The following is a 57671-nucleotide window of genomic DNA, read 5'->3' as shown; positions in this document are numbered from 1 at the left end:
GCCGACGCCGATCGACCGGGCCGCAGCACCCGAGCCGGGCGGCAAGGGGCGGCACCACCGGGAGAATCGACGGACCCTGATCGTCGGCGTCGGCCAGGCATCGATCGACCGCTTCTTTAACTCCTTGAACTTAGTCATGGTTTTGTTACTCGGCCGTTATTGACGTGACTGTCGTCACTCCGGTTGACTGCGACGGAACCGCTTCCGCAACCGGTTCCGCGCCACTCCTCCCACCCCTGCGATCCAGGAGCGTTCCGTGCCGATCACCATCGCCGACGTCGCCATCAGGGCGGGGGTGAGCAAGACGACCGTCTCCCGGGTCCTCAACGGCAAGGGCGAGCTCGGGCAGGCCACGGCGGCCCGGGTCCGCGCCGTGATCAAGGAGTTGGGCTACGTGCCCAGCGCCCGCGCCGTCGGCCTGGCCCGGGGTCGGGCCCGGGTGGTCGGGATGCTGGTCCCCTCGCTGACCTGGCCGTGGATGGGTGAGGTGCTCCAGGGTGCGGTCGACGTGGTGGAGAGCGAGGGCTACGGCCTGCTGCTGTTCACCCACAACCGGGGCGACGAGTCGATGCGGCGGTTCGCCTCCCAGGTCTCGGCGAAGTCCTTCGACGGCCTGCTGGTGGTCGAGCCGGAGGGCACCCTGGCGCACATCGCCGCCCTGCACGACCGGGGGCTGCCGGTGATCCTCATCGACGACCGCGGGCACCGGCCGCCGTTCCCCTCCGTCCGGACCACCAACCGGGCAGGTGCCCGCGCCGCCGCCGAGCACCTGCTCTCCCTCGGGCGACACCGCCCGCTGGTGGTCACCGGACTGAGCCGGTTCGGCTGCACCCGGGAACGCCTGACCGGCTTCGCCGAGGGCTACGCGGAAGCCGGCCTGCCGCTGGACCCGCGCCTGGTCGTCGAGGGCGACTTCACCCTCGACTGCGGACGGGCGGCGGTCCAGCGGCTACTGGCGGCCGGGACGCCCTTCGACGCCGTCTTCGCCCACAACGACCTCTCCGCCGCCGGGGCGCTGCACGCCCTGCGGGGTGCCGGCCGCCGGGTCCCCGAGGACGTGGCGGTCGTCGGCTTCGACGACCTGCCCCTGGCGGCGCACACCCACCCGCCCCTGACCTCCGTGCACCAGCCGCTGCGCCAGATGGGCGAGGCCGCCGCCCACGCCCTCATCGCCCACTTCGACGGCACCGCCCTGCCCGACACACCCACCGTGATACCCACCGCGTTCACCGTCCGCGCCTCGACCATCGGGGCTGCCTGAGCGACAGCACCCACCCACGCCCCCTGAAGGAACGCCACCACACGCCACCGGCCGGGGCATCGAACCGACCGGGTGCGACACCGCACACCCATCCCCCACCACCGACCCCGCTCCCCTCGCCGGGAGCACCGAGGGAGACCACCGTGAGAAGACGCCAGTTCGTCGCCGTCGCGCTGGCCGGCGCGATCGCCGCCACCGCCACCGCGTGTGGCGAGACCGAGAACACCCGGGCCCGGGACAAGGGCAGCGCCGCGACCGTGCTCAACATCGGCATGCCCAACGGCCCGCAGACGGAGAACCACAACCCGTTCCTGACCACCTCGTCGGCGGCGTCGCTGGGCTACCGGTGGCAGATCTACGAGCCCCTGATGATGTGGAACCCGGTCAAGCCCGCCGACCCGTTCCGGCCGTGGCTGGCCAGCAAGGCCGAGTGGACGCCGGACTACCGCTCGGTCACCGTCACCGTGCGGGAGAACGCCACCTGGTCCGACGGCAAGCCGGTCACCGCCGCCGACGTCGCGTTCACCTACAACCTGCTGAAGGAGAACGAGGGGCTCAACATCGCGGCCACCCCGTACTCCTCGGTCACCACCTCCGGCAACCAGGTGACCCTGGGCTTCTCCTCACCGCAGTTCGTCAACCAGCAGAAGATCATCGCCCAGGTCCCGATCGTGCCGCAGCACATCTGGTCGACGATCAAGCAGCCGGGCACCGACATCAACAAGAACCCCGTCGGCAGCGGCGCGTACACGTTGAAGTCGTTCACCCCGCAGACCACCACCCTCGCCCTGCGCCCCGGCGGCTACTGGCAGGACCCGCCGAAGATCAAGGAGCTGCGCTACACCTCCTACACCGACAACAACGCCCAGACCACCGCGCTGGCCAACGGCGAGTCGGAGTGGAGCTTCGTCTTCATCCCCAACGTCAAGACGGTCTTCGTCGGCAAGGACCCGGCCAACCACAAGGTGTGGGCGCCGCCGGTGCTCGGCATCCACGGCCTCTACGTCAACACCACCCGCAAGCCGTTCGACAACCCCGCGTTGCGCCGGGCGATGAACATGGTGATCAACCGGGAGGACATCTTCCAGCAGGCCTCGGCCGGCTACTTCCACCCCCTGGTCACCAGCGTGACCGGGCTGCCCAGCCCGGCCGGGGACTCCTACGTCGACCCGGCGTACAAGGGACAGCAGCACCGGGTCGACGTCGACGGGGCGAAGCAGGTGCTCACCGGGGCGGGCTTCCGGTACTCCGGCGACAAGCTGCTCGACCCGAGCGGCAAGCCGGTCACCCTCACCCTCACCGACCCGGCCGGCTGGTCGGACTACCAGACCAGCCTGGAGATCGTGAAGGACAACCTGGCCAAGATCGGCATCACCGCCACCGTCGACAAGGCCAACCAGGACGCCTGGTTCCGCAACGTCGAGGAGGGCAAGTTCGACGCGACGTTCCGGTGGACCAACGGCGGCACGACGCCGTACGACATCTACCAGACGGTGATGGACGGCCGGCTGCTCAAGCCGATCGGCAAGGCCTCCCCCGCCGGTAACTTCGGCCGCTTCGACAGCCCGGAGGCCACCGCCGCGCTGGTCGCGTACGCCAACGCCACCGACGCCGCGGCCCGCACCGCGGCCCTGGCCACGCTCCAGAAGACCTTCGTGGAGCAGACGCCGATGATCCCGGTCGGCGCGGACAACGTCGGCTCCGCGTACAGCACGAAGAACTGGACCGGCTGGCCGGACGACACGAACGCCTACGGCGCGGGGCAGCCGACCCAGCCGAACGCGGCGGACGTCGTGCAGCGGCTGCGGCCCGCCGGCTCCTGAGTCGCCGCCGGTGGTCCGGGCGGCCCCGTGCCCGCCCGGGCCACCGGCGACCCCGCCGGCGGCCCTCCGCCCGAGCGGAGCCGCCTCCACCCCTGACAGACAGGAACCCGGCATGACGACGTCCACCCCGTCGGCCCCGACCGCCGGCGAGGAGGTGCTGGAGGCGATCGGCCTGACCAAGCACTTCCCCGTCCGCAGGCGGCTGCGCGGCCTGTTCTCCCGCACCGCGCCGGCCGTACACGCGGTCGACGACGTGCACCTGACGCTGCACCGCGGCCGGGTCACCGCCCTGGTCGGCGAGTCGGGCTCCGGCAAGTCGACCGTCGCCCGACTGCTCGCGCAGCTCTACCCGCGCACGGCGGGGACCGTGCGGCTGCACGGCGAGCCGATCACCGTTCGCGGTGGGCGGCCGTTTCGCGCGTACGCCCGGCGGGTTCAGCTGATCTTCCAGGATCCGTTCGCGTCGCTGAATCCGGTGCACACCGTGCGCTACCACCTGACCCGGGCGCTGCGGGTGCACGGCAATGCCGGCCGCACCGACGCCGATCTCGACGCGGCGCTGCGGCGGCTGCTCGACCAGGTCCGGCTCACCCCGGCCGAGCGCTACCTGGACGCGTTCCCGCACGAGCTGTCCGGCGGGCAGCGGCAGCGCGTCGCCATCGCCCGGGCGCTCGGCGCGGACCCGGAGGTGCTGCTCGCCGACGAGCCGGTGTCCATGCTCGACGTGTCGATCCGCCTCGGCGTGCTCAACCTGCTGCGCGAGCTCAAGGAGCGGTTCGACCTGGCGATCCTCTACATCACCCACGACATCGCCTCGGCCCGCTACTTCGCCGACGAGACGTTGGTGATGTACGCCGGCCGCCTGGTCGAAGGCGGCGACAGCGAGACGGTCACCCAGCGCCCGGCGCACCCGTACACCCGGCTGTTGATCGGCTCGGCACCCGACCCGGACCGGATCGCCGGCGCCGGCGCGACGGGGGTGACCGAACGCGGCGACGGCGAGCCGCCGAGCCTGATCCGGCCCCCCACCGGCTGCCGATTCCACCCGCGCTGCCCGGTCGCCCTGCCGCGCTGCGCCGAGGAACTGCCTCCGCGACTGCCGGTCGGTGACCACGACGGGCACTGGACGGCCTGCTGGCTCTACGACCCGGACACCCGCGAGCCCCGGTCTACGGCCGTCGCGGTGGGCGGGGAGGCCGGCCGATGACCTACCTGCTGCGACGCCTCGCCTTCTACCTCTTCACCGCCTGGGCGGCGTTGAGCATCAACTTCTTCGTCCCCCGGCTGATCCCCGGCGACCCGGTGAAGTCGCTGATCTCCCGCTTCCAGGGGCAGCTCAGCACCGACGCCCTCGACTCGCTGTACGTGTTGTTCGGCCTCGACTCCGACGCCGGCCTGTGGGAGCAGTACCTCGACTACTGGTGGCAGCTCGCACACGGCGACCTGGGGTTGTCGTTCACCGCGTTTCCGGCACCGGTGTCGGAGGTGATCGGCGACGCGCTGCCCTGGACCCTCGCCCTGGTCGGCGTCACCACGGCGATCAGCTTCGTCCTCGGCACCGGCCTCGGCGTGCTGGCCGGCTGGCGGCGCGGCTCCTGGGTGGACGGCCTGCTGCCGGCGACGACCTTTCTCTCCTCGGTGCCCTACTTCTGGCTGGGCCTGGTGGCGATCGCGGTACTGGCCGGGCCGGGCAGCTTCTTCCCGTCCTCCGGCGGGTACTCCCCCGGCCTGATCCCGGCCCTGGACACGATCTTCCTGGGCAGCGCGGTGCAGCACAGCCTGCTGCCCGCCGCCACCATCCTGGTCTCCTCGATGAGCGGCTGGATCCTCAGCATGCGCAACATGATGGTCACCGTCGCCGCCGAGGACTACATCACCGTCGCGCACGCCAAGGGCCTGCCCGAACGACGGGTCGCGGTGAGCTACGCGGCCCGCAACGCGCTGCTGCCCAACGTGGCCGGGTTCGCCCTGTCGCTGGGGTTCATCGTCGGCGGCACCCTGCTCGTGGAGATCGTCTTCTCCTACCCGGGCCTCGGGTTCCTGCTGTTCCGGGCGGTCGGCGCCAAGGACTACCCGCTGATGCAGGGCATCTTCCTGGTCATCACGCTGTCGGTGCTGGTGGCCAACCTGCTGGCCGACATGGCGTACCTGCTGCTCGACCCGCGCACCCGAAAGGAGGGCTGAACCGTGAGCATCCCGACCTCCAGCATGGAGCAGGTCATCCCGGAGCAGGGCGCGATGGCCCAGCCCAGTGTCCGGCCCGACCGCCGCCGCCGGTTGCGGTTCGTCAGCGGCGGCAAGGCCGCCACCGGGCTGGCCGTGGTCGCCGGGTACGTGCTGCTCGCCGTGATCGGCCCCTGGATCGCCCCGTACGACCCGGACGCTCGCAGCAACGCGCTGCTCCAGCCGCCGTCGGCGCAGCACTGGTTCGGCACCACCCATCTCGGGCAGGACGTGTTCAGCCAGATCCTGGTCGGCACCCGCGGGGTGATGCTCGTCGGCCTGGTCGCCGGGGTGGTGGCCACGGTGCTGGCGGTCCTGGTCGGGGTGACCGCCGGCTACCTCGGCGGGTACGCCGACGACGGCCTCTCCGCGCTGTCCAACGTGTTCCTGGTGATCCCGGCGCTGCCGTTGATCATTATTGTCACGTCCACGGTCACCGACGCGGGCGACCTGGTCGTCGCCCTGGTCATCGGGCTGACCTCGTGGGCCTGGGGCGCCCGGGTGCTGCGCGCCCAGACCCTGTCGCTGCGCCGCCGCGACTATGTGGAGGCCGCCCGGGCCACCGGCGAGACCACCTGGCGGATCATCGGCTTCGAGATCCTGCCGAACCTCACCGCGATCATCGCCTCCGGCTTCGTCGGCACGGTGATCTTCGCGGTGATGTCGGAGATCACCCTGGCCTTCATCGGCATCTCGTCGATCTCGTCGTGGAACTGGGGCACCATCCTGTTCTGGGCGCAGAGCCAGCAGGCCCTGGCGCAGGGCGCCTGGTGGTGGTTCGTGCCGGCCGGGCTGGCCATCGCGCTGCTCGGCACCGCCCTGGCACTGATCAACTTCGGCATCGACGAGTTCGTCAGCCCACGCCTGCGCAGCGCCGGGCGGACCCGGGTTCGCACCGCCGACGGGCGCACCGTGCGGATGCGGGTGGGCTTCACCCCGGTACTGGCGCCCCGGCCGGCGCCGCCGGCTCCGTCCCCCGGGGCGGCGGCCCCGTCCCCGCAGCGAGAGGAGGCCGGGCGATGAGCGAACCGGTGCTGGAGATCCGTGGGCTCAGCGTCGACTACGGCCTCGGCGAGGCCGCCGTGCGCGCCGTGCGCGAGGTCGACCTCACCCTGCACCGGGGTGAGGTGCTCGGCCTGGCCGGGGAGAGCGGCAGCGGCAAGTCCACCCTGGCGTACGGGCTGACCCGGCTGCTCCCGCCGCCGGGCGTGATCAGCGGCGGGCAGGTGCTCTACCACCCGGTCGACGGCCCGCCGGTCGACGTGCTGACCCTCTCCCCCGCCCAACTGCGGGCGTTCCGCTGGGCGGAGACGTCGATCGTGTTCCAGGGCGCGATGAACTCCCTCAACCCGGTGCACAAGGTCTCCACCCAACTGGTCGACGCGATCCGGGCGCACGAGCCGGGGCTGAGCCGGGCGGCCCGGCTGGCCCGCGCCCGGGACCTGCTGCGGCTGGTCGGCATCTCCGCCGACCGGCTGGACAGCTACCCGCACCAGCTCTCCGGCGGCATGCGCCAGCGGGTGATGATCGGCATGGCGCTGGCGCTGGAGCCGCAGGTCGTCATCATGGACGAGCCGACCACCGCCCTGGACGTGGTGATGCAGCGGCAGATCCTCGGCCAGCTCGCCGAGCTGCGGGAACGGCTCGGCTTCGCGGTGCTGTTCATCACCCACGATCTGTCGCTGCTGGTCGAGTTCTCCGACCGCATCGCCATCATGTACGGCGGCCGGATCGTCGAGCAGGCCCCCGCCGCGCGGTTGTACGGCGCGGCGCTGCACCCGTACACCGACGGGCTGCTGCACTCGTTTCCCGCCCTGCGCGGGCCGCGCCGGGAGCTGACCGGCATCCCCGGTTCACCGCCGGACCTGCGGGCCATGCCCGACGGGTGCGCGTTCCACCCGCGTTGCCCGAAGGCGTTCGCCCCCTGCGACAGCCGGCTGCCGCAGCTCGGCCCGCCGGCCGACGCCACCGACCGGTCGGTGGCCTGCTGGCTGCACGAGGTAGCCGAGGCGACGCCCCGTTGACCGACACCCGGGACCGGGGGGGGGGGGGGGGGGGCGCGCCCGCCGCGCGGCGCGGGGCGCCCCCCCCCCCCCCCCGCCGGCCCCCCCCCCCCCCCCCCCCCCCCCCCCCCCCCCCCCCCCCCCCCCCCACGAGTCCCCCCCCCCCCCCCCCCCCGTCACCCCCAGCGCTGTGGGGTGGTTGGGGGGCCCCCCCCACCCCACCCCACCCCCCCCCCCACGACGCGGTGCGGCGTCGACGTGTCGACCCGCGCGGCGGGCTGGGATCAGGCGTCGAGGGAGATGATGCCGTAGTCGTAGGCGTGCCTGCGGTAGACGACGCTGGGGCGGCCGGACTCCTTGTCCTGGAACAGGTAGAAGTCGTGCCCGACCAGTTCCATCTGGAACAGCGCGTCGTCGACGGTCATCGGCTCGGCGGGGTGGACCTTCGCCCGGGCGATGTGCCAGGGCTGGTCGTCGTGCTCCTCCTCGACCCGTTCCGCGACTGCGGTGGCCGTGCGCGAGCCGTCGAGGGCCACGACGGGCGACCCGAGATCCGCCACCGGCAGGTCGGCGGTGGCCGCCGCCACGGAGATCGGCGCGTGCCGGCCCCGGTGGACCCGGCGACGGTCCGCCGCCCGGCGCAGCCGGTTGTCCAGCTTCGCGATTGCGGCGTCGAGCGCGCTGTAGAAATCATCGGTGCAGGCCTCGGCCCGAATCACCGGGCCACGGGAAACCACCGTTATCTCGACCCGCTGGCAATGGTCGGACTGGCGTGGATTCCGCTCATGGAACAACTCAACATCGACACGAATAAGTTTATGATCGTAACGTTCGATCTTCGCGAGCTTCTCGGCCACGTGCACCCGGTAATGATCCGGGACTTCCACGTTACGGCCCTTGACCACGATGTCCATCTGACCTCCCTTGTTCGGACGGTCTTCGATCCGGATCCCGGTCGGCTCGCCCTCGTGGGGAGATCCCGTTCGGCGTCGACCGGGTCAGTGCGCCTACGCCTCCTCTCACCGCCGGGGGCTAGGAATTCCTTCCTGCCCCGACAAAGAAAACGCTAGCCCCTGTACGCCCGCAATGCACCCCCCGACCCGGAAAGGCTCAGGATTTTCACAGGCCACACACGCAAGGGCAAAAAAGAAACACCGTGGGTCACGAACGGCGGCGTTTCTCCGTCGCCGCGAGCACTGCGGCGACGGTGGGCGACAGGCCGATCGCGCTGAGCGCACGGGCGGCGGCAGCCAGGGTGACCCCGGTGGTGACGATGTCGTCGAGCAGCACGACCACCGGCGCCGGTGCCCCGGCGCGGGGCCGGGGCACGGCCGCCCCGGGTCGGGCCCGGAAGGTGTCCTCCGCGGCCCGCGCGCGGGCCGCGCTGTCCAGCGTGGCCGAGTCCGGCCGGGGCAGCGCCCGCAGCGGCCGGAGAACCCGCACCGGCCAGCCGGCCCGGCGCAGTCGGTACGCCGCGTGTCGGGCGAGCCGGCCCAGGTGGTCGCCGTACCGGGCGCGGGCCGCCGCCGCCGTGTCCGGCACCGGGGCCAGCAGCACCGGCCGCGCCCCGCCCACCGCCTCGGCCACCACCTCCGCGAGCAGCCCGCCCAGCGGCCGGGCCAGCCCGTGCCGGCCCCGCTCCTTGTACGCCAGCAGCGCCTCCCGTAACACCCCGCCGTAGGGGCCGAGGGCGACGCACGGCGGCAGCCCGGCCGGGGCCGGGGTAGGACGTACCGGGCCGGGACGCAGCGCCTCCAGCGTCGCCACGCAGCCGGGGCAGAACCCGTGCCGGGTCGCCCCCGCCCGGCCCCCGCAGCCGGCGCACTCCACCGGCAGCACCAGGTCGGTGAGGTCCGCCCAGAGCCCGCCGACGCCGCGCACCGCGCCGCCCCCTCAGTAGAGGAAGAACGGGGCGGTCGGGTTGCCGGCCCGTACCCCGGCCTGCGGCGGGGTCACGTTCAGCACCTGATCCCGCTTGATCGTGTCGAACGGGTTGTTCCGGTACGCGACCCCATTCGCCTCGTACATCAGGTTCGCGTTGGAGAACGGCACCACCAGGTTCAGCGGGTACGCCGACAAATGGGTCACCCGGGCGCCGACGTCCTTGCGCAGCGCCGTCTCCAGGGCGCCGTCCACGCTGATCTCGTAGATCGCCGGCCGCCCCGCCGACCCGGCCAGGTCCAGGATGTTCTCCCCCGCCCAGTCGACGGCGGAGAGGTCGGTCAGCGAGGTGGCCAGCCGGCGGGCCGGGCCCACGGAGACCACACCGCCGTTCAGGTTGACCGTCGCGACGTAGAGGGTGCCGCCGACGATCACCGCGATGCGGTGCCCGTCCAGGGACACCGCCACCGATGTCACCTCGCCCTGGACGGTCAGCGGCACTGCCCGGAGCTGGGCGTTCCCCTCGAACCGGTAGAGCCGGCCGTCGGCCACCACCAGCCCCTGCGGGCGGGCCGGGCCGGGCGAACGCAGCCAGACCGGCCGGCCCATCGCGGCGTACGACCGGGGGCCCTGTTGAAAGATGCTCACCGGCTCCGCGCCCACGCCGACCGTGAGCCGCTGGCGGCCGTCCGGCCCGGCGGTCACCAGGGCAGCCAGCAGGTCGTCGCCGGAACGGCTGAACCCGGCCGAGACGACGTCTTTGTTGACCGCCTGGATGACCGGCACCCCGCCGCTTGGTTCCCCGGGGAAGTTGAGCGGGTGGATCGCCCCGTCGTAGACGCAGAACCGCTGCGGATCGGCGACGAGCGGGTACACCGGATTCGCCCGGCGGTGATCGGAGAGGTCGGACACCTGCTTGCGGGACTGGTTATGGATCTTCAGCTCCAGCCGGCCGTCCAGCTCCGGCAGCGACCAGGCGAGCTGGTCGACGAGCTGCTCCACCCGCTTGTCGTCCGCGTCAACGGGCATGTCGAGGTTGACCTCCCACTGCCCGTCCGACTCGGTCGCGTTGTTGATCAGCCGGGTGCCGTCGGGCAGCCGGCTCGTCCCCGACCCGAGCCACTCCGACGGCCCGGCGGTCAGCCACTTCACCACCTCGGTGACCCGCCGCTCGTTCGGCACGGTCAGCGGCAGGTAGCGCTGGTCGGGCACCAGCCGGGTGCGGTCGGTGTTCCAGAAGTAGACGGGGTGGGTCCGGTAGTACCGCCGCAGCGCGTCGTCGCTGAGCAGCAGCACGTTCGGCGGCGGGTCGGTCACGTACCAGCCGGCGTCCGGCTTGTCCTCCTGGGCGGCGCTCAGCTTGAACCGGTACTCGGACTCGGTGGCCACCGGCGGCACCAGCGTGCCGTCGGCGCGCAGCAGGCCGACCTGCTGCACCTTGATGGTGACCTTGACGCCGTCGGTGGTCTCGGTGATCACCGGGGCCTCGCGCAGCCGCACCACGGTGAGGGCCACCTCGCTGGGCTGCTTCTCCTGAATCTGGTTGCGCCCGTCGGGGGCGACGAACTGCTTGACCCGGTAGTACGCCCGGTCCGCCTCGCCGGCGGCGGCGGCGAGGAAGTTCGTCACGAAAGCGGTCCGGTCGGTGCCGCTGGCCTTCTGGCTCAGCGGCTCATCCCGTTGGAAGCTCGACGAGCCCGCCCTCCCGGCGGCCACCTGCCCGTCGACCTTGACCTCGGACTCCTTCGGGATGCCGCAGCCGGTCAGGCCGGCGAGCAGGAGCACCCCGGCAAGGGTCGCGGTGAACCGGCGGCGCGGCGTCACGACCCCACCTCCGCGCGGTCGCCGGCCGCGGCCGGCCCGACGGCCAGGGCGCCGGAGGTGCCGGGGCCGATGGCGAGCAGCCCGCCGCCGCGCGGGCCGCCGAACGGCAGGGTGGCGTCGGCGGGGACCAGCCGCAGCGGGGACGTGGTCAGCCGGTCGCCGGCCCGGGCCGGCAGGGTGAGCCGGAACTGGGCACCCTGGCCCGGCGCGCCCCACGCCTCCAGCCAGCCGCCGTGCAGCCGGGCGTCCTCCAGGCTGATGGAGAGTCCCAGACCGGTGCCCCCGGTCTGCCGGGCCCGGGATGGGTCGGCCCGCCAGAACCGGTTGAAGACCAGCTTCTCCTCGCCCGGCTTGAGCCCCACCCCGTGGTCCCGGACGGTGAGCGCGACCGCCGTCTGGTCATGCCCGAGGGTGATCAGGACGGGCTTGGCCTCGCCGTGCTCGACGGCGTTGCCGACCAGGTTGCGCAGCACCCGCTCGACCCGGCGTGGGTCCACCTCGGCGATCACCGGGGCGTCGGGCACGTCCAGCTCGATGGTCACCCCGACCCGCTCGGCCAGCCCGGCCAGCCGGTCGGCGACCCGGTGCACCACCGGCACCAGGTCGGTCGGCTCGGCGTCCAGCATGGCGAACCCGGCGTCGAAGCGGCTGATCTCCAGCAGGTCGGTGAGCAGTTCCTCGAAGCGGTCCAGCTCGGCCTGGAGCAGCTCGGCGCTACGGGCCACCGCCGGGTCGAACTCGGCGCGCTCGGCGAAGATCAGGTCGGCGGCCATCCGGACCGTGGTCAGCGGGGTGCGCAGCTCGTGGGAGACATCGGAGGTGAATCGGCGCTGCAGCCGGGACATCTCCTCCAGCCGGAGGATCTGCCGTTGCAGGTTGGTCGCCATCTGGTTGAAAGAGGCGGCCAGCAGCGCCAGGTCGTCCTCCCCGTTGACCACCATCCGCTGGTCGAGCAGGCCGGCGGAGAGCCGCTGGGCCGTCCGGGCGGCGACCCGCACCGGCGTCACTACCAGCCGGGTGACCAGGGCGGCGAGCAGGCCGAGCAGGAGCACCAGTGCCACCCCGGTGGCCACCACGGTGGCCCGGGCGTCCTCCGCGGTGACGTCCTGCCGGGTCAGCGGCACGAGGTAGTAGAGCTCCACCTGACCGAAGCGGGTCGGCACCGGCGAGCCGTACACCAGGAATTTCGTGGAGTCGTCGGCCAGCCGGCCGGTGCGGATCTGGCTGGCGATGTTGCCGCCGGCGACCGTGGCCCGCAGTTCCCGGCTGATCAACGATCGGACCTCGACGTCCGGGGAGAAGCGCGGCTCGATGATCCCGGTGTAGCCGTCGGCGACGATCCCGACCACCACCCCGCCGGTCTGCTGCGGGTCGCCGCCGGCCAGGTAGTTGACCGTGCCGTCGATGGTGTCCTGGAGCTGCGCCTCCTGCGGCTGGCTGTAGAGGCTGAACTGCTTCGCCGCGTAGTCGCTGCCGCTGCTGACCCGGAGTCGGACGTCGGTCTCGGCGTTCTCCATCAGGATGTTGGTGATCTTGTCGGCGATCAGGTAGGCGAACCCGCCGACGAGCAGGCTGGAGGTGACCAGGGTGATGGTCACCACCCGGACCTGGAGCGAGCGACGCCAGGTCTGGCGCAGGCCGGCCGTCAGCCGGGCCGTCCGACCGGTCAGGACGCGCCACAGCTCCCGCGCGGCGGGCTGCCGGCGGGTGACGGTGGGCGCGGGACCGGGCGTCGGGGAGGTGGTCACAGTGCGACCCAGGCTATCCGGTGCCGGCCTTGTAACCCACGCCCCGCACGGTGAGGATGATTTCCGGTCGTTCCGGGTCCGGCTCGATCTTGGCCCGTAGCCGCTGCACGTGCACGTTGACCAGCCGGGTGTCGGCGGCGTGCCGGTAACCCCAGACCTGCTCCAGCAGCACCTCTCGGGTGAACACCTGACGCGGCTTGCGGGCGAGCGCGACCAGCAGGTCGAACTCCAGCGGCGTCAGCTTCACCTCCTCGTCGTTGCGGCTGACGGTGTGCGCCGGCACGTCGATGCTGATCTGGTTGCCGGGCGGCCCGATGGTCAGCATCTCCGGCGCCACATCCTCGCCCCGGCGCAGCCGGGCCCGCATCCGGGCCACCAGTTCCTTGGGCTTGAAGGGCTTGACCACGTAGTCGTCCGCGCCGGACTCCAGCCCGAGCACGATGTCGACCGTGTCGCTCTTGGCGGTGAGCATCACGATCGGCACGCCGGACTCGCCGCGGATCGCCCGCGCCACGTCTATGCCGCTCATTCCGGGCAGCATCAGGTCGAGCAGGACTATGTCGGGCCGGCTCTCGCGGAACGCGGCCAGCGCCCGTTCGCCGTCGGCGACGAACGAGGGCAGGAAACCCTCGCTGCGCAGGACGATGCCGAGCATCTCGGCGAGCGCGGGGTCGTCGTCGACCACCAGTACCCGGGCTCTCATGGGATTTATAGTTGCATCCCCGTTCTTGTCGGTGGGACCGGCGTCACCGGAGAAGCCGCCGGCAGGTCGCCGGTGCGCCGGGACCGGCGTCACCCGGCACGGTACTGCCGGGTGGCCGTCCGCCGCACCTTCAGCGCGCGGGCGCCGGGTCACCATGATCAGGTACGGGTCCGGCGACCCGGGTCTTTACTGTGCCGGTGAGCGCGCGGCCATCCCGGATCCGGGGCCCGGCGACTTCCGGTCCGGGCTCAGCCGAACAGCGCGCGGCCCCAGTGATCGCCGCCGTCGCGCACCCCGGGCGGGCAGGCGAAGATGCCGCTGGAGACGTGCCGCAGGTACTCGTTCATCGCGTCGTTGCGGGCCAGCCGGGTCTGGATCGGCACGAACTGCTTGCGCGGGTCTCGCTGGTAGGCGATGAAGAACAGCCCGGCATCGAGCCGGCCCAGCCCGTCCGAGCCGTCCACGAAGTTGTAGCCCCGGCGCAGCAGGCGCGCTCCGTCGTGCTGGCTCGGATGGGCGAGCCGGACATGCGCGGTCTCGGCGATCAGCGGCTGGCCGTCGTCGCCCGTCGCGGTGAGGTCGGGCTCGTCGAACTCGTCGCCCCTGCCCAGCGGGGCGCCGCTGCCCTTGGTCCGCCCGACGATCTGCTCCTGCTCGGCCAGGGAGCTGCGGTCCCAGGTCTCGACCAGCATCCGGATCTTGCGGGTGACCAGGTACGATCCGCCGGTCATCCAGTCCGGCCCGTCGCCCGGCTGGGCCCAGAGCTGCTCGCGCAGCAGCCCGGCGTCCTCGGCCTTCAGGTTGGCGGTGCCGTCCTTGAAGCCGAACAGGTTGCGCGGGGTGGCCTGGCCACGGGACGTCGACGAGGTGCGCCCGAAGCCGAGCTGCGACCACCGGACGCTCACCACGCCCATGCCGATCCGGGCCAGGTTCCGGATGGCGTGCACCGCCACCTGGGGGTCGTTGGCGCAGGCCTGGACGCAGAGGTCCCCGCCGGACAACTCCGGCCGTAGCGCGTCCCCGGCGAAGTGCGGCAGGTCGGCCAGCGCGGCGGGTCGGCGGTCGGCGAGACCGAACCGATCCTTCCCCTGGGTGTCGCGGAACAGCGTCGGGCCGAAGCCGATGGTGAGGGTGAGCTGCGACGGGGGCAGCCCGAGGGCCTCGCCGGTGTCGTCCGGCGGGGCCTCGGGGACGCCGCCGACCGCACCGATCACCCCGGCGTCCCGCCCGGCGGTCATCCGGGCGGCGGCGGCCGTCCACTCCCCGAGCAGCTCGACGAGCCGAGCCCGGTCCTTGGTGACGACATCGAACGCGACGAAGTGCAGCCGGTCCTGGGCCGGGGTGGTGATGCCCGCCTGGTGCTCGCCGTGGAACGGCACCGCGCCGGCCGCCGCGCCCTGGTCGGCGGCGGCGCGGTCGCCCCCGCCCCGGGCCAGCGCGCCGGCCCCGGCGGCGACGCCGGCCACCCCGGCGACCCCCGCGCCGGCAAGGGTGATCGCCCTCCGCCGGGACACCTGGTTCCCGCTCATGCCGTTACCCTTCCTGCTCGTCGCTGCGCCCAGCGGGGTGGTCGGTCACCGGGCGACGACCGCCGCGACCTTGCTGATCGGCTCGGCCAGCGCGTTGATGCTGTCCGAGAGTTCCTTCAGCTCCGCCTTGCCCAGCGCGGTGTGCAGCTTCCAGCCGTCGCCGTCGCGGTGCTTGCCGAGCGCGGTCTCCACGTTGGCGAACTCCTTGTCGAGCTGGGCGACCAGCTCCGGGGAGCGCTGCTCCAGGGCCGGACGGAGCGAGGCGATCGCCGCCTTCGAGCCCTCCAGGTTGGCGTTGAAGTCCCAGAGGTCGGTGTGCGAGTAGCGTTCCTCCTCGCCGGTGATCTTGCCGCTGGCGACCTCGTCGAGCAGCGCCTTCGCGCCGTTGGCGAGTTGGAGCGGGGTGAGCTTCTCGGCGTTGGCCTTGGCCACGATCGCCTTGACGTCGACCAGGAGCTGGTCGGCGATCGGGCCGTCCTTGCTGATGTCACCGGTCGTCCAGAGGTCCTTCTCGATCCGGTGGAAGCCGGTGAACTCCATGCCCTCCTCGATGACCTCCTCGCGGCCGTCGATCTTCGGGTCGAGGTCGCCGAAGCTCTCCGCCACCGGCTCGATCCGCTCCCAGTAGGTCCGGGCCACCGGGTACAGCGCCTTGGCCTTCGCCACGTCGCCGGCCTTGACCGCGGCCACGAACTCCTCGGTCTTGGTCAGCAGGGCGGCGGTCTGGCTGTTGACGTAGCGCTGGTAGCTCGCGGTGGCCTCAGCCAGCGCGGCGTCGGGGGCGACGGTCGCGGCGGTGCCGCTGACCTTCAGCGCCCCCCGGATGCCCTTGCCAATCATCCCGGGCTTGCAGGCCGTCTCGTACGTCCCGGCGGGCAGCTCGACGCGCAGTTCGCGGCTGAGCCCGGGGGCGATGTTCTCCACCTCGCCCATCACCCGGTCCCCGGCCGCGTAGACGTAGAACTCGGTCACCTTGGCACCGGAGTTGGTCACCTTGAAGGAGGTTTGACCGGCGGGCAGGTCGGTTCGGCCGACCTCGCACGCGGTGTCGGTCGCCTTGACGGTGATCGGGCCCCCGTCGCCGGCTGCGCCGTCCTTCTCCGCTCCACCGCAGGCGGCGACGCCGGTGGTGGCCAGCAGGCCGGTGGCGGCCAGCGTCAGGAAGCGGGTGGTACGCATCAGGAGTTTCTCCTCGTGAGGTCAGGCGCGCGGCGACGCGGTCGCCGGCCCGGTTCCGCTGGTGGTGGAAGAGTCGGTGCCGGCCCGGGCCAACGGATCGGACGATTCGGCGGCGGCCTTCGTGGCGGGCCGGGCCGGGGCGGCGGGCCGGCGCAGGAAGATCAGCAGCACCGGCAGGGCGTACGCGACCCAGGCGACCGTCTCCAGCACGCTCGGCGCGGGGGTGACGTTGAACATCCCGGCGAGCAGGGCGGCGTACCAGGTGCTCGGGTCGAGGACCGAGGTGATGTCGAAGGCCAGGTCGTTCAGGCCGGGCAGCACGCCGGCCTCCTGGAAGTCGTGTACGCCGTACTTGAGGATGCCGGCGGCGACCAGGATCAGCAGGGCACCGGTCCAGGTGAAGAACGTGGACAGGTTGATCTTCAGGGCGCTGAAGTAGAGGCCCACGCCGATGGCCACGGCGCTGGCGATGCCGCCGATCAGGGCCAGCAGCGGCCCGCTGTCCCCGGCCGCGCCCTGGGCGGCGGAGTAGAAGATGAGGGCGGTCTCCAGGCCCTCCCGAATCACCGCGAGGAAGGCCATCCCGGCCACCGCGACGGAGCCGACCGCGAGCGCCTCGCTCAGCCGTCCGCGCAGCTCACCGGCCATGGTCCGGGCTGCCCGGCGCATCCAGAAGATCATCCAGGTGACGAAGACGACGGCCGCGACCGAGGTCACCGCCTCGAACAGTTCCCGGTCCTCGGAGCGGGCCAGCAGCGAGGTCGAGGTGTACTCGATCAGCCAGCCGAACAGCACCGAGAGTGCCACCGCGAGCCCGACCCCCGCCCACACCTGGGGAAGCCGGTCTCGACGCTGCGACTTCACCAGGAAGGCGACCAGGATGCTGACCACCAGGGTCGCTTCCAGGCCCTCCCGCAGTCCGATCAGGTAGGTGGCGAACATCGTGGCTCCCTGATCCGTCAGGCATGACTCAACTAACTTAGGGCAGCCATACCTTCCTCCGACTCCGCGACCTCGTCAAGTCGTTCGTGGGGACGCCACCCGGCCACGACGGCGAAATCGCCTCGGCCCGGTACGCGTAGGGACCGGGCCCGCCGCCGCGCGGCTGACCCGGCCCCCTCGTGGCTACCTCAGTAGCGGTAGTGCTCCGGCTTGAACGGGCCCTCCTGCGAGATGCCCAGGTAGGCGGCCTGCTCCTTGGTCAGCGTGCTCAGCTTCGCGCCGAGCGCGCCCAGGTGCAGCCGGGCCACCTTCTCGTCCAGGTGCTTGGGCAGCACGTAGACCCCGATCGGGTATTCCTCGGTCTTGGTGAAGAGCTCGATCTGGGCGATCGTCTGGTTGGCGAACGAGTTCGACATCACGAAGCTCGGGTGACCGGTGGCGTTGCCCAGGTTCAGCAGGCGGCCCTCGGAGAGCAGGATGATCGAGTGCCCGTCGGCGAACTTCCAGAGGTCGACCTGCGGCTTGATGTTCATCCGCTCGACGTCGGAGCGCTTGGCCAGGCCGGCCATGTCGATCTCGTTGTCGAAGTGGCCGATGTTGCCGACGATGGCCTGGTGCTTCATCCGGGCCATGTGCTCGTTGGTGATGACGTCGAAACAGCCGGTGGCGGTGATGAAGATGTCAGCCTGCTCGACCACGTCGTCCAGGGTGGCGACCTGGTAGCCGTCCATCGCCGCCTGGAGGGCGCAGATCGGGTCGACCTCGGTCACCACCACCCGGGCGCCCTGGCCACGCAGCGACTCGGCGCAGCCCTTGCCCACGTCGCCGTAGCCGAGGACGACGGCCATCTTGCCGCCGATCAGCACGTCGGTGGCCCGGTTGATGCCGTCGATCAGCGAGTGCCGGCAGCCGTACTTGTTGTCGAACTTGCTCTTGGTCACCGAGTCGTTGACGTTGATGGCCGGGAAGAGCAGGGCGCCGTTGCGGTGCATCTCGTAGAGCCGGTGCACGCCGGTGGTGGTCTCCTCGGTCACGCCCTTGATGCCGGCGGCGATCCGGGTCCAGTACTGGCCGTCGGAGGCGAGGGAGCGGTGCAGCACCTCCAGGATGACCGCGTACTCCTCGGAGTCGGCGGACTCGACCGGCGGGACGGTGCCGGCCTTCTCGAACTCGACGCCCTTGTGCACGAGTAGGGTGGCGTCACCACCGTCGTCGAGGATCATGTTGGGACCCTGGCCGTCCGGCCAGGCCAGCGCCTGCTCGGTGCACCACCAGTACTCCTGGAGGCTCTCGCCCTTCCAGGCGTACACCGGGACGCCGGCCGGGGCGTCGGGGGTGCCGTCCGGGCCGACGGCGATCGCGGCGGCAGCGTGGTCCTGAGTGGAGAAGATGTTGCAGGACGCCCAACGGACCTGCGCGCCAAGCGCCACCAGGGTCTCGATCAGCACGGCGGTCTGGATCGTCATGTGCAGCGAGCCGGTGACCCGCGCCCCGGCGAGGGGCTGGGCCTCGGCGAACTCTCGGCGGATCGCCATCAGGCCCGGCATCTCGTGCTCGGCGAGTTGGATCTCCTTGCGCCCGAACTCGGCGAGCGACAGATCCGCCACCTTGTAGTCGCCTTCGGCGAGGGTGCTCGGCCGGGCCTCGGACGCGCCGCTGGTGGCGGCCGGGAGGGTGCTGGTCATGAAAGCTCCTGTCGGACGAACGGAGTGCTGCGCGACCCTTCACCCTAACGCGCTGAGACGGACAGCGCACGGGGCGGTCGGTCGTGAACGGAGTTTCCCCGCCCACGGCTCGGCCGCCCCGTGCATCCCCCCGGTTTGGTTCCCCGCGCGCCCTCGGACCTTCGTCGCGATAACGCTGCGTACTCATAGAGTCACACCAGGGCGGGGGTGCGTCAAGCTATTCCGGAAATTTCGGATATGTGGCGGGCCGGCGGCAGCCGCGTACCCCCGAACGGGTGACGGTCAGTCAAGGCCGGCGGTGGCGACGTACGCCTCGCCCACCCCGGTGAGAACGAGCGGACCGGCGTCGGCCGGGCCGATCGCGGCCTGCCCCGACACCAGGGAGACCACGCCCCGGCCGTCGTCGGCCGAAAGCCTCCCGGCCCGGCAGAGCACCACCCGAGGCCCCGGCAGTCCGAGCCGGACCGACGGGGCACCCGCCCCCATCGTCACCCGGTGCAGGGCAAAGTCTTCGACGGGCACCGGCCAGCGGACCACGCCGGCCGACACCGCCTCCGGTGGCACCAACGGGTCGTCGAGCACCTCGAAGCGGAGGACCCGCAGCAGCTCGTCGACGTCCACCCGCTTGGGGGTTAGGCCGCCGCGCAACACGTTGTCGCTGGCCGCCATGATCTCCACGCCCGTGCCGCGCAGGTAGGCGTGCAGGTTGCCGGCCGGCATCCAGATCGCCTCCCCCGGAGCGAGCCAGACGTGGTTGAGCAGCAACGCCACCAGCACCCCCGGATCGCCGGGGTAGTCGGCGGCCAGCGCCCGGGCCAGCTCCGCGTCGGGCCCGGCGGCCTCCGCCGCCAGCACGGCCGCCACCAGCGCCGCCCGCCGGTCCGCCGGCCAGCTCAGCAGCAGCCGGACCGCCTCCCGCAACCCCGCCGCGCCGCCGCCCAACGCCGCCACCACCGGTTCCAGCGCCGGTACGCCGAACATGGCCAGCGCCACGGCCGACTCCGCCGGGTCACGGAACCCGCAGAGCGCCTCGAACGGCGAGAGTGCCACCAACAGCTCCGGCTTGTGGTGCGGGTCGACGTAGTTGCGCGCACCCTCGGGGCGCCCCGCCTCGGCCGTGAAGCCGGCGCGGGCCTGTTCCCGGTCCGGATGCGCCTGGAGGCTCAGCGGCGCGTCCGCGGCGAGCACCTTGAGCAGGAACGGCAGCCGGGGGCCGAAGCGCTCGACCACCCGACCGCCGAGCCAGCGTGTCGGCTCGGCGGTCAGCAGGTCGGCCAGGCTCACCGGCGAGCCGTCGCGCTGCACGGTGGCCGGCGCGTTCGGGTGGGCACCCAGCCACAGCTCGGCCTCTGGCCCGGCGCTGGGCGCCGGTCGTCCCTGCAACTCGGCGATCGCCGAGCGGGAACCCCAGGCGTAGTCCCGGATCGACCCCCGCAGCAGTTCCATGCTCAGCTCACGGCGCGGGTCTCACCGTCGGCGGCCCCCGTCAGGTGCGGCACCGCGGCGACCGGCGCATCCGGCGCATCCGGGACGGCTGTGGGGGCAGCGGTGCCCGTGCCGGCCCGCTCGGCCGCGACCGACCAGATGTCCGGCTCCAGGTAGATCACCCGGGCGACCGGGACGGCCGCCCGGATCCGCATCTCGACGGCGTTGATCCCCCGGGCCAGCGCCTCGGCGCTCTCGCACGGCGGTACCGCGATCTTCGCGGCCACCATCAGCTCCTCCGGGCCCAGGTAGAGCGTCTTCATGTGGATGATCCGCTCGACCTCCGAGCCGGCGGTGACGGCCCGCTCGATCTCGGCCACGTCCTTCGGCTCGGCGCCCTCACCGAGCAGCAGGCTCTTGGTCTCGATCGCCAGGACGATCGCGATGACCACCAGCAGGACACCGATCATGGCGGTGCCGGCCGCGTCCCACATGCCGTTGCCGGTGATCAGGGTCATCCCGACGCCGAAGAGCGCGAAGACCAGACCGACCAGCGCGCCGAAGTCCTCCAGCAGCACCACCGGCAGCTCCGGGGCCTTGGACCGGCGGATGAAGTGCACCCAGGACTGGTTGCCCCGGATGTGGTTGGACTCCTTGATCGCGGTCCGGAAGGAGAAGCCCTCCATCACGATCGCCGCCAGCAGCACGACCACCGGCACCCACTGCCAGCTCGTGATCCCGTGCGGATCGGACGCCTTGTGCCACGCCTCGTACAGCGCGAAGAGGCCACCGACGCTGAACAGCACGATCGACACGATGAACGCGTAGATGTACCGCTCCCGCCCGTACCCGAAGGGGTGCTCGGGGGTGGCCGCCCGCTTGGCCCGTCGGCCACCGAGCAGCAGCAGGGCCTGGTTGCCGGAGTCGGCCACCGAGTGGATGGACTCGGCCAGCATCGACGAGGAACTGGTCAACAGGAATGCGATGAACTTGGTGATCGCGATCCCGACATTGGCCACCAGGGCCGCGAAAATCGCCTTCGTACCGCCGTTGGCGCTCATCGCTTTACCTCGGTTCGCGACTGCGGGGCTCGCAACCCCCGCTCACTCCTCACACTCACGCCGTTCCCCGTTCGATGCACATGTTCACTGGTTCGCCAGCTCCTTCATCTCGGTGATGGCCGGCACCGCCATCGGGTCCAGCCCGTGTGCCAACGCGAGGTAGACCGCGGCGAAGTCCGGCACCGACACCAGCGAGGCGAGCCGCTCCAGCGCGGAGCCGCCCTCGGCGGTCACCACGTCGCAGCGCACCCCGCGCCGCTCGGCGAGGGTCTGTATCGCGTCCGCCCGGCGCTCCTCGACCGCGAACGGCTCGTCGGTGTCGTCCTCGGCGTTGAGCCCTCCGTCGCGCAGCAGCACCAGCCGCAGCCGGGTGCCCTCGACCTCGACGGACTCCGAGTCGGCGAAGATGTCCCGCTCCCCCTCGGCCAGCCCGCCGAAGACGCCGTCGAGGAGGCCGACCCGGCCCCGACCGGCCTCGCCGAGCGCCCCGCTGACCACCGGGTAGCGGGCGTTGGCCGACAGGGTGTCGCCGAACCGGCGGGCCGCCACGGTGGCCAACGGCGACGAACCCCAGACGATCGGGATCGACCCGGCCAGCCCGAGGGCCAGCGACTTCGCCGGGTTGACGAACGACTCGGCCGTGGAACGGCACCGGTCGGCGTCCGCGTCGAGCCGCGCCGCCGTCTCCGCCAGATCCGCCTCGTTGACCTTCACGAGCCCGAGCGTACGGGCAGCGAGCAGGACCGGCACGGTGAGCGCCCACAGGCTGGCCCGGGCCGGGGCCCGGCGGGGCACCGGGATGAACGGCGCGCGGGCCCGCTCGGCCACCGCCTGGAGTTGCGAGTCGGGGGCCCCGACGGCGACCAGCCGGGCACCCCGGCGATGCGCGGCCTCGGCGGCGCCGAGCGCCTCGGGGCTGCGGCCGGAGGCGCTCACCGCGATCACCACGTCGGCGGCGCCCACCCAGCCGGGCACGCCGGCGCTGCGGTGCGGGATGACCGGGACCGGGCAGCGCGGCCCGGCGACCGTGGCCAGCACGTCACCGGTGCGCCCGGCCGTGCCGATGCCGGCGATGACGACCGCCCGGGGGCGGCCGTCTTCGGCGAGCACGGTGAGGTTTGCCTCGGCCGCCAGGGCTGCGGACTCCCGGACCTGGGCGCCGGCGGAGGCGGTGAACCGGAGCATGCCGCCAGGGTCGAGCTCGGCGAGGGCGGCCGGGTCGTCCAACAGGGACGAGTCGACGTCGCGTCGGCCGCTGACCCCGGCCACGCCCTCCATCATCGCTGCTGCGCGGGTCCGCCGCGCGCCTCGTCGAGCAGCAGTACCGGCACGTCGTCGCGCACCTCGAAGATCCGGCCGCACTCGATGCAGGTGAGGGTCTGGGCCCCGGCGTCGTAGTCCAGCGGGGCGTGGTGTGTGTCCGGACAGGCGAGGATCTCGAGCAACTGCGGGTCCAGGGCCACGGTACGGCTCCTTCCACGGTGCGGGGTGACGGCCGGCGGTGCCGACCGGCGCAGGCGATCTTATCGGCGAACCCGGTCCAGCACCTCGTCACGGAGCATGATCATCCGCTCCTCGGTCGGTGCCTCGACGTTCAGCCGCAGCAGCGGCTCGGTGTTGCTGGCGCGCAGGTTGAACCAGGCGCCGTCGGGAAAGCCCAGGGTCAGCCCGTCCAGCTCCTCGACCGTCGCCTCCGGGTACGCGGCCCGCACCTCGGCCACCTTCGCCGCCTGGTCGGCCACCGTGGAGTTGATCTCGCCGGACGCGACGTAGCGCTCGTACTCCCGGGCCAACTCGGAGAGGGGCAGCTTCTGCTCACCGAGCGCCGCCAGGGTGTGCATCGCCGCCAGCATGCCGGTGTCGGCGAACCAGAAGTCCCGGAAGTAGTAATGGGCGGAGTGCTCGCCGCCGAAGACGGCGTTGGTCCGGGCCATCTCGGCCTTGATGAAGGAGTGCCCCACCCGGGCCACCACCGGCTTGCCGCCGTGCTCGGCGATGATCTCCGGCACGGCACGGGAGGTGATCGGGTTGTGGATGACCGTGGCTCCGGGATGCTTGGCCAGCTCACGGACCGCCACCAGCGCGGTCACCGCCGACGGGGAGACCGCCTCGCCGCGCTCGTCGACGACGAAGCAGCGGTCGGCGTCGCCGTCGAAGGCCAGCCCCAGGTCGGCACCGTGCTCGCGGACCGCCCGCTGCAGGTCGACCAGGTTCGCCGGGTCCAACGGATTGGCCTCGTGATTGGGGAAGGTGCCGTCCAACTCGAAGTAGAGCGGCACGATCTCCAGCGGCAGCGCCGGCAGCACGGCGTCACCGAGCACGCTCGGCACCGTCCAACCGCCCATCCCGTTGCCGGCGTCGACCACCACCTTCAGCGGGCGGATGCCGGAGAGGTCGACCAGCCCGCGCAGGTGGGCGGCGTACTCCGGGCGCAGATCGCGCCGCTCGGTCGGCCGGGTCGGCGCGCCGGCCGGGCGCCGGACGCCGGAGTCGAGCAGCGCCTGCGCCCGGTCCCGGATCTCGGCCAGGCCGCTGTCCTGACCGATGGGACGGGCGCCCGCGCGGCACAGCTTGATGCCGTTGTATTTCGCCGGGTTGTGGCTCGCGGTGAACATCGCCCCGGGCAGCCCGAGGATGCCGCAGGCGTAGTAGACCATGTCGGTGGAGGCGAGCCCCAGCTCGATCACCGACCGCCCCTCGGCCCGGACCCCGGCGGCGAACGCCTCGGCCAGACCCGGCCCACTAGCCCGCATGTCGTGCCCGATCAGCACCGCGTCACCGGGCTCCTCGCGAGCATGCAGCACCTGGCCGAATGCGACGCCGAGGGCCTCGGCCACCCGCTCGTCCCATTCGTCGGGCACCGTCCCCCGGACGTCGTACGCCTTCACGATGCGGGACAGATCAGACACGGGTCTCGCTCCTTGGCCACAGGTCGTCAACGCACCTGAGCGTATCTGAGCGCCCCGTCCTCCCCCGCCTCAGCCGGGCAGGCGGGGCATGATGGTCGTGGCGTCGCCCCCACCAGCGGGCGCGGGCGGCTCGCCCGGTCCGCCCTGCCCCGGCGTTGCGCCCGGGCCGGGCGCCGGGCGCGGACCGGGTTGCCGGGGCGGACCGCCGTCGGCCGGGTACGTCGTGCCGCCCCCGTAGACCCCGCCGCCGGCCGGTGGGGCGTCCGGGCCACCGGGGCGGGAGCCGTACACCGACCCGGACCCGGGCGCGGCAGGCCGGCCGTACGTCCCGCCGGCGGGCGGGCCCGCCGCCGCACCACCCGAGCGGTACATGGTGGGGCCCGGATTACGCGGCAGTGGCACACCCGGATACGCCCGCGGGTCGTCGGCCGGTTCCTTGTCCGCCCGGGAACGGCGCACCAGCAGCACGATCAGGCCGACGCCCACCACGACCAAGGCGACGCCGAAGAGCATGAACACCGACAATCCGCCGGAACTCTCCTCGGCGGCGAGCGTGGTGCCCGTGCTGGCCTGGGCGACGACCGCGGGCAGGGCCGAGCCGTCGGCCGGCGCCGCCTCGGTCGGCGCGACGGTCGGGCTCGGGCTCGGGGACGGCTTACGCGTCGGGGTGGGAGACGGGGTCGGGCTCTTCTTCTCCCCCACCACCCGGGCGGCGACGGTGTCCCGGCCGATGGCCCGGCCCCGCACGCTGGTCGCCTCGCCGGCCACCTCCAGCCGACCGCCGGGGGTGCCGGGGCGGAACAGCACCCGGTAGCGCACCGTGACGCTCTTGCCCTTGCACAGGGTCGGGTTCGTCGGGGCGACCAGGTTGGCGCTCACCCCACCCCCGCCACCGGAGACGGACACCGGCCACCACCGGCCGGCCTTGCCGACCTCGACGGAGACCTGGCCCGCGGCGAGGCCGTCGAGCCGCAGCCCCAAGCCGGTGCGGACGAGCACGCAGCCGTCAGTGCGCTTGCGCACCTCGACGTTGACCGCACCCGGCGAGCCACCCGGCTGGAAGCTACCGGTGGAGCGCACCCGCACCGAGTCGCCGTCGGCCAGGGCCGGCGTCGCCCCGACAGCCGTCAGGCCGCCCAGCATCACGCAGACCGCAGCGAACCGCGTCGCCTGCCGACGTACTGCCATGATCACCTCGCCGTTCGTCCCCGGGTGGGTCCGGGTCAGGTTACTACCGGGTGGGAGAGTCGGGGGGTCGGCCGACGCTCGGCATGTGGGGCGCATTACCCGAGACGGCGGCCCTGGCCGCCCGGCGGGACGGGCGCAGGCCGGCGCGGCGCCGTCAGCGGGCGGCGGCCAGCGCCTCGCGGCAGAGTCGGTCGGCGGTCCGGGTGGTCTCCGGCAGCGGCCTGCGGCGACACACCCGAGCGGTCCAGCCGGGGCTTTCGCACACCTGTCGGGTAATTTCTTCTGGTCCGAGATCCCGGTCATCGACAGGAGAAGCTCCGCGCATGGGCAAGAAGACGATCCACGTCTCCGACTTCAGCGGCACCGTACTGCGGCCGGACGACGAGGTGGTCCGCGTCGTGGTGCTGGAGCACCCCGACCTGGTCGCCGGGCCCGTGCAACTGGACGCCACCACGGCCGAGGTGGAGAGCATCGACGACGCCTCGCTGGACGTCGCGGTGGTGGAGATCCACGACCGACACGGCGGCGGCGAGCCCCGCCGGGTGGTGCTGACCGCCAGCGAGTTCGACGCGATGGCCACCGACGTCCCGATGGCCCAGCTGTTGAGGACCGCTGAACGGGTCCGCCCGCCGAAGGCCCGCAAGGGGGTCGAGAAGCTGGACTACGGCACCGTCGAGCACGCCGGCAGGCCGCACCGGGGCCGGGTCACCGAGGAGGAGGCCCGGCTGGTCCGCGAGCAACTCGACGAGGTCAACACGCGGCTCGCCGACGCCGGCATCCGGCAGATCGACCCGGCCGACCCCGAGCACGCGGCCCGCTACGGCTTCCCCGCCGCCGCGCCCGCCGCGGCCTCCCCGCTCGCCGCCTCCTGACCCGCCCCGTCCGGTGGTCGCCCGGGCGGTGACGCGAAGGGGCCCCTCCCCCGCGGCGCGTGTCGCCGGGCAGGGGCCCCTGCCCGGCCCCGGAGGGGGCGAGAGCCTCGGTGACGGTGGCCTCCGTGGCGGCCTTCTGCACGCCGAGCCCGGTGAGCACACCGGCGCCGTCCTCCAGCCGGATGGTGTCGGGGAGTGGCACGGGATTCGTCATACGTCAACCCTTGGTTGACGGCTTACCTCCCTCCGCCTCCACCAGTGCCGTCTGGACCAGCTGTGCCCCGTGCCGGCGACGGACCAGCACCCCCCGCCCCGGCGGCATGGGACGCAGCCGCCGCCCGCCCCAGAGCGGCCCCTCCTCGCGGTCACCGGACATCAGCAGACCGGTCGCGCCCATGTCGCGCAGCATCTGCAGCACCGGCTCGTAGAGCGCCCGGCCCGCTCCGCCCGAGCGCCGCGCCAGCACCAGGTGCAGGCCCACGTCGCGGGCCTGGGGCAGCAGCTCCCGCAGGGCGCCCAGCGGGTTGTTACCGCCCGCCGCCACCAGGTCGTAGTCGTCGACGAGCACGTACACCTCCGGCCCCTTCCACCAACTCCGCTCCCGCAGTTGCTCGGGGGTGACGTCCGGCCCGGGGAGGCGGTTGCGCAGCGCGGTGCGGACCTCCGCGACCGTCTGCGCGAGGTACGACTCGGAGGGCGCATAGTCGAGCAGGTGCCCGCTCTCCACGGCGCCGAGCAGGCCTCGCCGGTAGTCGGCGATCACCAGGCGGGCCTCCTCCGGCGAGTACCCGGCCACGATCTGCCGGGCGAAGAGACGCAGCAGGTTGGTCTTGCCGCACTCCGCGTCGCCGAAGACGACCAGGTGCGGTTCGGCCGCCGGATCCAGGGCGACCGGATCGAGGGCCGACTCGTCCAGCCCGATCGGCAGCCCGGACCCGCCCGGCGGCCACGCCCGGTCCAGCTCCGTGACCGTCAGCCGCAACGGCAGCAGGCGGACCGGGGGCGCCGGAGCCCCCGGCCACGCGGCGGCCACCCGCTCCGCCAGCGCGGCCGACGCCTCGGCCAGGTCCGTCGCCTCGTGCCGGCCGTCGACGCGGGGTAACGCGGACCGGAAGTGCGCCTGGTCGGACGTCAGGCCACGCCCGGGCGACCGCTCGGGGACGTTCGTCGCGCTCCCGCGGTCGATCTCCGACTCGTTCGGGTCGGTCAGCCGCAGCTCCAGCCGGGTGCCGAGCTGGGCCCGCAGGCCGGGCCGGATGTCGACCCAGCGGCCGGCGGTGAGCACCAGGCGCACGCCGTGGGCCGACCCCCGATGGGCGATGTCGCTGACCGCCTCCTCCAACTCCTCGTGCTCCCGCAGCAGCGTGTGCCAGCCGTCCACCACCAGGAATACGTCGTCGGAGGGGTCGTCGGAGTATTCGCCGGCCGCGCGCAGCCGCCGGTAACCCTCCATCGACGCGATCCCGAACGCGGCGAACCGGTCCGCCCGCTGCGCCAGGACCCGCGTCACCTCGGCGACGGTCCGGCGCACCGCCTCGGTGTCCCGCCGGCCGGCCACCCCCGACACGTGCGGCAACCCGGCCAACGCGCCCAGCGTTCCGCCGCCGAAGTCGAGGCAGTAGAACTGCACCTCGCGCGGGGTGTGGGTGAGCGCCAGGGCGGCGATCAACGTGGCCACCAGAGTGCTCTTGCCTGCGAGCGAGGCGCCGACCACGCCGACGTTGCCGCCCGCTCCGGCGAGCTCCACCAACAGCGGGTCGCGGCGCTGCTCGTACGGCCGGTCGACCACGCCGATCGGAACGGACAGCAGCCCCGCCCGGGCGTACACCGGTTGGGCCGGGGCCTCGTCGCCCGGCGGCGCCACCGCCTCGGGCGGCGCCAGCAGCTCGTCCAGGCTGGGCGGCTCGTCCAGCGGCGGGAGCCAGACCTGACGCGCCCGGGGTCGGCCGTCGCGCAGCCGGTCCACCACGATCTCCAGCGGGCTCCGCCCGGTCAGCTCGGGCGGCGGATCGGCGTCGCCGGCGCGCAGGCCAAGCGGCCCCGAGACGTACGCCGCCCGGAAGCGAACCGGGTCACCGGGACCGGTACGCAGGTAGCCGTGCCCCGGCGGGCCCGGCAGCTCGTACGCGTCGGGGACGCCGATGAGCATCCGACTCTCCAGCCCCGAGAAGGTACGCAGGACGATCCGGTACGACAGGTTCCGGTCCAGCCCTCGCAGCCGGTCCTCCTCCACCCGGCTGGTCGACAGCAGCAGGTGCACCCCCAGCGCCCGGCCGCTCCGGCCGATCCGGGCGAAGAGCTCCGCGAGCGCGGGCCGGACGGTGAACAGGTCGGTGAACTCGTCGCAGACGACCAAGAGCGTCGGCAGCGCCGGCAGCTCGGTCGGTGTACCGCCGGCCGCCCTGGCCTGCTCGTACGCCCACCAGTTGGACAGCCCGCCGGCCAGCCGCAACAGCTCCTGCCGGCGGGCCAGCTCGCCGGCGAGTGCGTCCCGCAGGCGGTCGAGCAGGGTGAGGTCCTCGGCGAGGCTGCTGACGTGCCCACTGACATGCGGCAGGTCGCCCAGCGGGGCGAAGACCGACGAGCCCTTGAAGTCGATCATCACGACGTTGAACCGGCTCGGGGAGTGCCGGGCCGCCAGCCCGAGCACGATGGTGCGGAGCAGTTCGCTCTTGCCGGAGCCGGTCGCGCCGACCAGCAGGCCGTGTGGGCCCACGCCATCCCGGGCGGACTCCTTGAGATCCAGCAGCACCGGCTCGCCGTCGGTGTCCACGCCGATCGGCACCCGCAGGAAGCCCGGGCCGAGGGGCTCGTCGTGGCCGGTGAAGTCGCGCAGCCCGTCGAGGTCCGCCAGGCCCAGCACAGTCAGCGCCTCGTCCTGCCGCCCCTGGAACGGGACCCGCCGGGCATCGACCTCGACGGGCTCCTCCGCGCCCGACCACGCCTGCGCGATCAGCGAGACCATGAGCCCCGCCCCGTCCGGGCCGCCGGCGGCGGGATCGGGCTCGGGGTCGGCGTCGCTCACCGCCAGGTCGGGCAGCGCGATGCGGAAGGTGCGCCGGCCGTGGATCGCCCAGCCCGGCAGGTTCGCCGGGAGACGTGCCGCGAGGTCCGGGTTGACCAGGGACTCCTGCGGCTGGGACAGCCGGGTCTCGACCCGGGCCTGCGGCAGCTCCAGCAGTTCCTCCGGGATCGCCCGCCAGCTCCGCTCCACCACGGCCACGTGGATGCCGTACCCCAGGCCCTTGTTGGCCAGTTCGACCACCCGGGCGGTGAAGTCGGGCAGCAGGGCGGCGAAGTCCTGCCAGCGGTCGACCAGGAGGAACACGTCCGGGTACGGCCCGCCGTCCAGGGTGCCCCGCCGGGCCCGCAGGCTCGTCGGCGACTCCAGCTCGTGCCGGCGGAAGAGTTGCTTGCGGGCGAGGACGTCCTGCTCCAACCGGTCCAGCAGCCGGCCGACCTCGTCGACCTCGTCGTCGCCGACGACCGCGCGCACGTGCGGCAGCCGGCGCATCGGCCCGAGCCAGTTCCCGCCGGATTCCAGGCAGTCGAACGTCACCTCCTGGTCGGAGTGGGTGAGCGCCAGCCCTCCGACGATGGTGCGCAGCAGGGTGGTCTTGCCGGTGCCGGCCCGCCCGATCACCAGCAGGTGCCCCTCGGAGGAGGCGAGGTCGAGCCAGAGCGGCTCGCCCGCCGGCTGGTCGATCCGGTGGGCCTGGCCGACCGGCACCCGGAGCAGCCCGCGCCGCCGCCAGTCGACGGCGCACAGCTTCACGTCGTCGGTCGGCTCCAGCGGCCCGAGCAGATCGCCGAGGCGCAGGTCACGGTGGTCCCGGCGCTGCCGCTGGCGGTGGTGCCCCTCTCGGGACAGGGCGATGTGGATCTCGTCGCTGACCTGCCCGAACTGGCACGGCGACTGGGACGGGGCCCGCCTCGGCAGCTCCATCCGCACGTATCGCCACAGGTCGTCGGGGGTGATCCGGCCCTGGCCGGTGAGGTCCGCGGCACCCGTGCTGAGGCCCTGAATGATCGTTTCGGTGAAGGCCGAGCGGAGCCGGGGCGCGGTCGGTGATGCCGGTCTGCCGTCGTCCGCCCGCTCCACCGAGTTGGTGGCGGTGACGACGTACCGGCCATAGCCGGTCTTCAGCTCGCCGTCGAGGGCGAGGTCGTCGGTGGTCTTCAGGCCCTGCCCCTCGAACGCCCCGCTGTAGCAGCAGTCGAGCAGGATCACCGAGCTGGCCGCGTCCGACTCGTCGAGCAGTTCGCGGACGAACGACGCCGAGACCGCCGTCGAGGAGAGGTGGTCCACCTCCGTGTTCGCGACGGCGAGGTGCAGCCGGCCGCGTTTACTGCTGCGCACGCCGTGACCGGAGAAGTAGAGCAGGACCAGGTCCTCCGGGCCGGCCGCGCGCAGCATCGACTCCATGGCCCGCTCGATCGCGCTCTTCGACTCGTTCTCCAGCAGCACCGTCTGGTCGAAGGCACCGATATCCGCGTCGGCAAGCAGGCTGAGCAGGTCACGCGCCTCCTCCCGGGGCGCGTAGAGGTCGCTCAGCGACTCGTCGATGTACCGGTCGTTGGCGATCAGCAGGGCGCGTCGCTGTCCCACTGGTCAGCTCCCGGCGGTGGCACCGCCGCTCGGCTTCGCCGGGAGCGCCCCCCGATCGGCCTCGCCGACGGCCGGGCCGGTGCCGACAGCCGGGGCGGGGTCGGCCAGCAGTGCGGCGAGCTGGGTGACGAGCGCCTCATCGATCTTCGTCGTTCCAGTGATAACCAGCTCGCGGTCGCCCCGGCGCAGCCGGATGGAACGCGCCTTGATCCGGTCGGCGTAGGCCACCGCCACCACCACGATCGTCCGCATGGTGGCGGCCGAGAAAAAACCGCCGACCACCAACATCCCCAGCTCCCAGGCCTGCTGCGACTTGCCGTGGGCGGTCGTCGGCGACTGGGCGTACGCCACCCGGAGCCCCCGGACGGCCCGCAGGTCGTCGGCGAGCCCGGCGGCGAGTTGGTCGACCCGTTCGGCGGCGACCGCCGTCGCGGGCTCCACGAGCAGCGAAAACTCGGACACACGGGCCTCCCGGGACGACGAGTGACTCCTCGCCACAATTCAACACCACCCGCGCCACCGGCCGGGTCCCGCGCCACCGGCCACCGGGCGCGGCATCGCGGTACGGACGCCGATCACGACCGGTTCTCCGCCGCGCCCACCTGTTCCTCCAGTGCGGGTTCCCCGGCCACCGCCACCAGGGCGTTGACCATGGCCCGCGACTTCACGGCCGTCTCCTCGAACTCCTCGGCCGGGTCGGAGAGCGACACGATCGCCCCGCCCACCCCGAACGACACCCCGTCCGGAGTGCCGACCAGCGTACGGATGACGATGCTCAGATCGGCCGCGCCACTGAGCGAGAACCAGCCCAGTGAACCGGAGTAGACCCCGCGCGGGCCCCCCTCCAGCCGGTCGATGATCTCCATCGTGCGGACCTTGGGCGCGCCGGTCATCGAGCCACCGGGAAAGGCGGCCCGTACGCAGCTCACGGCCGTCTCGCCTGGGCGGAGCCGACCCCGGACGGTGGACACGAGCTGGTGTGCCGACGGGTACGTCTCGACGTGGAACAGGCGCGGGACGCACACCGAGCCGATCACACAGACCCGGTTCAGGTCGTTGCGGACCAGATCCACGATCATGAGGTTCTCGGCCCGGTCCTTCTCCTGCCCGAGCAGCTCCCGCCGCAGTCGTTCGTCCTCGGCCGGGGTCCCGCCCCGCCGCCGGGTGCCCTTGATCGGCCTGGATTCGACCACCCGGTCGACGCCGATCGACAGAAACCGCTCCGGCGAGGCGCTGAGCACCGCCAGACCCGGGAAGTCCAACAGCGCTCCGTAGGGCACCGGACTGATCCGGCGCAGGTGCAGGTACGTCTCCAGCGGGTCGACCGTCGTCGACACCGCCACCATGTTGGTCAGGCAGATCTCGTACGACTCGCCTTGGCGGATCTCCTCGAGGCAGGCGGCGATGCGCTCCAGGTACCCGTGCCGGCTGTGCCGCAACCCGAGCCCGAGCCCGGCCTCGGCATCGGCGAACGTGGCACCCCGAACCGGCGTCGAATCGCCCGGCGTGAGCTGCTCCGGGAGGGTGGCCAGCCGGGCGGCGCTGTCGGCCAGCCACGCCTGCGCCGGCCCGGTGTCGCCCGGCCGGGCCAGGCTGAGCAGGTAGGACCGGCCCGTGCGGTGGTCCAGCGCCAGCATCCGGTCGACGAAGAGCAGGGCGGCGTCCGGCGTATCGGCCGTGTGCGCCTGGTCCCCGCCGGTCTCCGCTTTCAGCTCGTACCCGAGGTAGCCCACGTAGCCGAGGTTGAAGTCGAACGGCAGGCCCGGATGCGGCGGGACCGCCCGGGCACGCAGTTGGCCCTCCAGGTGGTCGAAGAATCCACCGCGCTCGCGGTGCGCCGTCCCACCGCGCGAGCGGGTCAACTCCTCGCCGTCGACCCGGTAGGTGAGGTACTCGGCGAGCGGACCGGCGCCGTTGCCCAGGTAGGAGAAGCGGGACAGCCCCTCGACGACCTGCCCGCTGTCCAGCCAGAACCCGTGCGGCCCCGCCGCGAACAGGTCCCGGTAGGCCGCCACCGGGTCGGGGACGAACGGCAACTCCCGCACGAGCAGCTCGTACGCCGTACCGGCGGGCGCCGCAGCGCCAGGCACCGTCGACGGCGGCTCCGCGTCCCGCCGTGGGCGTGGCACCACCGGGTTCCGCCCGGCGACCGGCCGGGCCCGGTGGGCCAGCGCCAGATCACGGAAGTTCGCCAGCAGCGCCCGTCCGTGCTCGGTGCTGACGGACTCGGGATGGAACTGCACCCCCCACACCGGCCGGGTGCGGTGCCGCACCGCCATCAGGAGGCCGTCGGCCGTCCACGCGGTATCGACCAGGTCGTCGGGCAGTTCGGTGACCACGAGGGAGTGGTACCGCACCACGTCGAACGGCGACGGCACTCCGGCGAAGAGGTCGACGCCCCGGTGGTGGATCGCGGAGATCCGGCCGTGCCGGGGCTCGGGGGCCAAACCGACCACGCCGCCGTACAGGTGGCAGATGCCCTGGTGGCCGAGGCAGACGCCGAGGACCGGAAGGCCGCTCTCGACGATGACCCGGGCGCTGAGGCCGAAGTCACGCTCCCGTTCGGGCCGGCCCGGGCCGGGTGAGACGACCACGCTGTCGAAGTCGGCGAAGTCGACGCTGGCGAAGTCGGCATTGTTGGGCACGACCACCGGCGGCTGACCGTTCACTTCGCCCAGGAGTTGGAACAGGTTGTAGGTGAACGAGTCGTGGTTGTCGACCAGCAGGGTACGCATGAGGCCCCCTACCTTTCCCAGCGGTTCCGCGCCCCGGTGATCATCTCCTCGATCGGAGGGGTCCCGGCGATGATGTCTCCTCCCCCGCCGGCCACGTCCAGCGCTCGCCGGACATCACCCCCAGGTACGCCGAGACGATGTCGGAGCCGTAGGCGTACCCGATCACCAACGTGATGGCCGGCCACCCGAAGAACCATTTCACCACGACGCTGCCGCTGCCGCCCTGGACACTCCGACCAGGGTGTACGCACTCCTGAGCGAGCTGGCGCGGTTGCATCTGATCGAGGATCACCCCGACTGCTACGTACTGCCGGAGTTGCTGCGCGCCTACGGCGAGGAGTTGGCCTACTCGGCGCTGCGGGCGTCGTAGTCCTGCCGGTCAGGTTCGGCCGCGACGGCAACCGAGGCCGCCACGCCGGCCAATGTGAGGATGAACCCAGGGCCGGGCACGGTTCCCTGGGGCGGGAGGGTCGGGATGATGCGTCTTCACGTGGGCTGTGCGATGTGGACCCACCGGGCATGGCAGGGGCGCCTGCTGGCGCACCCGCTTCCGTCCGACGAGCGCCTGCGGCACTACGCCGGTTGGTGCGATGCCGTCGAGGGGAACACGACCTTCTACGCGACCCCGACCAGGGACACCGTGGCCTCGTGGGCGCGGCAGACCGACCCCGACTTCCGCTTCGTGCTCAAGCTGCCGAAGCTCATCACGCACGAACGGCGCCTCACCGACGCCGACGCCGCGATTCGGGTCTTCCTGGACGCGATCGAGCCACTCGGCCCCCGGGCCCACGCCCTCTGGATCCAGTTGCCGGGGTCATTCGCCCCCTCCGACGTCGCCGTGCTCGCCAGTTTCCTGCGCCAGCTCCCCCGCTCGCACCGATACGCCGTGGAGGTCCGGCACCCCGCGTTCTTCGACGAGCCTCGCTCGGCGGTGCTCCTGGAGGAGACCCTCGCCGCCGCGGGTGCCGAGTGGATCCCGTTCGACACCACCGCGTTCTTCCGAGCTCCTCCGACCAGCGACGCGGAACGGGAGGCGTGGACCAGGAAGCCGCGCATGCCGTTCCGGTCGCGCGCTGACGGACCGGCCGATCGTCCGATATCTCGGCCGCGACGACCCCACGCGGACCATCGAGGGCTGGCAGCGGTGGATCGACGTCACCGTCGAGTGGCTGCGCGAGGGCCGTTCGCCGACGATCTTCGTGCACACCCCGGACAACGCCGACGCGCCCGTGCTCGCCCGCCGCCTCCACGACGACGTACGGGCGCGCCTACCCGAACTGGAGGCGCTGCCCGACCCGATGCCGGCCGAGCCCCTGACCCTGTTCTGACCGTTGTCGTCGCCCGGGCCACACCAGGGCGGCGAAGGCACATCGTCCCGGCCCGGTCCCGCCGGCAGCCGGCGGCCGGTCGATGGCGTAGACCCGCAGCGGGCGTCCGCTCGCCGGGTCCGCCGTCTCGCGATCCAGACGCATGCCGAGCTTGCGCATGACCCGCTCCGAGGCGTCGTTACGAGGACCACTGCCGTGCGCGACGAGATCCCGGCGACCCCGAACGGCAAGGTCGACCGCCATGGGTCCTTGTCACGAAGGTTGTCACGTGGCCGTGGGCGAGGGCCGGCGAGGGGTGAGGCCGAACGCGTTGGCGAGGAGCTCGTGGGAGCGCCGCCGGTCGGCGGGATCGGCGATCAGGTTCTGAATCATCAACTCGTCCGCGCCGCTCTCCAGCACCATCTGCTCCAGGGTGTCACGCACGTCCGCGGGACCGCCGGCCACGAACCGGGGCCACTGCCCGCCCGCGATCGTGACGGGCTCGGCCTGCTGCGACGTGGTGAGCTCGCGCGCTCCTTCGTCGGCCGACGGGATCAGGGCGTTGCCGCCCGTACGACCCAGCCGGGCGTAGAAGCCCTTGGCCGAGTTCACCAGGTGCTCACCGTCGGCCCTGGTCTCGCCGACGGTGACGTTCACCGCGAGGATCCCCCGTGGCGACTCCAGCCCGAACCCCTGTGGACGGAACGTCTCGCGGTAGTGCCGCAGGGCGGCCCCGGCGGAGCGGGGATTGATGAACCCGGCGAACGTGTAGCCGATGCCGAGTCCGGCGGCGAGGTCCGACCCGCTCGGACTCGATCCGAGCAGCCACGTCTGCGGAACCTCGGGCACCGAGTCCATCAGCCGGTTGCCCGCGAACGGATGGCCGTCGGGGAACGCCTCGTACAGCCAGGCGAGCGTCTCCAGCACCTGTTGCTGATGATCTGCCTGGGCCGGGTTGCCCCGGTCGCGCTGCAACGCCAGGTCGATCACGGGGCCGGCCGTCGCGCGCCCCATCCCCAGGTCGACCCGGCCCGGAGCCATCGCCTCGAGCTGCTTGAACATCTCCGCGACCTTGAACGGGCTGTAGTGGTTCATCAGCACCGCGCCCGAACCCAATCGGATGCTCGAGGTCTGCATGGCGGCTGCGGCGATCAACAGCTCGGGGTGGTGGGAAGCCCCTGAGCGGCTCAGGTGGTGCTCGGCGAACCACACCCGATGGAAACCGGTCGCCTCGGCATGACGGGTGACCTCCAAAGAGTCGGCCAACGCCTCGGTCTGCGTGGTGCCGGGAGCAACGGTACCAAGATCGACGATGGACAGCTTCATGGACGGGACTCCTCGGAAGGCGGCGATTTACCCTGGCTCCGTTGCCGGCGGGAGACGGGTGGAGCCGACTGTACCGCGATACTTGGTTTGTCCAAACTTGTTGTCTGCGCCGGAGGTCGGTAAGGTCTGGGTCGTGCAGTGGGAATCGAGCCTCGACGAGCTGGAGTCCGCGCTGGCCACCGTTCTCCGGCTGCTGGCCGACCGCGCCACCGTCGGCGACGTCGCACGGCGCTCGGGCTACGACCTGCCCCCGGCGTCCTGGTCGCTGCTGGAACACCTCGCCGCGCGGGGGGCCCTGCGGGTCTCCGACATCGCCGCCTGCCACGGCGTCGACATCTCCTCGGTCACCCCGCGCCTCAAGCGCCTCGAGACCGCGGGTCTGGTGACCCGCAACCGACTGCCGACGGACGCCCGCGCCTTCCTCATCAGCATCACCGACGAAGGCGTACACGCCCTGGAAAGCGTGCACGCGGCCCGGCGGGACATCCTCGAGCATGCCCTCGACGGCATCGACGCGGCGCGGCTCGCAGTCGCCACCGGGGTGCTCTCCCAGGTTGCGGACCGGCTCGCGGGCGAGCCCACCCGGCCCGCCGGTGAGCCGCCGCCCGCACCGGGCACCCCACCCGACGAGGACGCGAGAGACGGGCGAGCCGCGACGGCCAATGATCAGGAGGTGGGCGCCGGCTCCGGAAGCCGGTCGGCTCGGGCGCGGAGGTAGCGCTTGAGGGTGGCCATGGGGTTCGGTGCGATCCGGCACAGCACCCGGTAGAGGAACCTGATCTGCCGCCAGTCGGTCTCCGCCACCTGGGCCGGCTGCACGTGGAGGGAGGCGATCGCCGCCTGCAGGTGGTATGAGCCGAGCGGCGAACGCAGCATCGCATCGGTGACCAGCCGGGTGCCTTCCTCGATCAGGTCGCCATCCCACCGGGCGTGACCATGGCGGCGGTTGCCAGCTCGACCGGGAGCCCGGTGATCCCCTCGGCGGAGAGCTCGGTCACGAGGAACTCGCCGTCGGCGCGGACGAGCGTCATGCCGACGTCGAACAGAACTGCTTTGGGCGGACCGGGGACCATCTGCTGTCCAACCTTTCACCGAGGAAAGACCGAACAGGACGGTCGGCTACAGGTCGGTCGGATCGGCGTACAGCGCGGCGACGACGTCCTCACGCTGGAGCATCGCCGCGCACCACGCGTAGTGGCCGTCCTTGCCCGTCGGGTCGTAGGCGTTGCTGGTGAGCACGGCGTAGACCGCGCGATAGAGCAGGAGCCGGGTCATCGGATATCCGGCCTGGTCGTGCAGGCGGCGGAGTAGCTCTTCGTCGAGCGTCCGGTGCTCGCTGCCGTACATGTCGAAGATGGCGGCGGTGACGCTCGCCTCGAAGGCGGGATCGGCTTCGGTGGTGAGGAATCCCCAGTCGAGCACCGCGGCGGGGGCGCCGTCTGCGGTGACCAGGACATTGGCCGGGACGAGGTCGCCGTGCACGATGGTGCCGGGCGCGGCGGGCAGGTGTTCGATCAGCAGCCGGATCCGTTTCATCAGCTCGTCGAAGCCGTCAACGGATGTGGCGAGCTGTTCGCCGTAGCGTTCCACCCGGCGGTCGAGCAGGGCGGACAGGGCGGAGTGCCAGGTGTCGTGCCCCTGCCATACCGGGATGTCCTCGTCGATGACCGTCAGCGCCCGGCAGCTGACGCCGGCTGCGGTGGCGCGCAGCTCGGCCAGGATGGCGAGCATGCAGTGCTGAGCCTGCTCCACGGTCACCTGCCCGGACCGCAGGGCGTCACGCAGCGGCATGCCCCTGAGTTCCCGTTCGACCGTGACGGTGTGTCCGGCTATCTCGTGGATGTCGAGCATCTCGGGAGTCCGGAAGGAGAGGCGCTGGTCGCTCAGGTGGGTGTAGAAGGCGCGCAGGGGTTCCAGCTCGGCGCGCTGCCGCCGGAACCAGACCTTGCCGACGAGTCCGTCGCCGAGGCTGTAAACCTCGCCCTCCATACCGCGTCCGATGATCTCCGCCGGAGCGAACCCGAGGCCGCTGAACCGTGCCGACCAGTCCACGCTGTCATGACCGACCATCGTGCTGTCCTTTCTGCCGCTGCTCCGCGCGGAACCGTGTGGCCATCCGGTACGAGTCCTCGTCGCGCTGCACGAGAAGCAGCGGCCGGTTACCCGAGGGCATCACGGCGTCGAACCCGAACCACTGGAGGACGGCATCGGCGGTGCCTGCCACATCGGCGGCCAGGTCTTCGTAGTAGTTAAGGTGCGGTACGGCGTGCCCGTCCGCTGGAAGAAGTGGAGCCATGCCGCGTTCGACTCCGCTATCTGCCGCTCGATGCAGTCCAGGTCGTCGAAGTCGTAGAGGTCACCGGCCGCCATCCGCTCCCGCGCTCGCACCAGCACCCTAAGCGGAGCCTGCCCGCTGTCATCCGCCGCGTGGATCGCCGTGCCGTACCACCGTCGAGCCTCGGCCACATCCCCGAGCCGCATCAACGCGTCGGCGCACATGGTCGCCAGCAGCGCCGCCACCCCGGACAGCCGGGACTGGACCGCCGCCGGCTGACGGCTTCGGATGGAGTGGCCGACGCTGAGGTCTGATCGCTCGGAACCTTGATTCCATTGGAAGACCGTCGCGCCCTACGTAGGGCGCTCTGTGTGGAGAGACCAAAGCAACGGTAAGGTACTGCGGTCGATGTGGGCGGGCACTAGGGACGTGGTTTCGACGTTAAGAGAACAACGGCTTGCGCAGCTGCGTGACCGCGTGCAGCGGCACCTCACCACCAGCGCCCCGGAGCCGGTACTCGCGCCGGAGGCGATCGGCGAGCTGGTCGACCTGCTCTGCTCGGTGCCGGACCCGCTCGACGATATGCCGGTCACCCAGGCCGCGGGGCTGTTGCTGCTGACCCAGGTCATCGCCGCTGCCAACGCTGATGCGGTGCCCGAGATGACGGTGGCACTGGAGCTGCTCGCGCCTGTATACCTGCGGGGGTACGGCGTGCCGGACGTGGTCCGCGAGCAGTTCGAGCGCCATCCACCGGCCGAGCCGGATACGGCCCCGACGCTGGCGTCGCTCGGCCGACTACTGTATGGGCGGACGCTGTCCAGTCCTGACGAGAAAACCCTGAACCAGGCCGTCGCCCTGCTGACCCGCGCCCTCGCGCTGGCCGAGCCCCACCACCCCGAGTATGCGCGCAGCCTGACCAACCTGGGCAGCATGCTGCTGACCCGGTTCGAACGCGCCGGCGACCTGGACGACCTGGAGTTCGCAATCAACCTCACCGAGGCGGCCGTCGACGCTACCGCGCCCGGCGACGCCGCTCGCGGAACCTATTTGAGCAACCTGGGCAACGCCCTGCTGACCCGGTTCGAGTATCTGGCGAGCGAGGCCGACCTGGACGCCGCGATCAAGGCGCATCAGGCGGCGGTGACCGGCTGGCCCGACGATCCGGAGCACGCCGGAATGCGTGCCAACCTCGACCTCGCTCTCCGGACCCGGGCCAGGTTCCGCGACCAGGTCAGCGAGCTGGACCGGATGATCGAAATGGCGCGGACCGGATCGGCGGCGGAGCTAAGCGATCTGCTGCAAACCCGGTTCGACCACGCCGGCAATCGAGTAGATCTTGAGGAGGCGATCCAGGTCCGTCGGGCCGCCCTCACCGCAGTGGTCGACGACTCCGAGCGGGCCGACCACCGGTCCCGGCTCGCCGATCTCCTCCTGAGTAGGTTCGTTCACCTCGGACAAGGCGAGGACATCGAGGACGCCGTCGCCCACGGTCGCGCGGCGGTGGCGGCGACCCCGGCCGGGGACCCGCAGCTTGCCAGGCACCAGTTGCACCTCGCCAACGCCCTCAACCGCCGACATCGGACGATCGGTGGTCTGGATGACCTCGAGGAGGCCGCCGCGCTCGGCCGCAGGGCCGTGGACGGCACGCCCGCCGCCGACCCGAACCGCGCCGCGCACCTCTCGTCGCTCTGCGTCGCCCTGTGTTCGCTGGCCGAGCGCACCGGCCGAACCGCCGACCTCGACGAGGCGATCGAGGCGGGGCGGACTGCCGTCGACACCGCGCCGCCGCACACCCCGTACCGGTCAGCGTTCCTGGGCAACCTCGGCGCCGCCCTGCTGGCCCGGTTCCGACAGACGGGCGGTCAGGCCGACCTGGCCGCATCGCTGGACGCGCTGCGCCGTGCCGCGCTCGCCGCGCCTGCGGCCAGTCCCGAGCGAGCGACCGTGCTGGCCAACCTCTGCGGCGCCCTGCAGAGCAGCTACGACTCGCTGCGCCGACGCGAGGATCTCGACGAGGCGATCGACGCCGGCCGCTCGGCCGTCCAGCTGACGCCGGCCGCTCACCCGGCCCTCGGGATCCGGCTGTCGAATCTCGCCGTAACGTTGCGGACGCGGTTCGAGGTGGGCGCGGACGTCGCCGACCTGGACGAGGCGGTCGACGCGAGCCGATCGGCTGTGCGGGTGCTGCCGCCGGGCCATCCGGGCCGGCCCGCCGCGCTGTCGAACGAGTCGCTCGCCCTGAGTAGCCGATACGAGCACGTCCACCGGCCGGACGACCTCGACGAGGCGGTGCGGGCGGTGCGGGCCGCGATCGGCGAGACGCCGGCCGATCACCCGTACCACACCGCGTACCTGCTCAACCTGGGCCAGGCGCTGCGCCGGCGCTGGACCCAGACCGGCAACCCCGCCGATCTCGACGAAGCCATCGCCGTGTCCCGGGAAGCGGCGTCCGCGGAGGTGGGACCGACCCGGTTCCGGGCGGCGGCAGCGGCGCTCCAGGCGAGCCTCGCCGCCGCCGCGGGCCGCTGGACCGACGCGATGACGGGGTACACGGCCGCTGTCGACCTCATGGTCCGGACCGTTGCCCGGCACATCACCCGCGGCGACCGGGAACACCTGCTCGACGGCATGGGCGGCACGGCGGCCGACGCCGTCGCGTCGTGCGTGCGGGCCGGTGCGATCGGCCGCGGCGTCGAGCTGTTCGAGCAGGGACGCGGCGTACTGCTGAGTCAGGCGCTCGACAGCCGCACCGACCTCACCGCGCTCGCCGAACGCCACCCCGAGACGGCCGAGCGGTTCACGGCGCTGAGCCAGGAGCTCGACTCGCATGGCCCGGCGGGCGACACAGCGGCGCGGCGCACGGCGGCAGCAGCGTTCGACCGGCTCGTGGCGGACATCCGGGACCTGCCGGAGTTCGGCGCCTTCCTGCGTCCGCCAACGGTCGAGCAGCTCCGGCCGGACGAGGGCCACGCGGTGATTGTGACCGTGTCGGCGTTCGGCTCGTATGCGGTCGTGCTGCCGGCCACCGGCAGCCTCACCGCCGTCGCGCTGCCCGAGCTCACGCCGGACGACCTGCTGACCGAGGTCCTCGCGTACCTGCACGCGTTGGACGACATCGACGCGAACGCGGCGCGGCAGCGGGCGTGCGGCCAGGAGCAGCTGGCGCGGACGCTGGGCTGGCTGTGGGACACCATCGCCGGCCCCGTACTCGACCACCTGGGCATCACCGGGGCACCGGTCGCCGGGCAACGCCCGCCGCGGCTGTGGTGGTGTCCGGCGGGCCTGCTGACACTGCTGCCCCTGCACGCCGCAGGCCACCACGACACGGCCTCGAGCGCGGCGCACCGGACGCTGCCTGACCGGGTGAGAGCGTCCACCACGCCGACGCTGCGAGCCCTCGCCCACGCCCGCCGCACCGGCGCGGAACGGCCCCGGAACCTTCAGGGACTCGTGGTGGCGATGCCACACACCCCCGGCGGCAACGCCGACCTGTTCGGCGCGGAGACGGAGGCGGAGATCGTCGAGGAGTACTGCCCCGGAGGCGTCGCCGTCCTCAGCGGTACGGCGGCGACGCGCGAGGTTGTACTCGCCGCCCTGGCCGAGGCGCATTGGGCGCACTTCGCCTGCCACGGCTACACCGACCTGGACGACCCGTCGAGCAGCAGGCTCCTCCTCGCCGACCACCACGACCGGCCGCTCACCGTGGTGGACGTGGCCGGGCTGCGGCTCGACGGCGGCGAACTGGCGTACCTATCCGCGTGCTCCACCGCCCAGACCGGTGCCCGACTGCACGACGAGGTGATCCACCTGGCGTCAGCGTTCCAGCTGGCCGGCTTCCGGCACGTCGTCGGCACGCTCTGGCCGGTCGGCGACCGACACGCCGTGGACTTCGCCGAACTCGTCTACGCGGCACTCGCCGACGGCGCGGACATCGCCACAGCCGTGCACGACGCCGCCCGGCGCATGCGCGACCGCTGGCCCGACACCCCATCGGTCTGGGCGTCACACATCCACATCGGCCCCTAACGAGCGGCCTAGCACCCACGTCGCAACGCACTCCGCATGATCCTCGTCCCCAGCCGACAGCACCATCCCGCCCGTACCGGTGCCGCCCTCGACATAGGCCACGAGGGCCGGGGTCGCCACAGTCCCCGGCGTGCGGCGCACGAACACGAACCGACCCTCCACGACCGTCACCAGGGCGATCCCATGCGCCCGCGCGAACGCGACCGCCCCGGCCTGGTACGGCGCGGTGGCCACCATGACGCCCTTGTGCGCGCCGATGCTCTGCACCTTCTGGTACAGCACCTGGACGAGTTCGCGCTTGATCGGATTACGGTGCAGCTTCGCCTCGACGACCACCAGGAACGCCAGGCCCGCGAACCGGTACCGGACGGTCGCATCCAGGTCGTAGCTGCCGTCCGGACCGGTGACCTTGTCGTGCAGCGTGACCACGAGGTCGTCCACCTCCGGCCCGGCGGACCGCAGCAGCTCCTCGGCGACGAAGACCTCGAACCGCGCCGGGGTGATCTCGGCCGGCGGAAATCGCACCACGGCGTAGTCATCCTCGATCACACACGAACGCTACCCGTTGCGCCGCACCCCGGTCAGGACCCGACGAGACCCGTCGATCTCGGCAACGGCCGGCTACGACGACTCGCCGCGGACACCGGCACCTCGACTACCGCATGGAAAACAACCGCTCAGCGGCGATGAGCGTCCTGGCGCTCTTCTGGCCACATCCCGCCCTGGCCACGCTGTGCGACCCGCTTGCCCTGGCCCGGCAGCGACCCGACGAGACCGCACCACGGACCACGCCACCCGTCCACTGAGGGCCGCACCAGTCCAACGGCTCCCGAGCGCCCACCGAGCACCCGACTACCGACACGGAAACGAGAAAGGCTCCGACCCAGGGTAGAAACCCAGGTCAGAGCCTTACTGCTGGTGCGCCGCCAGGGACTCGAACCCCGAACCCGCGGATTAAGAGTCCGCTGCTCTGCCAGTTGAGCTAGCGGCGCTCGTTGGCAACGGGGGAAACCCTAGCACGCACTCTGAGGCGGGCTCCAATCCGATACTCGACTCCCCCCTTCAGGCAGGCTTACCGGACATAAATCACCAAAATCCCTGCCAGTGGTGCCTGTGGGTGCCACTGAAGGGCCTACATGCGGCACGATGTCCGCCAGGCACACGAGAACAGAGGTGGGCATGGGCAGGTTCGCGCGGGCCGGGGCGACGATGGGTGCCCTGAGCCTGATGGCGTCGCTGGCACTGACCGGGTGCGGGGACGACCAGAAGAAGGCGGAGTTCGTCGGTGGAGCCCCCGCCGCCGCCAGCAGCAGCGTCGCTGCGGAGTCGGGCACGGCCTCGGCCGAGCCGACCAGGAGCCCCGCTCCGACGCTCAAGGTCAGCCCCGCGGACGGGGCGAAGAACAAAGCGGTCAGCACCGAGATCTCCGCGAAGATCCCCGAGGGCGGCAAAGTGACCGACGTCACGCTCACGGCCTCCGACGGCGACAAGGTCGAGGGTCGGTGGCGTGCCGACGGCTCGTCGTGGGTGCCGAACAGCGCCCTGAAGTACGGCACCCGCTACACGGCCACCGTCACGGCTGCGGGCGAGGGTGGCGAGACCCGGCAGGGCGCCAGCACCTTCACCACGATGGCCAAACCGAAGTCGATGATCACGTCGGGGCTCTACCTGTTCAGCGACAAGACGTACGGCGTCGGCATGCCGGTGGTCACCGAGTTCCACCCGGGCATCCCGGCCAAGGACCGGGCGGCGGTGCAGAAGCGGATGTTCGTCCGCACCGACCCGCCGCAGCCGGGCGCGTGGCACTGGGTCTCCAACGGCACGCAGGCCTACTACCGGGCGCCGGAGTACTGGAAGGCGGGCACCACGATCACGGTACGGATCGCACTGGCCGGCATTCCGCTCAGCAACGGCAAGTACGGCAACGTCGACCGGAGCGCCACCGCCAAGATCGGCCGTTCCTTCGTCATGAAGGTCGACAACGCGACCAAGAAGATGACCGTCACCCAGGACGGCCAGGTCATCCGCACGATCCCGGTGAGCCTGGGCAAGAAGAGCACCCCGTCCTCCAGCGGCACCATGGTCGTCATGGAGAAGTTGGAGTCGACGGTCTTCGACACCCGGGACGACCCGGACCCGGCCAACCGCTACGTCACCGAGATCGACTTCGCCCAGCGACTCACCTGGGGTGGCGAGTACATCCACGCCGCGCCGTGGTCCGAGCACGTACAGGGCCGGCGTAACGTCTCGCACGGGTGCGTCAATGTCTCCATGGCGCAGGGGAAGTGGCTCTTCTCCCAGACCAAGGTCGGTGATCCGATCACCATCAAGGGCACCGAGCGCAAACTCGTCCCCGGCAACGGCTGGACGGCCTGGAGTCTGAGCTGGTCCGAGTTCGTCAAGGGCAGCGCGCTGCCGGTGCCGCAGGAGGGCTCCGGCCCGGCTCTGGCCTGACCACACACACCACCGCGGAAGGGGGGGGGGGGGCCCCGGGGGGGGGGGGCCCCCCCCCTTCCATGTCATGTCCGAACGACACTCGCAAAGAACGCGATTCTAGCGCCATTCGGACATGATGGTGGGGGTGTTTCTCTTCACCCCCCGCAACGGGTACGTGTCGCCGTGCGTCAGTAAGAGACGATGGCAGCCGGTGCACCACGACAGTGAGGTAATGATGCGCGCGACCCAGGACCAGCTGACCCGGCGCGATGGCCGACGCCGGATGTTCGCGGCGGGGATCCTCGCCGCCATACTCACGTTCACCTCCGCCTGCACCGCCGGCGACGGGGGCAAGTCGGCGGGCTGGCACGGCGGCGGCGAAAGCGCACCGAAGGCCGCCGCCACCATCACCGAACCCGCAGCCGACGCCAAGGACGTGCCGGCCTCCACCGGCATCGCCTTCACCGCGAAGGACGCGGAGGACACCACCGTCGAGCTGAAGGATTCCGCCGGGGCCGCCGTCGAGGGCACGCTCGCCGCCGACGGCAAGAGCTGGCTGCCCAAAGGTGCCCTGAAGTACGCGGAGGCCTACACCGCCACCGTCACGGCCACCGGCGACGACGGCAAGCCGGCGCAGGCAACCAGCACCTTCACCACGATGGCGAGGCCCGCCAAGCAGATCCGGGTCAGCAGCTTCCTGGGCGACAACCAGGTCGTCGGCGTCGGCATGCCGCTGATCGTGAAGTTCAGCCGGGCCATTCCCGAGGACTACCGGGACGACGTCCAGCGCCGGATGGCGGTGACCTCCACGCCCGCCCAGGAGGGGATCTGGCACTGGGTCAGCCCCACCGAGATCCGGTTCCGGCCGAAGGAGTTCTGGAAGGCCGGCAGTGCCGTCTCGTACCAGGTCCAGGCCGGTGGCCTCCCCCTCGGTGACGGTTGGTACGGCCGCGCCGATCTGAGCGTCGACATCAAGACCGGCCCGGCAGTGATCATGACGGTCGACAACAAGACCAAGCGGATGACGGTCACCAAGGACGGCAAGGTGATCAAGACCGTCCTCGTCAGCCTCGGCAAGAAGAGCACCCCGTCCTCGAGCGGCACCATGATCGTCATCGAGAAGCTGCGCAAGACGGTCTTCGACACCCTCGAGGAGTTGGGCCCCGAGGAGGGCTACCGCACGAAGATCGACTACGCCCAGCGGCTCACCTGGGGCGGGGAGTTCATCCACGCAGCCCCGTGGTCGGAGGGGAAGCAGGGCAGCGTCAACGTCTCGCACGGCTGCGTCAACGTCTCGATGAAGGATGGCGCCTGGCTCTTCGCCAACACCCGGATCGGTGACCCGGTCACCGTCAAGGGCACCGAGCGCAAGCTCGCCAACGGCAACGGCTGGACCGACTGGAACATGAGCTGGGACGAGTACGTCAAGGGCAGTGCCCTGCCGTACGACCCGGACGCCGCCGCCTCCCCCAGCGCCGAGGCCACCCCCGGCGACACCGACGAGACGCCCAGCGCCGAGCCGACCGCCTGACCAACGCCCCCGGACACGAAGAAGGCCCCCTCCGAACGGAGGGGGCCTTCTTACAAGGGGTGACTGATGGGAATTGAACCCACGACAACCGGGACCACAACCCGGTGCTCTGCCAACTGAGCTACAGCCACCACGCTCCCCGCACCGGCGAGGCCGGGCGACGTGCGGACTAATAATAGCCACACCATCGCCGCCTGCGTCCACCGGGTTCCCCGCCCCTCCCACCCTTCCGGCGCCCACTTGGACCTCCCGCAGTGAATCTTGGTCCAAGCGCTACGGCGATGTCAGGGTGCGTTCCGGCCAGGGACGAGTGACGTAGGGCGGGCGCCCCGGCTCAGCCCGGTCACTCACGCGAGTTCCCCTGGCGGAAGATGTTCACCACCTCAGCCTCCCCTGGCAGCGCACCTCCGGTGACCCTCTCTGCGATCCGCCGAGCCTCTGCCGCTTCCACTTCCCGGTACCGACTGAAGTTCCGGTGGTCGTCGAGGAACCTGACGGCCAAGCCGGGGTCGTACGTCCATTCCTGAAGCCGGTTGTTCCAGATCAGGGCATCGCCGGAGTCGACGTCCATCAGCAACAAACCAGCCGCTTCACCCTTCTCGGCCGCTCGAAATATTGCGTAGTAGGTCAACACTTTCCTTCTCCAGGATCCTCTCGAGTTTTCGGGAGACCGGGAAATCCTCTCGCGTGAGGCCACACCTTGCGACCACCTCGGAAAAGGACTCGCCCCGATCCTCCAAGTGGTCCAGGTATCTGCGCCAAACTCCCTGATTGAGCGAGATCCACCTCGCGAAGCTCGCATCCTTCGAGGGGAAGCGTAGCGAAAGCCCTTGCGGTACAGCCTCGGACATCTCGCACCGGCGATTGACGGCGAGCATCTCCAGGAACGCGTCGACCCGCCGGGACGGAGACTCCTTCAGCAGGCGAAGTACCTCGTACGCCTCGTGGGTCCGCTGCCACACGTCCCGAGAAGCGTCACTGTGCAGTTGCAGCTCGAAAACCTGACCGGACGGGGAACGTAGGCGGCAGTTGAAACCGTAGAACCGGTTACCGGATCTCCAGAAGTTCTTGCAACCATCGTCGTCGACATCGAATCCGAGGCTCTCCAGACCGGCCAGGACGCTCTCAAGAGCCAGTCGGTAGGTATCGGGGCCTGGCATGGCGAGGGAGAACCGGAGCGCATCGTTCACATCGGCGGCGAAGTCCTCGACCGGCATGCCGACAACCGACGCCTCGTCGACGTACTTCCGACTCAACGATTCGATGCTCTTGACCCGGAACTCCAGATCACGCAGCTCGACGGGGTGCCGGAGAACGAGCGAGGTGGTCACCCGTTCTCCCACCAACCTGAGCGCCGACTCGACCTCATCCGCCTCCTAGATCGCCCTGCCACGGACGGCCTCCAAGACCTTCGCCTCATGCGGAGACAACTGGTAACGCGGGCTCGACGAGGAATCCGCTGACGGCGGCCCAGCCGGACTACCTGTGGGCCGGCCTGCCCGGTCCAGCGGCCCCGGGTCGACCGGGCCCTGGGCCTTCGAGCAGGTGCATCCGGTTACGTACAGGTCGTCGTCCGACGGGTCGTCGGGGCCCGGCTGCTGTTCCCGCGACCGCTCCACAGACGGCGGCTGCTCCTCCGCCACCGCGTCACGCTGACTGAACGCTCCCGGCCCCGCACCCGGCAGCGGCATCGGCCGGCCGTCCGGCCCGAGGACCAGGGCGTCCATCCCCACTACGTTGTGCGGTGCCGGCAGGCCGCTGTGCGCGTAGAGCGGCATGTCCGAGACAGCGCCGTTCTGCGGATCCAGGTAGAGCACGCTGCCGCTCTGGTTGACCGCCACCCAGGCGTGCGACCCCCCACCCTCGTAGGTGGTGATGAGGAACGCGTAGCTGCCGTGACCGCCGACGCGCAGGTGGCCCTCCAGGGAGCCGAACCCTCGGTTGACGGCCTTCCACGCGTCGTGGGGCACGGTTTCCTGGGCCGCGTCGGCGAACTGCTGGAAGCGCCCGCCGGTGGCGTCCTCGACCCGCCCCGGGCCGTCGATCTCGCCGCCGATGGGCCGGTTGACGTCCCCGAGGGAGTACGCGTCGAAGGTGCGGGGCGCGGAGACCCGGGGCCGGCCGTGCATCCACGTCTCGTACAGCGAGAGGGTGCAGTCCAGACAGTTGATGCCCCGGGTCGGATCGGCACGTGGCCCGCCGTCGTTGGCCAGCTTGAACCAGCCACCCGTGCGAGGATCTGCGGTCCGCAGGACCTGGCCGTCGGCACCCCGGGGCATCGCCCCTTCGAGGTCGGACTGGTGCAGCGCCAGTGGCGGCCGCAGACCGCCCCACTGCCCGTACCGGCGGGACCGGTCGATCGGCGGCGGGTCGTCGTCACCGGTCAGCGCCGACGGACCGGCGGTCTCCACCGCCCCGACGACGAGCGAGGGATCGTCGGTGTTGATGCGCTCGAAGTCGTCCCGGTTACCCACGTCGACAACCGCGGGCGCAACCGTCCCGGCCAGCACCGCCTCGGCGAGGCCCCGCTGCCGGTGATACTGACGTTCCTTCTCTCGGCCGCCCCGGATGAACCGGGCGGCGACATCGGTACGACCGGCGTCGTGGAGACCGTAGGCCTGTCGGATCAACCACCGCGCCTGCTCATAATGGCGCTCGGCCCCGTCCCGAAGCTCAGCGGCAAGTCCCCTGCGTCGCTTCTCCTCGTACCAGGTCCGCTGCTGCTGGAAGTAGGCCTGGTAGCGACGCCGAGCAAAGGCCTCGCGGTCGGCGGCCCACTTCGCGGCGTACCACTCGGGAGACCTCGGCAACGGTTCGGAGGCATCGGCGGACTCCGGTGCCGCCGGAGGCCTCGGCGGTGGCGGGACAGGAGGTGGATTCGGACCCGGTGCCGCCGGGGAGACGACTCCGGGCGGGAACGGGATGTGTCCTGGGGCCGACCGGTTCCACCTCGGCGTACGGGTCGGGTCGCCCGTCTCGTGCTGGGGCGTCGGCAGCGGAGCGGCTGTCGTGTTCGCGCTGCTCCCGATGGTCGAGAGCGATGCCGGCCGTGGATCAGACGTGACGCTCGACCCGGCTCCGGCGTGCGGGTCGGCGAGCGTGGATCCGACCGCTCCGGCCACTGGCGCCAGCCCGGCCTCCGCGCTGCGGATGCCTGTCGGCAGGACATCGGCGGTGGCCGCGGACGACAGCGTCGGATGCGCCGGCGCTTCACTCGCACCCGGTCCTGGATGCGTCACCGGCGACCGGGAGTCGACAGCAGCATCGACAGCGACTCCGGACAGCACGGGCACCGTCTCGGCGAGGTGCTCGGTCGGCAGCACGACGCCGGACGTCTGCCCCGGTGCCGCCGCGGTCGGGGTTGTCGCGGTCGGTGCCGCCGCGGTCGGGGTTGTCGCGGTCGGGACCGGGGCGGCAGCGCCGTCTTGAGGGAGGCGGCTCTGTTCGCCTGTGGGCTGACGCCCGGCAGTTCCTCCGTCGTGGCTCGTCACGCTGATGTCGGCACCGGTGCTCAGCGCGCCCCCGGATCTGCTCGGATCCGGTGGATTCCCCAGCTCGCTCGGGGCGAAGGACGCCCCGCCGAGGGCAGCCATCCGGCCGTCGAGCCGCTGGCGCAGCGCCACGTCGGTCTGTCCCGTGGCCGATCCGGTGGCCCCCGACGCGGCGGCTCGCGCCGCGTCGTCCAGCGACACCAGGCCCTGCCCGGTGGCGAGACTGGCGGCTTGGTCGGCGATCACCTCGCCGGTCATCTCCCGGCCGAAGTGCTCACCGACGCGCGCCGCCCGCCCGGTCGCGTGTCGCCCGAGACCGGCCAGCGGCGCCACCGCCCCGCCCGCCAGCCCGCCGAGCGCCGACATTCCCGCGTCGGTCAGATCCAGCCCGTGCCGGCGGCCGGTCGAGTTCTGGTACGCCTGCGTGGCGAGCGTGACCCCGGCCTCCTCGGCCGCCTCCGCCAGCCCGCCGCGTACCGCCTTCCTGGCCAGGCCCCGCACGCCACCCTCGGCCACCTGCTTGGCGGCCCGCTCACCGGCCTCCTTCAGGCCCTGCTTGAGGCTCTTGCGGGCAAGCTGCGCGATCAGCTTCTTGAAGATCTGCTGCACGACGAACCGGCTGGCGGTGATCGCGGCGCCAGCAGCGGGCGAGGCCGCGCCCGCGGTGAGCACCGCCGCCACCGCCAGCGACAGCAGCTCGACGACGAGGATTCCCAGCTCGATCCAGACCTCGAGCTTCGCCCCCTCGATGTCGCAGCCGCACTCCTCGACCAGCCGGCCGAGGTCACCGCTGACGGCCAGCAGGACCGGCAGCGGGGCCTCGTCGCCCTCGGCCACCCGCCGCCAGGCGGCGTCGAACGCCGCCACGACCGCCCCGACGCCGCCGTACCCGCCGCGCACCTCACCGGCGGCGAAGACCGCGTCGGCGCGCGGCCCGGCCAGGGCCTCGGCCACGCCGTACCACTGGTCGGCGAGGGCCCAGACCGCCCGCTCGTCGCCCTCCGGCCACTCCACCCCGACCACCCAGTCGAGGGCCTCGTGGACCCAACCGGGCAGCTCCCAGGGCGAGTAGTCGAGCGGGTGCGGGATCGGGCTCGGCAGCAGGGTCACGGCGCTCCTCGGCGTCGTCAGCGCCCGGCGGGCCGCTGGTCGGAGATCCGGTTGAGTCGTCCGCCGCTTCGCGAGTCCGTCGCCACCTCGTTGTCCACAGACCGCACGACGTCTTCCCCCAGGTGCTCGACGGCCCGCCCGACGCCCGCCCAGGCGCGCAGCAGCGTCTCCTCGAACCCGCGGTACTGCTTCTCGAACGCGGCGCCGATGTCGTCCCGACCCCAGGGTCGGGCCGCGCTGGCCGCCGCGATCTGGCCACCCACCCGGGCCCGTCGGTCGGTGACGGCCTCGCCGGCCGAGGTGAGATCGCCGCCGCCACGTCGGGCCCGGACGGGGTCCAACCAGAGCTCTCCGTCGGTCATGCCGGTCGCTCCCCACCCCGCATGACGGCATCGGCCCGACCCAGCAGGGCACCGAAGTCACCGGTACGGAGGAAGTCCAGCGACCTCGACCCGGCCGGCACACACCCCGCGATGAGTTCCTGCGTGGCGGCGATCGCGGCGGTGGTGGCGCGGTGCACCGTCGCGGTGATCTTCCGGCTCAGTGCCTGGGCGTCCCGATCGTGGAAGACGGAGGGGTGGACCTCCACCGAGACGAGTTCACCGCGGGCGCCGACGACGACCGTCACCTGCCCATCGTCGGAGCGTTCGGTGACCCGGAGCTTCGCGAGTCGGGCCTGGAGTTCGTCCAGTCCGGAGCGGAGTTGCCGATACTGCCCGTACACCTCGTCGAACCGGGCCCGCAGCTCCCGGTTGGCGTCCCGGTTCACCCTCTCGGCCAACGCCATCCCTCCCCGTCACCGTCGGTAGGGCAGACCATACCGGGCGCCACGGATTCCGTGGGGTCCGGTAACTTCGGGTGGGTGATCGACCGTCAACAGGCTGAACAGCTCGCCACCGTGTGGGCCCACCGGGACTCCCAGCGACTCGGGCACGCGTGTGCCCCGCTGGTCGAGGAGTTCGACCTCGGTTGGCTGATCACGTCCACGGTGAGCCCCTCGGCCACCGTGCTGCCCGGTGACCTGCCGACCACCGTCGTGGACAAGGAGACCGGCGAGGTCTCGACCTGGCCCCGGCTGCCGTTCCCCGCCGTGCGGGAGATGTACCGGCGCAGCCGACCGGCGCAGCCGGCACCGCGCACGGTCGACCCGGCGAGCCAACTGCTCCGCGAGATCCGCCGCATCCCGACGCCGGGTGCCGTCGCCCAGTTGGCCGTTGAGGGGCACCTTCATTTCGCCCAGGGGGCCAAGGGCGATGTGGTTCTCCGGCATCATCCGCTGGTCCGGGCCTACCTCGACGAACTGCCGCCGGGGCACCTCGTCCGGGGCGGGGAACGGCATGCGGAAATGATCGTCGTGTCGGACGTCCTCCACGAGTTCGACCACCGACGCGCCGCCCAGGGCCGGGCACCGGTCACCATGGACGACGCTCAGTCCCTGTTCGAGGCTTCTCGGCTGGAGGTGCACCGGGTACGCGAGCCGGGCGACCCGGCGGGAGGCCTGGCCGAACGGCCCTGCGACTCGTGCGTGAACTTCCTGGTCCATTTCCACGCGCTCGACTGGTCCGACCTCGCGTACACCCGGCAGTGGCGGCCGGAACCACAGGAACCGATCCACCCCGACCGTTTCCCTGCCGAGGTCGGGCACTCGCTGATGGACGGGGGATGGGAGGACACCATGTTCAACCCGGCCCTCGCGGCCGGGGCCATCGCAGAGACCTGTGAGGTGACCGGTCGGCTACACCGGCACGAGCCGTTCCCGGCCGCCGAGGCCGCCCTGACCGCTTTCCCGGCCGTCGGGCCTAGCCGTCGCGGCCCCGGCGAGGAGGTCTGGATCAGCCGCTTCCACACCAATCCGACGCGGGCGGCATACTCGGCCGACACGTTGGCGGACTTCGGTGCCGTGCTCGGCGTGCGGCTGTTCCCCATCGGCGCGGAGGGCCGGGAGAGCATCATCGCGGTCGACGAGCGTGGCCGGATCTTCGTGCTGGACCAGGCCGGCGAGTGGTTCCTCGGCGAGGACATCGACGCCGCGCTCACCACCCTGCTACTCGGTCGCGCCCCGGCCCGGGTACGCGACGACGGCACCTGGTAGCGCTGCCACCGCGCGGTAGCGCTACAACCGCACGCCGGTCAGCACCATGACCCGGGCCTCGGTGTAGTCGTCCATGGCGCTGCGCAGCCCCTCCCGGCCGATGCCACTGCCCTTCACGCCCCCGTACGGCATCTGGTCGGCCCGGTACGACGGCACGTCGCCGACGATCACCCCGCCGACGTCCAGGGCGCGGTGCGCGGCGAAGGCGACGTCGAGGCGGTGGGTGAACACGCCCGCCTGCAGGCCGTACGCCGAGTCGTTGACGGCGGCGAACGCGGCGTCGTCGTTCTCGACCCGGGCGACCACCAGCACCGGGCCGAACACCTCCTCGGTGCAGACCTTCGCGCCCGCCGGCACCCCCGACAGCACGGTCGGGGGGTGGTTCGCGCCGTCGCGCCGGCCGCCCACCTCGATGGTCGCCCCGGCCGCCGCGGCCTCGTGGACCCACGCCTCGACGCGTTCGGCGGCCTCGACCGAGATCAGCGGCCCGACGTCGGTCAGCTCGTCGGACGGGTCGCCGGTGCGCAGCGCCTCGACGGAGGCGACCAGCCTCGGCAGGAACGCGTCGTAGAGCCATTCGTGCACGTACACCCGCTGCACGGCGATGCAGGACTGCCCGGCCTGGTAGTTGGAGAACGTGGCGATCCGGTGCGCGGCGAAGGTGAGGTCCTCGCCGGTGTTCCAGTCCTCACAGATCACGGCCGCCGCGTTGCCACCCAGCTCCAGGGTGACGTGCTTGTCGGGCACGGACCGGCGGATCGCCGCGCCGACCGGGCCGGAGCCGGTGAACGACACCACCGGCAGGCGCGGGTCGGCGACCAGTTCGGCGGCGCGCTCGTTGGGCAGCGGCAGCACCGAGAACATCCCCTCCGGCAGCTCGGTCTCGGCCAGGAGCTCGCCGAGCAGCAGCGCCGACAGCGGCGTGGCCGGGGCCGGCTTCACCACGATGGGGGCGCCGACGGCGATGGCCGGGGCGACCTTGTGCGCCACCAGGTTGAGCGGGAAGTTGAACGGCGCGATGCCCAGGATCGGCCCCTTCGGCACCCGGCGGACCAGCGCGATCCGCCCGTTCGCGGCCGGGTCGGTGTCGAGGCGTTGCAGTTCGCCCGAGAACCGCCGGGCCTCCTCGGCCGCCCAGCGGAACGTCGAGGAGGCCCGCCCCACCTCGGCCCGCGCCCACTTGACCGGCTTGCCGTTCTCCGCCGTGATGAGCGCCGCGACCTCCTCCGCCCGCTCGGCGAGCCGCCGGGAGACGTGGTCCAGGGCCGCCGCGCGGGCGTGCGCGGGCAGGGCCGCGGCCTGCGCCGCCACCCCGGCCGCCGCGGCGACGGCGGCCTCGACCTGGTCGGCCGTGGCGAGGGTGGTACGCCCCACCACCCGACCGTCATACGGATGGGTGACGGTCAGCTCGCCCTCGCCGTGTGCGGGGCGGCCGGCAACGAAGAAGGCTCTCGGCTCCACACTTCGGCAGCGTAGTGGAACCGTGCCCGCACGGAAACGGTCGCCCAAACCCTTGTCTGCCGCGAATTCAGTAGCGAAGATGGCAGTCAGATTCCGATAACCTCCGCTACCCCCACGCCCGGCCATCCCTCGGAGACACCTGATGAGCGACCAACACCAGCTGCGCAACTTCGTCGACGGCGAATACGTGGACCCGGTCGACGGCGGGTACGCCGACCTGGTCGACCCGTGTACCGGTGCGGTCTTCGCCCAGGCGCCGGTCTCCGGCCCGGCGGATGTGGACGCGGCAATGCGGGCGGCCTCCGCCGCATTCGAGACGTGGCGGGACACCACCCCCGGGGAGCGGCAGCGGGCGCTGCTGAAGCTCGCGGACGCGGTGGAGGCGAGAGCGGCCGAGCTGGTCGACGCGGAGGTCCGCAACACCGGCAAGCCCCGCCGGCTGACCGCCGAGGAGGAGCTGCCGCCGGCGGTGGACCAGTTCCGCTTCTTCGCCGGGGCGGCCCGGTTGCTCGAGGGCCGCTCGGCCGGGGAATACCTGGCGGGGCACACCTCGTACGTGCGGCGGGAGCCGATCGGCGTCTGTGCCCAGGTCACCCCGTGGAACTACCCGCTGATGATGGCGGTCTGGAAGATCGCCCCGGCCCTGGCGGCCGGCAACACGGTGGTGCTCAAGCCGTCGGACACCACTCCGGTGTCGACGCTGCTGCTGGCCGAGATCGCCGCCGAGTTCTTCCCGCCGGGGGTGTTCAACGTGGTCTGCGGCGACCGGGACACCGGTCGTACCCTCGTGTCACACCCGACCCCGCGGCTGGTGTCGATCACCGGCTCGACCCGGGCGGGCATGGAGGTCGCCTCCGCCGCCGCACCGGACCTGAAGCGCACCCACCTGGAGTTGGGCGGCAAGGCCCCGGTGCTGGTCTTCGACGACGCGGACGTGGCGGCTGCGGCCGAGGCGATCGCGATGGGCGGCTATTTCAACGCCGGCCAGGACTGCACGGCGGCGACCCGGGTGCTGGCCGGCCCCGGCATCCACGACGACTTCGTGGCGGCGCTGGCCGAGCAGGCCCGCAACACCAGGACCGGCGCCCCGGACGACGCCGACGTGCTCTACGGCCCGCTGAACAACGCCAACCAGCTCGCCCGGGTCAGCGGCTTCGTCGACCGGCTCCCCGACCACGCCGACGTGGCCGTCGGCGGGTCCCGGGTCGGCGAACGCGGCTACTTCTACTCCCCCACCGTGGTCTCCGGGGTGCGGCAGGCCGACGAGATCGTCCAGCAGGAGGTGTTCGGGCCGGTCATCAGCGTGCAGCGCTTCTCCGCCGAGGACGAGGCGGTGCGCTGGGCCAACGGCGTCGACTACGGCCTGTCGGCGTCGGTCTGGACGCGCGATCACGGCCGGGCGATGCGGATGACCCGCCGGCTGGACTTCGGCTGCGTCTGGGTGAACACCCACATCCCGTTCGTCTCGGAGATGCCGCACGGCGGCTTCAAGCATTCCGGGCACGGCAAGGATCTCTCGGTCTACAGCCTGGAGGACTACACCCGGATCAAGCACGTCATGCACAACATCGAGGCCTGACCCCATGGCTTCCTCGGAGGAACTGCACAAGCGGCGGGGCGGGGCCGTCGCCCGGGGCGTCGGCAGCGTGATCTCGTCGTACGTGGACCGGGCCGGCGGCGGGACCATCACCGACGTCGACGGGCGGGAGTGGATCGACTTCGCCGCCGGCATCGCGGTCACCAACGTCGGCAACTGCGCCCCACGGGTGGTCGAGGCGGTACGGGCACAGGTCGAGCGGTTCACCCACACCTGCTTCATGGTCGCGCCGTACGAGTCGTACGTGGCGGTCTGCGAACGGCTCAACGCGCTGACCCCGGGGGCGTTCGAGAAGCGCTCGGCGCTGTTCAACTCCGGCGCCGAGGCGGTGGAGAACGCCGTGAAGATCGCTCGGCACGCCACCGGGCGGCCGGCGGTGGTGGCCTTCGACCACGCGTACCACGGCCGGACCAACCTGACCATGGCGCTGACCGCGAAGAACATGCCGTACAAGCACCGGTTCGGGCCGTTCGCCGGCGAGGTCTACCGGGTGCCGATGTCGTACCCGCTGCGCGACGGGGGACTGTCCGGGGCGGAGGCGGCGGCCCGGGCCGTCGAGACGATAGAGAAGCAGGTCGGCGCGGAGAACGTGGCCGCGCTGCTGATCGAGCCGATCCAGGGCGAGGGCGGTTTCGTCGTACCGGCGCCGGGGTTCCTGCCGGCGCTGCGCGAGTGGGCGACGGCGGCCGGGGTGGTCTTCGTGGCCGACGAAATCCAGACCGGCTTCTGCCGCACCGGGGACTGGTTCGCCTGCGACCACGAGGACGTCGTCCCAGACCTGGTGACCCTGGCCAAGGGCATCGCGGGCGGCCTGCCGCTGGCCGCGGTGACCGGCCGGGCCGAGCTGATGGACGCCGTGCACGTCGGGGGCCTCGGCGGCACGTACGGCGGCAACCCGATCGCCTGCGCGGCGGCGCTGGCGGCGATCGAGACCATGCACGAGCTGGACCTGGCCGCCGCCGCCAGACGGATCGGGGCGACGATGGACGCGCGGCTCTGCACGATCGCCGCCGGTGACCCGCGGGTCGCCGAGGTACGCGGCCGGGGCGCGATGCTCGCCGTGGAGCTGGTCCAGCCCGGCACCCTGGTCCCGGACCCGGCCGCCGCAGCGGCGGTCGCGGCGGCCTGCCACGCCGCCGGCCTGCTGGTGCTGACCTGCGGCACCTACGGCAACGTGCTGCGTCTCCTGCCTCCGCTGGTCATCTCCGACGCCGAACTGGCCCGGGGCCTGGGCATCCTCGACACCGCCTTCGGCTGACCGGAGCGCCCCCGACACCCCGATCCCCATGCCCCCACCGCAAACCCGAAGCACCCCGCACCCCGCACCCCGCACCCCGCACCCCGCACCCCGCACCCCGCACCCCGCACCCCGCACCCCGCACCCCGCACCCCGCACCCCGCACCCCGCACCCCGCACCC

General features: G+C 72.0%; 45 protein-coding genes, 2 tRNA genes and 2 pseudogenes. 17 read left to right on the top strand and 32 right to left on the bottom strand.

The genetic code is table 11. The features are described from left to right. Window positions 1-256 precede the first annotated feature (256 nt). The 6 genes from SNR22_RS25025 to SNR22_RS25000 all read left to right on the top strand — a co-directional run bounded on the left by SNR22_RS25025 (window position 257) and on the right by SNR22_RS25000 (window position 7331). A complete protein-coding gene (locus SNR22_RS25025; RefSeq protein WP_320069101.1) occupies window positions 257-1261 on the top strand; it encodes a LacI family DNA-binding transcriptional regulator in 1005 nt (334 codons plus the stop codon). 143 nt (window positions 1262-1404) lie between these two features. After that, window positions 1405-3084, top strand: a complete 1680-nt coding sequence (locus tag SNR22_RS25020) for an ABC transporter substrate-binding protein (RefSeq protein WP_320069100.1) — start codon at window positions 1405-1407, stop codon at window positions 3082-3084. A 112-nt stretch (window positions 3085-3196) separates the two neighbouring features. Continuing rightward, complete coding sequence (locus SNR22_RS25015; RefSeq protein ID WP_320069099.1) at window positions 3197-4291, top strand: ABC transporter ATP-binding protein; 1095 nt, start codon at window positions 3197-3199, stop codon at window positions 4289-4291. After that, a complete protein-coding gene (locus tag SNR22_RS25010) occupies window positions 4288-5268 on the top strand; it encodes an ABC transporter permease (RefSeq protein WP_320069098.1) in 981 nt (326 codons plus the stop codon). The genes SNR22_RS25015 and SNR22_RS25010 overlap by 4 nt, the downstream gene beginning before the upstream one ends. 3 nt (window positions 5269-5271) lie before the next feature. Next, window positions 5272-6330 carry an ABC transporter permease gene (locus SNR22_RS25005; RefSeq protein WP_320069097.1) on the top strand — a complete coding sequence of 353 codons (1059 nt, stop codon included), beginning with the start codon at window positions 5272-5274 and terminating at the stop codon, window positions 6328-6330. Then, complete coding sequence (locus SNR22_RS25000; RefSeq protein WP_320069096.1) at window positions 6327-7331, top strand: ABC transporter ATP-binding protein; 1005 nt, start codon at window positions 6327-6329, stop codon at window positions 7329-7331. Before SNR22_RS25005 ends, SNR22_RS25000 begins: the two co-directional genes overlap by 4 nt. A 263-nt stretch (window positions 7332-7594) precedes the next feature. Here the strand turns inward: SNR22_RS25000 and hpf are convergent, their stop codons facing one another. The 15 genes from hpf to SNR22_RS24925 all read right to left on the bottom strand — a co-directional run bounded on the left by hpf (window position 7595) and on the right by SNR22_RS24925 (window position 25384). Continuing rightward, window positions 7595-8224 (bottom strand): ribosome hibernation-promoting factor, HPF/YfiA family, encoded by a 630-nt coding sequence (gene hpf / locus SNR22_RS24995; RefSeq protein ID WP_320069095.1) that lies wholly within the window; start codon window positions 8222-8224, stop codon window positions 7595-7597. 247 nt (window positions 8225-8471) lie between these two features. Further along, entirely contained in the window at window positions 8472-9149 is a 678-nt protein-coding gene (locus tag SNR22_RS24990) for a ComF family protein (RefSeq protein WP_320069126.1), read from the bottom strand. Window positions 9150-9203: 54 nt separating this feature from the next. Then, window positions 9204-11015: an LpqB family beta-propeller domain-containing protein gene (locus SNR22_RS24985; RefSeq protein WP_413775700.1), complete on the bottom strand. Its 1812-nt coding sequence runs from the start codon at window positions 11013-11015 to the stop codon at window positions 9204-9206. Beyond that, complete coding sequence (gene mtrB, locus SNR22_RS24980) at window positions 11012-12763, bottom strand: MtrAB system histidine kinase MtrB (RefSeq protein WP_320069094.1); 1752 nt, start codon at window positions 12761-12763, stop codon at window positions 11012-11014. Before mtrB ends, SNR22_RS24985 begins: the two co-directional genes overlap by 4 nt. Before the next feature lie 13 nt (window positions 12764-12776). Continuing rightward, window positions 12777-13466, bottom strand: coding sequence for an MtrAB system response regulator MtrA (gene mtrA, locus SNR22_RS24975; RefSeq protein WP_320069093.1), 690 nt, complete (start codon window positions 13464-13466; stop codon window positions 12777-12779). A 248-nt stretch (window positions 13467-13714) separates the two neighbouring features. Next, on the bottom strand, window positions 13715-14995 hold the full coding sequence (gene efeB / locus SNR22_RS24970) for an iron uptake transporter deferrochelatase/peroxidase subunit (RefSeq protein ID WP_320069092.1): 1281 nt from the start codon (window positions 14993-14995) through the stop codon (window positions 13715-13717). A 45-nt stretch (window positions 14996-15040) separates the two neighbouring features. After that, a complete protein-coding gene (gene efeO, locus SNR22_RS24965) occupies window positions 15041-16174 on the bottom strand; it encodes an iron uptake system protein EfeO (RefSeq protein ID WP_320069091.1) in 1134 nt (377 codons plus the stop codon). Window positions 16175-16195: 21 nt separating this feature from the next. Continuing rightward, complete coding sequence (efeU, locus tag SNR22_RS24960) at window positions 16196-17116, bottom strand: iron uptake transporter permease EfeU (RefSeq protein ID WP_320069090.1); 921 nt, start codon at window positions 17114-17116, stop codon at window positions 16196-16198. Window positions 17117-17304: 188 nt separating this feature from the next. Next, the gene (ahcY, locus tag SNR22_RS24955; RefSeq protein WP_320069089.1) at window positions 17305-18801 is read right to left on the bottom strand and encodes an adenosylhomocysteinase; all 1497 of its coding nucleotides are present in this window, start codon (window positions 18799-18801) and stop codon (window positions 17305-17307) included. Window positions 18802-19083: 282 nt separating this feature from the next. After that, a complete protein-coding gene (gene manA, locus SNR22_RS24950) occupies window positions 19084-20247 on the bottom strand; it encodes a mannose-6-phosphate isomerase, class I (protein WP_320069088.1) in 1164 nt (387 codons plus the stop codon). A 2-nt stretch (window positions 20248-20249) separates the two neighbouring features. After that, a complete protein-coding gene (locus SNR22_RS24945) occupies window positions 20250-21287 on the bottom strand; it encodes a cation diffusion facilitator family transporter (RefSeq protein WP_320069087.1) in 1038 nt (345 codons plus the stop codon). 84 nt (window positions 21288-21371) lie between these two features. Beyond that, entirely contained in the window at window positions 21372-22568 is a 1197-nt protein-coding gene (locus SNR22_RS24940; protein WP_320069086.1) for an SIS domain-containing protein, read from the bottom strand. After that, a complete protein-coding gene (locus SNR22_RS24935; protein ID WP_320069085.1) occupies window positions 22565-22750 on the bottom strand; it encodes a Trm112 family protein in 186 nt (61 codons plus the stop codon). The genes SNR22_RS24940 and SNR22_RS24935 overlap by 4 nt, the downstream gene beginning before the upstream one ends. Before the next feature lie 60 nt (window positions 22751-22810). Next, a complete protein-coding gene (locus tag SNR22_RS24930) occupies window positions 22811-24196 on the bottom strand; it encodes a phosphomannomutase/phosphoglucomutase (RefSeq protein WP_320069084.1) in 1386 nt (461 codons plus the stop codon). A gap of 69 nt (window positions 24197-24265) precedes the next feature. Continuing rightward, window positions 24266-25384, bottom strand: a complete 1119-nt coding sequence (locus SNR22_RS24925) for a hypothetical protein (protein ID WP_320069083.1) — start codon at window positions 25382-25384, stop codon at window positions 24266-24268. A 323-nt stretch (window positions 25385-25707) separates the two neighbouring features. Here SNR22_RS24925 and SNR22_RS24920 point away from each other — a divergent pair, with 323 nt between their 5' ends. Further along, window positions 25708-26256 carry a hypothetical protein gene (locus tag SNR22_RS24920; RefSeq protein ID WP_320069082.1) on the top strand — a complete coding sequence of 183 codons (549 nt, stop codon included), beginning with the start codon at window positions 25708-25710 and terminating at the stop codon, window positions 26254-26256. Window positions 26257-26473: 217 nt separating this feature from the next. On the opposite strand, the gene eccCb is transcribed toward SNR22_RS24920, so the two are convergent. From eccCb to pabB, 3 genes are all read right to left on the bottom strand, one after another. Then, window positions 26474-30865 carry a type VII secretion protein EccCb gene (gene eccCb, locus SNR22_RS24915; protein ID WP_320069081.1) on the bottom strand — a complete coding sequence of 1464 codons (4392 nt, stop codon included), beginning with the start codon at window positions 30863-30865 and terminating at the stop codon, window positions 26474-26476. Between the two features lie 3 nt (window positions 30866-30868). Next, entirely contained in the window at window positions 30869-31327 is a 459-nt protein-coding gene (locus SNR22_RS24910) for a hypothetical protein (RefSeq protein WP_320069080.1), read from the bottom strand. Between the two features lie 113 nt (window positions 31328-31440). Then, window positions 31441-33600, bottom strand: a complete 2160-nt coding sequence (pabB, locus tag SNR22_RS24905) for an aminodeoxychorismate synthase component I (protein ID WP_320069079.1) — start codon at window positions 33598-33600, stop codon at window positions 31441-31443. A 241-nt stretch (window positions 33601-33841) separates the two neighbouring features. On the opposite strand from pabB, the gene SNR22_RS24900 reads away from it, so the two are divergent. Both SNR22_RS24900 and SNR22_RS24895 read left to right on the top strand, forming a co-directional pair. After that, complete coding sequence (locus SNR22_RS24900; protein WP_320069078.1) at window positions 33842-33970, top strand: hypothetical protein; 129 nt, start codon at window positions 33842-33844, stop codon at window positions 33968-33970. Between the two features lie 132 nt (window positions 33971-34102). Continuing rightward, window positions 34103-34928: pseudogene (locus SNR22_RS24895) on the top strand (DUF72 domain-containing protein). A 264-nt stretch (window positions 34929-35192) separates the two neighbouring features. Here the strand turns inward: SNR22_RS24895 and SNR22_RS24890 are convergent. Continuing rightward, window positions 35193-36233: an MsnO8 family LLM class oxidoreductase gene (locus SNR22_RS24890; RefSeq protein ID WP_320069077.1), complete on the bottom strand. Its 1041-nt coding sequence runs from the start codon at window positions 36231-36233 to the stop codon at window positions 35193-35195. 133 nt (window positions 36234-36366) lie between these two features. On the opposite strand from SNR22_RS24890, the gene SNR22_RS24885 reads away from it, so the two are divergent. Beyond that, window positions 36367-36951: a MarR family transcriptional regulator gene (locus tag SNR22_RS24885; protein WP_320069076.1), complete on the top strand. Its 585-nt coding sequence runs from the start codon at window positions 36367-36369 to the stop codon at window positions 36949-36951. Here SNR22_RS24885 and SNR22_RS24880 read toward each other — a convergent pair. From SNR22_RS24880 to SNR22_RS24865, 4 genes and pseudogenes are all read right to left on the bottom strand, one after another. Then, window positions 36900-37109: a hypothetical protein gene (locus SNR22_RS24880; RefSeq protein ID WP_320069075.1), complete on the bottom strand. Its 210-nt coding sequence runs from the start codon at window positions 37107-37109 to the stop codon at window positions 36900-36902. The two genes, SNR22_RS24885 and SNR22_RS24880, sit on opposite strands and share 52 nt — an antisense overlap. Window positions 37110-37141: 32 nt before the next feature. Beyond that, on the bottom strand, window positions 37142-37306 hold the full coding sequence (locus SNR22_RS24875; protein WP_320069074.1) for a hypothetical protein: 165 nt from the start codon (window positions 37304-37306) through the stop codon (window positions 37142-37144). 46 nt (window positions 37307-37352) lie between these two features. Continuing rightward, a complete protein-coding gene (locus SNR22_RS24870; protein WP_320069073.1) occupies window positions 37353-38303 on the bottom strand; it encodes an aminoglycoside phosphotransferase family protein in 951 nt (316 codons plus the stop codon). A gap of 297 nt (window positions 38304-38600) precedes the next feature. Continuing rightward, a pseudogene (locus tag SNR22_RS24865) lies at window positions 38601-38789 on the bottom strand (hypothetical protein); the annotation flags it as partial. Between the two features lie 196 nt (window positions 38790-38985). Here SNR22_RS24865 and SNR22_RS24860 point away from each other — a divergent pair. After that, window positions 38986-42534, top strand: a complete 3549-nt coding sequence (locus tag SNR22_RS24860) for a CHAT domain-containing protein (protein ID WP_320069072.1) — start codon at window positions 38986-38988, stop codon at window positions 42532-42534. Here SNR22_RS24860 and SNR22_RS24855 read toward each other — a convergent pair. Next, on the bottom strand, window positions 42511-43083 hold the full coding sequence (locus tag SNR22_RS24855) for a restriction endonuclease (protein WP_320069071.1): 573 nt from the start codon (window positions 43081-43083) through the stop codon (window positions 42511-42513). The two genes, SNR22_RS24860 and SNR22_RS24855, sit on opposite strands and share 24 nt — an antisense overlap. A 113-nt stretch (window positions 43084-43196) precedes the next feature. On the opposite strand from SNR22_RS24855, the gene SNR22_RS24850 reads away from it, so the two are divergent. Continuing rightward, complete coding sequence (locus SNR22_RS24850) at window positions 43197-43340, top strand: hypothetical protein (protein WP_320069070.1); 144 nt, start codon at window positions 43197-43199, stop codon at window positions 43338-43340. A gap of 110 nt (window positions 43341-43450) precedes the next feature. On the opposite strand, the gene SNR22_RS24845 is transcribed toward SNR22_RS24850, so the two are convergent. Beyond that, window positions 43451-43526, bottom strand: a tRNA-Lys gene (locus SNR22_RS24845). A 187-nt stretch (window positions 43527-43713) separates the two neighbouring features. Here SNR22_RS24845 and SNR22_RS24840 point away from each other — a divergent pair. Together SNR22_RS24840 and SNR22_RS24835 are read left to right on the top strand one after the other, a co-directional pair. After that, complete coding sequence (locus SNR22_RS24840; RefSeq protein WP_320069069.1) at window positions 43714-44988, top strand: L,D-transpeptidase; 1275 nt, start codon at window positions 43714-43716, stop codon at window positions 44986-44988. Window positions 44989-45205: 217 nt separating this feature from the next. After that, window positions 45206-46501: a L,D-transpeptidase gene (locus tag SNR22_RS24835; protein ID WP_320069124.1), complete on the top strand. Its 1296-nt coding sequence runs from the start codon at window positions 45206-45208 to the stop codon at window positions 46499-46501. Window positions 46502-46559: 58 nt separating this feature from the next. On the opposite strand, the gene SNR22_RS24830 is transcribed toward SNR22_RS24835, so the two are convergent. The 6 genes from SNR22_RS24830 to SNR22_RS24805 all read right to left on the bottom strand — a co-directional run bounded on the left by SNR22_RS24830 (window position 46560) and on the right by SNR22_RS24805 (window position 51889). Further along, window positions 46560-46632: transfer RNA gene (locus SNR22_RS24830), tRNA-His, on the bottom strand. A 212-nt stretch (window positions 46633-46844) separates the two neighbouring features. Next, window positions 46845-47132 carry a hypothetical protein gene (locus tag SNR22_RS24825; RefSeq protein WP_320069068.1) on the bottom strand — a complete coding sequence of 96 codons (288 nt, stop codon included), beginning with the start codon at window positions 47130-47132 and terminating at the stop codon, window positions 46845-46847. After that, window positions 47092-47832 (bottom strand): hypothetical protein, encoded by a 741-nt coding sequence (locus tag SNR22_RS24820; protein ID WP_320069067.1) that lies wholly within the window; start codon window positions 47830-47832, stop codon window positions 47092-47094. The genes SNR22_RS24825 and SNR22_RS24820 overlap by 41 nt, the downstream gene beginning before the upstream one ends. A gap of 45 nt (window positions 47833-47877) precedes the next feature. Next, on the bottom strand, window positions 47878-51102 hold the full coding sequence (locus SNR22_RS24815; RefSeq protein ID WP_320069066.1) for a toxin glutamine deamidase domain-containing protein: 3225 nt from the start codon (window positions 51100-51102) through the stop codon (window positions 47878-47880). 17 nt (window positions 51103-51119) lie between these two features. Further along, a complete protein-coding gene (locus SNR22_RS24810; protein ID WP_320069065.1) occupies window positions 51120-51464 on the bottom strand; it encodes a hypothetical protein in 345 nt (114 codons plus the stop codon). Next, window positions 51461-51889 carry a YbaB/EbfC family nucleoid-associated protein gene (locus tag SNR22_RS24805; protein WP_320069064.1) on the bottom strand — a complete coding sequence of 143 codons (429 nt, stop codon included), beginning with the start codon at window positions 51887-51889 and terminating at the stop codon, window positions 51461-51463. Before SNR22_RS24805 ends, SNR22_RS24810 begins: the two co-directional genes overlap by 4 nt. Window positions 51890-51964: 75 nt before the next feature. Between SNR22_RS24805 and SNR22_RS24800 the strand changes: the two genes are divergently transcribed. Further along, window positions 51965-53194: an SUKH-3 domain-containing protein gene (locus SNR22_RS24800; RefSeq protein ID WP_320069063.1), complete on the top strand. Its 1230-nt coding sequence runs from the start codon at window positions 51965-51967 to the stop codon at window positions 53192-53194. 21 nt (window positions 53195-53215) lie between these two features. Here SNR22_RS24800 and SNR22_RS24795 read toward each other — a convergent pair whose 3' ends face one another. Continuing rightward, on the bottom strand, window positions 53216-54655 hold the full coding sequence (locus SNR22_RS24795; RefSeq protein WP_320069062.1) for an aldehyde dehydrogenase family protein: 1440 nt from the start codon (window positions 54653-54655) through the stop codon (window positions 53216-53218). A 142-nt stretch (window positions 54656-54797) separates the two neighbouring features. Here SNR22_RS24795 and SNR22_RS24790 point away from each other — a divergent pair, with 142 nt between their 5' ends. Together SNR22_RS24790 and gabT are read left to right on the top strand one after the other, a co-directional pair. Next, window positions 54798-56234 carry a gamma-aminobutyraldehyde dehydrogenase gene (locus SNR22_RS24790; protein ID WP_320069061.1) on the top strand — a complete coding sequence of 479 codons (1437 nt, stop codon included), beginning with the start codon at window positions 54798-54800 and terminating at the stop codon, window positions 56232-56234. 4 nt (window positions 56235-56238) lie between these two features. After that, on the top strand, window positions 56239-57510 hold the full coding sequence (gene gabT / locus SNR22_RS24785; RefSeq protein ID WP_320069060.1) for a 4-aminobutyrate--2-oxoglutarate transaminase: 1272 nt from the start codon (window positions 56239-56241) through the stop codon (window positions 57508-57510). Window positions 57511-57671 lie beyond the last annotated feature (161 nt).

It is taken from the genome of Micromonospora sp. RTGN7, from assembly GCF_033804645.1.
In the GTDB taxonomy this organism is placed as follows: Bacteria; Actinomycetota; Actinomycetes; order Mycobacteriales; family Micromonosporaceae; genus Micromonospora.
This window is presented reverse-complemented; position numbering and strand designations above follow the sequence as displayed.

Coding starts and splice junctions, on each gene's coding strand:
- SNR22_RS25015 (WP_320069099.1), top strand. CDS start 3,197: ATGACGACGTCCACCCCGTCGGCCCCGACCGCCGGCGAGGAGGTGCTG.
- SNR22_RS25010 (WP_320069098.1), top strand. CDS start 4,288: ATGACCTACCTGCTGCGACGCCTCGCCTTCTACCTCTTCACCGCCTGG.
- SNR22_RS25000 (WP_320069096.1), top strand. CDS start 6,327: ATGAGCGAACCGGTGCTGGAGATCCGTGGGCTCAGCGTCGACTACGGC.
- hpf (WP_320069095.1), bottom strand. CDS start 8,224: ATGGACATCGTGGTCAAGGGCCGTAACGTGGAAGTCCCGGATCATTAC.
- mtrA (WP_320069093.1), bottom strand. CDS start 13,466: ATGAGAGCCCGGGTACTGGTGGTCGACGACGACCCCGCGCTCGCCGAG.
- efeB (WP_320069092.1), bottom strand. CDS start 14,995: ATGAGCGGGAACCAGGTGTCCCGGCGGAGGGCGATCACCCTTGCCGGC.
- efeO (WP_320069091.1), bottom strand. CDS start 16,174: ATGCGTACCACCCGCTTCCTGACGCTGGCCGCCACCGGCCTGCTGGCC.
- efeU (WP_320069090.1), bottom strand. CDS start 17,116: ATGTTCGCCACCTACCTGATCGGACTGCGGGAGGGCCTGGAAGCGACC.
- ahcY (WP_320069089.1), bottom strand. CDS start 18,801: ATGACCAGCACCCTCCCGGCCGCCACCAGCGGCGCGTCCGAGGCCCGG.
- manA (WP_320069088.1), bottom strand. CDS start 20,247: ATGGAACTGCTGCGGGGGTCGATCCGGGACTACGCCTGGGGTTCCCGC.
- SNR22_RS24945 (WP_320069087.1), bottom strand. CDS start 21,287: ATGAGCGCCAACGGCGGTACGAAGGCGATTTTCGCGGCCCTGGTGGCC.
- SNR22_RS24940 (WP_320069086.1), bottom strand. CDS start 22,568: ATGATGGAGGGCGTGGCCGGGGTCAGCGGCCGACGCGACGTCGACTCG.
- SNR22_RS24925 (WP_320069083.1), bottom strand. CDS start 25,384: ATGGCAGTACGTCGGCAGGCGACGCGGTTCGCTGCGGTCTGCGTGATG.
- SNR22_RS24920 (WP_320069082.1), top strand. CDS start 25,708: ATGGGCAAGAAGACGATCCACGTCTCCGACTTCAGCGGCACCGTACTG.
- pabB (WP_320069079.1), bottom strand. CDS start 33,600: ATGCGTACCCTGCTGGTCGACAACCACGACTCGTTCACCTACAACCTG.
- SNR22_RS24890 (WP_320069077.1), bottom strand. CDS start 36,233: ATGAAGCTGTCCATCGTCGATCTTGGTACCGTTGCTCCCGGCACCACG.
- SNR22_RS24880 (WP_320069075.1), bottom strand. CDS start 37,109: ATGCTGCGTTCGCCGCTCGGCTCATACCACCTGCAGGCGGCGATCGCC.
- SNR22_RS24875 (WP_320069074.1), bottom strand. CDS start 37,306: ATGGTCCCCGGTCCGCCCAAAGCAGTTCTGTTCGACGTCGGCATGACG.
- SNR22_RS24870 (WP_320069073.1), bottom strand. CDS start 38,303: ATGGTCGGTCATGACAGCGTGGACTGGTCGGCACGGTTCAGCGGCCTC.
- SNR22_RS24850 (WP_320069070.1), top strand. CDS start 43,197: ATGGAAAACAACCGCTCAGCGGCGATGAGCGTCCTGGCGCTCTTCTGG.
- SNR22_RS24840 (WP_320069069.1), top strand. CDS start 43,714: ATGGGCAGGTTCGCGCGGGCCGGGGCGACGATGGGTGCCCTGAGCCTG.
- SNR22_RS24835 (WP_320069124.1), top strand. CDS start 45,206: ATGCGCGCGACCCAGGACCAGCTGACCCGGCGCGATGGCCGACGCCGG.
- SNR22_RS24810 (WP_320069065.1), bottom strand. CDS start 51,464: ATGACCGACGGAGAGCTCTGGTTGGACCCCGTCCGGGCCCGACGTGGC.
- SNR22_RS24805 (WP_320069064.1), bottom strand. CDS start 51,889: ATGGCGTTGGCCGAGAGGGTGAACCGGGACGCCAACCGGGAGCTGCGG.
- SNR22_RS24790 (WP_320069061.1), top strand. CDS start 54,798: ATGAGCGACCAACACCAGCTGCGCAACTTCGTCGACGGCGAATACGTG.
- gabT (WP_320069060.1), top strand. CDS start 56,239: ATGGCTTCCTCGGAGGAACTGCACAAGCGGCGGGGCGGGGCCGTCGCC.